Raw genomic sequence first — 40,876 nt, forward strand, 5'->3', positions numbered from 1 at the left:
CCGCACGGCATATACCCCGTTTGCCGGAATCAGCTTATCGGGGTAGTCGATGTCGATATTGGCCGTGGGGAATCCCAGCTCGCGCCCCACATGAAAACCGTTCACCACATGCCCGTGAAGCGTATAGGGGTATGACAGCAGGTGGTTGGCTGTGGCCAGGTCGCCCTGCAACAGCAGCTTGCGAATGATCGACGAGCTCACCGGCCCGGCGTCGGTCACCAGCTCCTCGGCGTGTAGAATCTCCATCCCCAGCTCCTTGCCATATTTCACATAGTCGTCGAATCCCTCGGCCCGATTGTGACCGAATCGATGGTCGTAGCCGATAATCAGCCCCTTGACCCGGTACTGCGACGACAGCACCCGAAGGAAGTCGAAGGCCGAGAGCATGGACATCTCGCGGGTAAAGTCGAGAAAAATCACGCGGTCGACACCCGTTTGCCGCAGCAACGCCTCGCGTTCGTCGGGCGAAGTGAGCAGGCGAAACGGCACCTCGGGGTGCAACACCTGTTGCGGGTGCGTGCGAAACGAAATCACGGCCGATGCCAGTCGACGTGCAGCCGCTTCGGCCTCGACCCGGGCAATCACGGCCCGGTGGCCGCGGTGCACACCATCGAATACGCCCAGCGTAGCAAACAGCGGTTGGTTCGGAGCTATGTCGGTCGGTCGGGTGGTCATGGGCGAGAGTTGAAAAAGTCGATAATGCCGCAGTCGGGCGTTACGAGATGAGTCTTGAATCCGAGAGCCGCGGCGGCATCGAGGTTCTTTTGCGAGTCGTCGAAGAAGAGCGTCTCCTGCGGTACGATGTGCGACGAGGCAATCACCTTCTCGAAAATCTCGGCATTCGGTTTGCAAGCTTTCAGCCGGTAAGAGAGGTAGATGTCGTCGAAATAATCCTCCACCGTCAGCCCCTCCTGGGCAAAACAGTCGGCAATCTTCGTATCGAACATGATGGGATTGGTGTTACTCAGCATCATCACCCGGTAGTGGCTGCGCAACCGGCGCAACAACTGCAGACGCTCGACGGGGATACCTACGAGAAACGCGTTGATGGCATCGACGATGTCGCGGTCCGACACCCCGTCACGACCGATGCGACGGTGCATGTAAGCCAGAAAATCGGCCGCCGATATTTCGCCGGCCTCCAGTTTCATAAACTCGCCCTGCTGGCCATACAGCCCCAGCATGTTGGCCGCCTGCGTGTCGCCCAGCGCCGCCAGCGCATCGACGCACCGCTGCTGGTCGAGGTCGATAATCACCCCGCCCAAGTCGAAAAGCAAATTGCGAATACCCGTCAATGAAGCCTCCATAGCTCTACAAGTTAAGTGATGCAAAAGTAGCGAATTTTGTGCAGCTATCGGGTATTTGTAAAGAGAATTTAGTACATCCGGGCCTGTTGCCGGGAGGCCCTGGCCGCTTCGATTGCACGATAGGCAGCCGTCGGCAATCCTCGACTCAGCCGCAATATCTGTCGTTGAACTCTGCCCGGACTCTATCGTCGCGATATTTTCGAGAAAAAACGGCAAAATATTTGTGGCTTTCTATGAAAACCGCTATCTTTGCACTCGCTTACGGAAATATCCGTGCCGGTCCTATAGCTCAGTTGGTTAGAGCATCTGACTCATAATCAGGGGGTCCTTGGTTCAAGCCCAAGTGGGACCACAACTTCAGAAAATCTATCAGGCGAAGCTCCCGCAGAGTTTCGCCTTTTTTATTTTGCCTCGTTTCGATACGCTCTCAAAAAATAGGCCGGGAGCATTGTCGCAATGTTCCCGGCCCGGTATCACTTATCTATCTTTCGAAAACTCAATTCTCATGGTTGAGCTCTACTTCACGTGTATGAGAAAAACATGTTTTGTCGTTACATATCTATCCGTTTCTTGAGTACCCGGCTTTTTTCAGCCAAGAATCCCATGACATGGCTCTCGATAGAGAGGTCGATTGTACTGGTTAGATAAGACGCATCGCGATTGGCTACGGCCAGCACAAAGTCTTTCACAATACCGAAATCGCCGCCGGCATGGCCTTCGTATCCCGGCAAGGAAGAAATATCCTTATTCCATACCAGTTGTTTACGGGTGAGAAAATCGGTAACGGTAAACTTCTTCATATCACCCTCGATCCATCCTTTTGTTCCCATAATGCGGGTCAGACGACCACCGGTTGCCGTAAATGCCTCCATCGAAAAGGCGCCGGTTATGTTGCCGTCGAACTCGAGAGAAGCCACGAAATGGTCGCACTGGTCGTTGTTGCAACGGTAGACGCATTGTCCATACTCCGATGTTCTCAACTTTTCCAAAATGAGGCTGTCGTATTTCCGGTTGTGACAATCATTGTCGGGTATATCGAAAACATACAGGAACTGACGCTGTTCCAGATAGATTTTTTTTGCGGAGTAGGGGCATTCCGATTCTACCGGGCAGTCGAGGCATCGAGCGGTAGAACCTTCGGGAGCATTCTCCCGCTTGAACAGTTTCAATCCGCCATAAGCCGACACCGACTTGCACGGTTTGTTGACCAGCCATCGCATCATATCCATATCGTGGCACGATTTGGCAATAATGATAGGGGTGGTATCTTTCGAACTTTTCCAATTTCCCCGTACATACGAGTGGGCCATGTGATAGAATCGGATACACTCCATATGCTGTATGCTCACCAAATCGCCAATCTTCCCCGAGTCGAGCACCTTTTTTAGAGCAATAAAATAGGGTGCATACCGCAACACATGGCAAATACCCACAATGCGGTCGTACCGCTTGGCATACTTCAAAATATCGGTACACTCTTTAATCGATTGTGCTACAGGCTTTTCCAATAGCAAATCATAACCGGCAGCCATCGCTTTCAAAGCCGGTGCATAGTGCAGGTTATCGGGTGTGGCAATAATCACCGCATCGGCAAACTTTGGCCGACTGAACACTTCACTCCAATCGTCAAAGCAATTTTCATCGGGTATCTGGTACAGATTCTTCATATACTCCTGTCGCTCCCGATTTATATCGGCAACACCCACAATCTTGAGCGATTTGGGATAATGCTCGGAGTAGCTGGCATACGTGCGACCACGGGCACCAGCCCCAATGACAATGGCCGTTACCGGCTTGTCGACCACGGCTTCCTGGCTCTCCAAATCCGATTCAAGCAGTTTGGCCAAATCGTCCGAACCGGCTGTGGCCGAGCCATTCAACGACTCTACAGTCTGCGATATGGCCTTGAAATCGGATAGAGCGGCAGCAACAGTCGTTGCTCCCATCAGCCTTAAAAATTCACTTCTTTTCATGTTCTAACACTACAAAAATAAGCGACGGCCCCGATATCCCGGACTAAAAGAAGATACCGGGGTCCGTCGTTAGAAAACCAATTTACTACTACTTCTTCACGATAAAAGGTTTGGTCAATCGACCTTCGTCGGTCGACAATACCAGATAATAAACACCTTCAGGCATATCGACTGTCGAGATAGCCTCGTCGATTACATCGCCATAGAATGCCTTGCTCCATACGCTGGTACCCAACGGAGTCACAATGTTGACTTGAGCCCGTACGCTCTTACCGAAGCTGGCCTTCATGGTTATTTCGCCATAAGCCACTGTGGGATATAACTGGAATGAATCGGCGCTTATACCCTCTATGCTACTGGGATCGTCGTTGGAAAGTATCATTTGCAGTTCCAGTTCATCGTCGCAACCCGACGCACCGGTAGCTTTCACCGTAAAGCTGTAAATGCCCTCTTCATTCGACTCGGAAGGAGTTCCCGAAATAAGTCCTTCGGGCGACAAGGTAAGGCCATCGGGCAAGGCCCCACCAGTAAGCGCACATGTAATACCCTCGCCCTCTATCTCGAGTTGGAGCGAATAGGGATAGCCTATATAGGCATCGGGACAATGGTCGGTCACGATAAACACATCGCAGCCTTCACCCGACTTGATAACCAGCGTGTACTCTTTCTGAATAGACGATGCTTCGTCCGATACCTGAAGCGTAAACGTGAACGAACCATTCTTGGTAGGAGTTCCCGAGATAGCCCCGTCGTCGCTCAACGAAAGTCCATCGGGGAGTGCACCCTCGGTAATCTCAAACGACACAGCACCTTCGGTATTGTCGACAACGATATTGCTGTAATAGGGCTCACCAACGACTCCTGCTTCGAGAGTCTTGGTCTTCACCATCAGTACATAGGAATACAACACCGTGTACACATCATAATCGCCTACAAAAGGAAGCGTGAGGTCTACACCATCGAAGACCGTAGAGCCGTTATTGTGATGACCTGTCACATAGACTTTATCACAATCGGGCGACATGGTTACGCACCAGGCTATCTCGTGCTGGTTGGCGTTATCGGGAGTAATGGTCTTTTCAAGTTGTACCAGTTCCCAAGTTTCACCGTCATATTTAGCAAAGTAACCATCATGGCCTTTGGAAGTATACTCCTTAGACTCGCCGCGGGGATTCATGTTCACGGCCGTTCCGCCTTTGGAGCCATCGCCATTTATATTACCTGCCACATACACATCGTCGTTCTTGTCGATGAACAGAGCCTTTGACTCGTCGCGACCGCTTCCACCCAGGTTCATACCGTCCAGATAGGCTCCCGCAGGTGAATACTTAATCAGGAACGAATCGAAATTTCCATTGAACCCGAGAGCCGGTTGTCCCTCAGGAGTAACAGCCGATTGGCAGTGCCCCCAGATATAAACATTCCCTTGAGAGTCGGAATCGATTGAGCGAGTATCGATACGGTTGGAGTTCTTTACATGGGTAATCCACTGTCCCACACCCTCGCGAGAGAGTTTGGCCACATAAGTATCCTGGGTAGACTCACCGCCTATGTCGGTTGTAATAGACTCCCCATCGGTACCGGTGAGGGTAAACGAAGAACCAAAACGGCCGGTAAGCAGGATATTCTCGTCTTTATCCAGTTTCACGTCCCAGCCATAAGAATATTTGGGGCCAAAGCCTGCAATAGCCCACTGGCATTCCAGCGAACTGTTGTAGCATGCCAAAAAGGTGCCGGTATCAGTTCCACCAATAGTCACGCTCTTTCCGTTTCCGAAATCGGTCTGTCCTATGGTCGAACCCGTCACGTAGATAAGGCCTTCGCTGTCGGTAGCAACCGAGTTACACAGAGAAGCTCCCGTACCTTTTATCACGGCCGAGTTTTTATAGGTTCCGTCTTTACCATAGACTACAATGCAGGCATCGGTCGACTGAGTAGCACTCCAGGTCTGGTCGGTGCCATCGATAGTTACGTCGCCCGCAATTTTGCCCACGGCCACAATGTCGCCACCCGAGGTAACCGCAATGCGCTCAAACGAATCGTCTTTCGTACCACCGACTCCTCGAGCCCACTGGAAATTCAGTTCGGCATCATATTTCACAAGAATAGCGTCCATACCGCCACGGCCTTTTACCATCGTACCATTGGTAAACTCGACATTACCCCGGCAAATGCCCGAAATATAATAGTTGCCGTCGGCATCGGTCAACGAACTGTACGGCTCGTCGGCCCCCGTACTACCATACGAAGCCGCCGTTTCAAACTTGGCATCTTTGGCCATAGCTTCTCCTACACAAAATAAGGGAAGCAATATAATTCCTGCTCCGATGTAAATTTTTCTTAGTTTCATAACTCCATGTTTTTAATAGTAAATAATTTAGACGACGATTAAAATTAAACTGAGAATAAGACAATATGATACTCTTTTGGTTTCCTGTTATTTGGCCAGCTCGAGTGTGACCATGATCGGAAAATGGTCCGACAAGGTGTTGTCGGAAAACACTTTTGTTTCCTTGACTACCCAGCCACTCGACGGATAATAGCCTATATGGTCAAAGCCCTCGCTGAAAGCCAGAGTCCACACGCTCGACAGTTCATTTATCTCGGCCGTACCCACACGGCGGTTCATATCACCAGCCAAGAGATACCACTTGCCCATTTGGGGGATACGGGCCACCTCTTTAATCTGAGCCATGCCGTTATCGAGATTGGACATGTCGAGATGGGTGTCGACAATCGAGACCTCGGTTCCATCGGGCAAAGTAATATCGGCAATAGCGGCACAGCGCTGTTCGGTTCCGGCAGCACAAGGCAACATGATACGACGGGTCTCGTCGAAACTGTACTTGCTCAGAATGGCATTGCCAAATTTTCCTCCGTAGCAACTTTCGAGGGTGACGTAGAACATGCCCTGATACCCTGTAAGAGCAGCCAGTTCATTGAGCATATTGATATTGTTGTTAATTGTTCTCGGCTTATTGGCTCCCGAACGGTTGGTATAATACTCGACCTCTTGCAAAGCCACGATATCGGGATCTTGAGCCTTGATAAAGGCCGCAATATCGGCCATCGGGGCATCGTACCCCGCATGAATATTGAACGACATGATTTTAAGTTGAGTCTGAGCCGACACACTGCCCCACAGACACACACTCAGCAAAATGAATATAAATTTTTTGGTCATAATTTTAATTTTCAATTGTTTAAAGAATATTCTCGAGCTAATACATCGTAAATGGTCGATGCTATTAGCTGGTTACCTTCTATGCCGGGATGAATTCCGTCGGGGAATAAGTCCTGATGTCCTTGCAATGCAGTGTGCAGATCGATTACGGTGAGACCTTGAGTTTCGGCTACCCGCTCAATGGCAGGAATAATCTCGGAGGTAATCACCCCGTCATCGGCACCAATCGAATTGCTGTATGCAATTGCCGGAGTACACAGGAAAACTCTGGGCCGGGTAGACAGGCTGCGAAGCTCGAGCACGAAATCGGTCAAGTCGGACTCAAATTCCGCCCCGTGATTGGGCCAGTTGATCGACCGCGAATCGTTTGTTCCAAACTTGACAATTACAATGTTGGGGAGAAAGGCTTTTGCATTGGTAAACTCTTTGGTGTTCCAATAGGGCTGATTCCCGTTTTTCAGCAGGGTAGTACCGCTACAGCCAAAGTTGCCTACCTCGAAGTTTTCGCCCAGCATATTGCCCAGTAAGGCCGGATAACACTCTTTTTCCCGGTCGTTCAAGAACTGTCGAGCTCCGTAAGTAATACTGTTGCCTATGCAAGCTACTTTACGGACCGACTCGATAACCGGCGGACGTTCTCCTTTCGGATAATCTTCGTTGTCATCGGAACAGCCAACCAGACTCCACGACAGGGAGAGTAACATCAATGCACAAATAAACAGATGATTATACTTTTTCATTGTTCCCTATTTTAATCCTATTCGTATGAATAATGCTTTATGATTCGATACCGTGGCATCGCCTTTTACCATTACCGTCTGTGTTCCCCAATTTTGAGAAAGAGGGGTGAGAATGTAATCATACCTTGATACAGGCTCATCGGCAGGATAGGTATTCTCTGCTGCAAACTTGCAAGAACGACGGTATTTTGTTGTCAAGATATTGAGGACATTCCCCGACAAGTCCTCATGAATAGAGGCACAGATGACAATATTCTGTTTCACTTGGTCGGCATAAGCAGCCAGAGCCTCGGCCTGGCGAACCCTTTTGCTGGCATCGTTCCGATCGAACTGACAAGTAGCTACAAGAACCGTCTCGCCCGATTTCAATTCATAAGGCATGGTGAGTAACACCAACTCATTGTTCAAATTCACCTTATTAGTTCCATAAAAGCACTCTCGCACAAAAAGAGAGACACCGGTTTCGCCACCATCTTCACGCCCGGTCGAGGCAAATACACCCTGCCTGCGGTTACCCTCTTTGCTGCACCGATAGGCAACATCGGCCACCAAATTGGTCTTGCCGGTACGAGTAGTCCCATAATCGACATCTTGCAAAGCCACCACATCGGTATTGTTTTCTTGAATAAATGCGGCCAAAGGTTCTACCTGGTACGAGCCCGAGGCCATTCCCTTATCGGCGCTCAACGACAACAAAGAAAATGAACGGTCCCCGGCCAAGGTTACCAGAGATTCTTCACTTTCGGTTTCATCCGGCCCAGATAAAACTGGGTCGGACGAACCGCAAGCTGTCATTAAAAGCACTCCAAACAGGCATAAGATGAATGTACAATGAGTTCTCATATAAAAGATAGTTTAATGATTCTCAAATAGATTACCACCCGGGATTATTGGGCAACAAATTAGGGTTGCGCTGCGTTTGGGTAAACGGTATGGGCCACAGATAATTCTTCTCAGCCGAGAAGGTACGACCGGTCATAAGGACCAAGTTACCCTCGCTGTCGGTAGGAATATCCTTTACATACTCATATTCGCTGGCAGGCACAGTGCTTTTACGCATGCCGGTCACATCTTTGGCCAGCAGGTCGCCCTGTTTCCAACGCATTAAATCGAAGTAACGCTCGCCCTCGAGAGCCAGCTCAACCCGACGCTCGCGGCGAATCTCATCGCGTAAGTCGAGGCCATAGGCTTTCAAAGTAGTCAATACCATCTTGTCGGCTCCCACCCGGTCGCGGAGCAGATTGATCGACTTGTCAATATCGGGCTGGGTAATAGCGTCGCCACGCATCTCCTTAGCCTCAATCCAGTTGAGCAAAACCTCGGCATAACGCATCAGCGGGATTGCATTCTGGTCTTTGTTATAGCGCGAAATAGCCGAGAGCTCTACAAATTTGGTAAAATACCAGCCGGTTGTCGTGCGGCAACTGGTTGCCGAGTTGGAGAACTTGGGTTGTTCATAAATCGTTTTTCCGGGATATCCGCCCCATTCAGCCCCGGGTTTCAAGATAGTCTGAGCCATACGGGGATCTCGGTTGTTGAAGATGGCTTCGTGGGTATTCTCACGATAACGGCTTGCCGGGATGGTTATAGGCAGCCCGTTGCACAGATAAGCATCCATGAGCGAACGAGTAGGCGCATAACGAGTTTCTTCGTTGGGCACCTGCAACTCACGGCTGAGGTTATGGGTCAACCCGGCCTCCTCGCTATACAGACGGGTAACGATAAACTCACGGTTGCTTTTGTTTGTTACCGGGTTGGCGGCAAGGGTAAACAACTCGTGGTAGGTCGTCTCGGGGTTGCCGTTGTCATACAACTTGTGGAAATTGGCGGTCATCACTTCCTCTGCTGCAGCAACAGCATCGTCCCAACGTTCGTGATACAGGGCAAAGCGCGACTTGAAAGCCCATGCGGCCTCCTTGGTAGGACGTCCCAATTCGGTATCTTTCAAATCTTTGGCATAGGGCAATGCCGTAGCGGCCAATTCATACTCATTGAGAATCCACTCAATCAGAGTCTCTTTGTCGGTACGCGAGCCGTACAGAGCCTCATCGCCTACATCGATGGTATTGACAACCAAAGGCACATCACCGAAACAGTTGACCAAGTAACTATACAAATAGGCTCGCATGAACCGAGCCTCACCGGCATAGCGCTCCCGAATCGAAGCCGAAACCTTCTGAGCCCGCTCATAGTTCTCCAAGAAATGGTTGCAGCGTCTTATCCCGTCATAGTCGTTGGTCCACTCGGAGTTAATAACCGACAAATCACTTGTAAAGTTACCGCTCCCGAGCGTCTTGTACTCCGACGAACGTTCACGAAAAACATTGTCGCCGAGAAATTCCATATCGACACTCATGTTTTTCCCCCGCAGGTAATTGATGCAGGCATTTGAAGCCAGTATCAGATGCTCCTCGGTCTCCCAGTAAGTCTCGTCGGTGAGCTCGTCCAAGGGTATCCTGTCGAGGAACGAATCGTTGCAGCCCGACCATACCAACATCGAGCAAAGTAAAATGGTTAAATATCTTGTTTTCATATGTACTTACTGTTTATATCATCGATAATTATTTGAACGTAATACTCAACCCAACTGAATAAGAAGAGGTAATGGGATAGTAGCCTCCATCGCTTACTGGGATTTCGGGATCATACGACGGGAAGAAATCGGTAAGAGTCCACAAGTTCTCACCCGAGAAATAAACTCTTAAATTCTCGATGTGCAATTTGGATATGATCCCTTTGCGAGGAATGGTATAGCCTACCTGCAAGTTCTTTATTCTCAAATACGAGGCATCTTCAATCCAGAAAGAGGAGAACTCGTCGCGGTTATAGGTCTCGTCATAAGTAAAACGCGGATACGAAGCATGGGGATTCTGGTTCTCCCAAGTCCAACGGTCGAGATGGGCTTTTTGAGGATAGTTGGCCAGTTCGGTAAACGCATGGCGACCCATACCTCCGATATAACCGGCACACTTGCCTACCCCTTGCAGCAACAGGCTGAAATCGATGCCTCTCCAAGCGGCATTGAGCCCGATGGTATAGTTGTAACGAGGTATCGAACTGCCTATATAGCAGCGGTCATCGGTAGGGGTAATTTTCCCGTCGCCGTTCAAATCGACATATTTAATATCACCCGGCTGCACCTTGGTGCGATACTCCTCGATGATGGGTGTAGTAGGTTTGGGAGTATAGGTGTTGGTAGCGGGATCGTAGTTGAAATCGTCGACCGTATACAAGCCATCGGCCTTATACCCCCAGAAAGCGTCGATAGGATAGCCCACGGCACGTATCTGGTCGCCGCTAAAGTCGTCGGCCGTATTGCCCACACTTACCACCTTGTTTTTTACATCGGAGAAGGAGAGGCTCACGCCATAGTGGAAGTCTTTGCCAATCTTGTCTTGCCACGACAGCGCTATTTCCCAACCTTTGTTTTGTACTTTCCCCGCATTCTGGTACGGTTCGCTCACACCCAATACATCGGGGAGTTTCACCTTCAACAGAATATCATCGGTATTCTTGATAAAGTAGTCGGCCGTCAACGACAAGCGGTTGTCAAACAGGTTGGCATCCAAACCGATGTTAGTCATTCTTATCGTCTCCCACGACAATATATTGTTCGATGCCTCACTCTGTTGCATCGATGAGGTGATTTCACCGCCGATAGGCATATTCGAGGTAGAGGGCTTGATCAAAGCCATATAGGGATAAAGCGACGAGGTGTATTGATTACCCAAGGTACCATACGAAGCCCGTATTTTCAAATTGTCGAGCCAGCTACGGGTCGACTCCATGAACGACTCTTCGGACATGCGCCATGCCACCGAAGCTGATGGGAAATAACCTCCTCGACAACTCTTATGGAACCTCGACGAGAGGTCGTAACGCAGGTTGGCTTCAACCAGATAGCGGTCGTTGTAGTTATAATTGATGCGACCAAAACCCGAGCGAATGGCCCAGTGGTTGTCATAACCACTATTGGTCTGCAAATCGGTTCCGGCATTCAGCACATGCAAGTCGTTCGATACCAAGTCCTCCCGACTGGCATCCATCTGCTGGTACAATTGCCATTCTTGCGAGAAACCGGCCAAAATATGGAACGAATGCTTGCCAATGGTTTTATTGTAATCGGCTTGAGCCATCAAGTTCTGATAACGCTGGGCAATATCTCGCTGGCTGAATTTGCTCGTGTTTGAGGTATAGGCCAACGGGGTATCGGTGTCGGGATAAAAGTGCTGTATGATATTTTGCTGTTGTTTGCGCAGCACATCGACCAGCCGGGTAGCATACTGTACCTTGGCGGTGAGGCCGGTGATGATTTTCAGTTCGGCACTGAAATTCAACGAAGTCTCCCGTTTGTGATAGTTGATGAACCCGCCATCGTAGGCTTGTGCTATGGGGTTAGCCGAGCTACCGCCATAGCCCCATTGTCCATCAGTAAACTTAACAGGAGTAAGAGGCGACGAGCGCAAAGCTTGATAAAAAAGGCCCGAACTTCCGCTGTCGCTGGTGGCCGGAGTCCAGTTATCCACATCGGTATAGCTCATGTTACCGTTAATCGTTAATCGGTCGAAAAGCTCGGTATTCAGTTTCATTCTTACGTTGTTACGGGTAGCATGATAGCCATTACCCACCATGAGCCCCGATGTGGTGAGGTTTCCATAGGAGAGATAATATCCCATTGTTTTATTTCCTCCGTTGATATTGACGTTATGTCCGTGTTGTGGGGCATAATCTCGGGTGATTTCCTTTATCCAGTTGGTATTGGCTCTGAAGTTGGGGTCGGTTCCGTTAATGACTGCGTCGATATCTTCTTGGGTATATCCCCAACTTTTATTGACATTCGACGTAGCCTCTTTCAACAGGGTGAGATACTCGACCGCATCGAGCATTTCGGGCAGCGCCGTAGGAGTCTGCATGGCAAAATAACCATTATACGAAACTGTGGGTTTCACCTCGCGACTGGCTTTGCGGGTTGTAATAAGGATAACACCGTTGGCTGCTCGCGACCCGTAAATGGCCGACGATGCGGCATCTTTCAGAACCGAAACCGATTCTATATCGTCGGGATTCAAGGTATTCATATCGCCCTCGACACCATCGATGAGAATAAGCGGGTCGGAATTGTTCAAGGTACCCACACCGCGTACCCGAATCGAAGAGTTGTTGTCGCCGGGGCGACTCGTTGTATTGACGATAGATACACCCGGTAGCAAGCCTTGCAAACCTGTTGTCACGTTGGCTATGGGTCGGTTGGCCAGCACATCGTGATCGACCGATACGACCGAGCCCGTCAAGTTTATCTTTTTCTGTACACCGTAACCTACGACAACCACTTCGTCCATTAAGTTGGAGTCTTCGCTCAATCGTATTTCAACAGGAGTGCCACCGGTCACGGCCACCTCTTCTTTCTTATATCCAATCGACGAGACTACCAGCATAGCCTGGCCAGAAACATGATCGATCGTAAAGTTTCCGTTCACATCGGTCGAGGTTCCCACCGACGAGCCCTTAACGATAATACTTGCCCCGATAATAGCATCGCCGTTTCCGTCGACCACTTTACCCGAAATAGCCCGACTCTCCTTGGCCGTTTTCTGCCTGGGCAGAAGCACAACGACATTATCGACTTTCTTTTCAAAAGTAATGTTGGTTCCCTTCAACAACTGCTTCATCGTCTCCTCCAACGAGGCATTGTCGGTCTTGATTGTTACCAACTTGTCAAGACCTTCCAACTCGACATTATAAAAGAAACTGTATTTGCTCGATCGTTCTATTTGCTTTAAGACCTCCTTTAACGGTTCGTTCTTGACATCGACCGTAATCTGTGCCTGAATATTCCATGCAAAAAGCACAAACAGCGCAACACACAGCCACCTCACTAAAAAATGGTTTGATTTCATACGTTTTTCATTTTGTTGCTTTTGACTACAAGATATTAGTATAAAAGGTACCTACAATTTGTATTATTCTCATATTGTTTCGTCGTCTATTAAGTATACAAGACGGAGTTGGGGTTTATCCAATCCAATTCAAAAATTAACATTTGTTATACTTCTATGTTTTCCTTCATATCCCAGAGCACGATGGAGCAAAGACGCAGGAATCCTACCTTAACAAAATGCCAAGGTGCCTAATGCCTAAGCCATTCTACAAAAGGGCTTTAAATAAAAGGGAGGAGCAATATTTTATCTTTTGCGAAGCACGATTACCGAGTCACGTACTTCGTACTGCAAAGCCGATGTCATCGACAGAATATCCAGCGCATTGGTTATTCCGCCACTACCAATCGATCCGGTAAAGAAGTATTTTTCTTTGGGGAAATCCTGATCAAAAACAATCTTTACATTATAAACTCGAGACAAGATTTTAACAATATCTTCCAGCGATTCGTTTTCGAAACGCAGGTTGCCGTTGGTCCATTCGACATATTCTTTGGAATAGACCTTGCCTACCGTCATCAATCCTGTTTGTTTATTATAGACCAGTTTTTCATCGGGTTGCATCACACAGCGGCCTTGTGTCGATGTTACATCGACTTTACCCGTCAGCAATACTACCGAGACATCGGGGTCATCTTTATAGGCGCTAATATCGAACGAGGTTCCCAATACGGTAATTTCAAGTCCCGCAGCTTTTACGATAAACGGACGTTCTTTATCGGGCGTCACCTCGAAGTAGGCCTCTCCATCGAGTTCTATAACCCGTTCTTTGCTTCCGAAATTTTGGGGGTAGCTTATCTGTGAAGCCGAGTTGATATTTACTTGTGTACCATCGGGTAACTGTACTTTAGCTCGTTCGCCGCTTTCGGCCGATACAATCAACGGAAGGGTGTCGGGGGTGGGCGTCGAAAGCAATTCATAGGTTATCAATGCCGCTACAATAGGCAGGCAGATAATGGCGGCCCAACGTATGAGTCGGGTAAAGACAATCCTTTTCGAGCGGGTTTTCTCTTCTCGAGAATCTATGGCTTCTTTAATGCGACTATACAATCGGTCGTAAACCTCCTTATCGAGAGAAGAATCGCATTTCTCGATTTCACGCATCATCCAGCGATCGAGCGAATCGTTGTTGCGTATCCATTTACACAACTCCTCGATTTCGGCTGGCGAAGCGTTGCCTTCCAGATATTTCTCAATGAGTATTTTGAATCTGTCCTTATCCATTGTTACTTTACTTAGTGTACAGGTAAACCTCTTCGCCTATCTAATTTTACATGGTTAAATAGTCTTAATTAGCACCGTGTATATGATTACGGTCAATAATTCGCCATAATGATTCATCAGCTTGTCTTTCATAAACTTGAGAGCCAAAGACAACTGAGTAGCCACGGTACTTTCCGAAATGTTCAACTCTAAAGCAATCTCTTTATTGCTCAAGTTTTTGCGCTTGCTCATGATGAAAATCTTTTTGCGAGATGGGGGTAACTCTTCGGCAAGTCGATCGATATACTTTTCCAACAGTTTTCCATCCAGAACCTCGTCAAGGTTATTGTCGCTATATTCTTGCGCCGATTCGAGCACATACTCGGCATAAATATACTCGACCGTTTGGCGCTGGTATATGTTCAGTAACAAGTTTTTAGCGATGGTACAGAGATAGGAAATCAATGATTTGTCGGGATTCACCTGGTCGTGTATCTCCCATAATCTTACGAATGTACGCTGAACAATCTCTTCGGCCCAATAGCTGTCGCCTTTCGAAATTTTCATAACGAAATTGTATAACTTGCCACTATACAACTTGTAAATTTTCTCGAAAGCATCGAAAGATCCTGACTTAAGGCCTATGATAATATCATCGTATTCGTGTTTCATTCCTGCAAATTATTATATGCAAATGTAAGTCATCTGCATAAAAACAGCATTGGTTCTTTGTTAATTTTCTAATACAGATTTATCGTTCTCCTATGAAATCAATACCCCATCAATCGTCTGAGAGCATTTTCTGCGTCATACGGTGAGGTGAAAGCCGGTTGAATTACCACGCGGTTATTGCGGTCGATAGCGCCCCATTGCCCTCGCTTCATCTCGACCACGGCATATCCCTCGCGATTGAAATCTCGGGCTCGGTAATATTGCGGCTTGATAAACCAGGTTCCATAGTAGTCGAGATAGCCGTACAGACCGGTGCGGGAATCTTGCTCTTCCCACAATTCTATGCCCCGCATTCTGCCTTTACCCATCGAAAGGATAGCGGCATCGACATCGTAACCGTTGGAGAAGTTGAAATTGATAACGGTCTTTCCGGCCATATTGATGGCCCCGTAGCGGGCTCCCAAACGTACACGGGCCAACCCGTTGGCTCCAAATCGATTTGCCGACTGGTATCGGGGTTGGATGGCCCACAGGCCTAAATCGTTGACGTAGCCATATAAGCCGGTAGCCGGATTCTCGACCGGTGTCAGTCGTCGGGCCATTTGCGACGAGTAGTTGCCTGCATAAGGCGAAAATGGCATGATGCCGGTACACGAGAGCCACGTCATCGGAACTAACAGGAGTAAAAGTATCGGCGATTTCATGTGTTTCAATTTTAAGGTTATCTTCTCTATTTTTTCTTTCCCCTTTGATCTCAATAGGACAAATATAGCGAACTATTTTAAAAAATCAAATTTTTCAGATTCTCCTCTATGGCCTTGTAGCGTGTGTATAAGAACAGCAGAGGCTGCATCGTGTATGGCGATACAGCCTCTGCTTGGATATGGAGGAAATAAAACTTCTATTTGAGTACTCCCAGATTCTTGGCCACTTTGATGAAGGCGGCGATGCAGGCATCGAGCTCTTCACGGGTGTGTGCGGCCGAGAGTTGTACGCGGATGCGGGCTTGTCCCTGCGGTACGACGGGGTAGTAGAATCCGGTCACGTAGATGCCTTCGTCGAGCATTTGGGCGGCAAAGGTCTGCGAGAGTTTGGCGTCGTAGAGCATGACGGCGCAGATGGCCGACTGGGTGGGCTTGATGTCAAAGCCGGCGGCCAGCATCTTGTCGCGGAAGTAGGTGACGTTTTCCATCAGGCGGGTGTGGAGTTCGTCGCTCTCGTCGAGCATCTTGAAGACTTCGATTCCGGCACCTACGACGGCAGGGGGCAGCGAGTTGGAGAAGAGGTAGGGTCTCGACCGCTGGCGCAGCATGTCGATAATCTCTTTGGGACCGGTGGTGAATCCGCCGATGGCTCCGCCGAAGGCTTTGCCCAGCGTGCCGGTGTGGATGTCGATGCGGTCGTAGAGGTTGAAGAGTTCGCTGACGCCGCGTCCGTGAGGACCTACGACACCGGCCGAGTGGCACTCGTCGACCATCACCAGGGCATCGTATTTCTCGGCCAGGGCACAAATCTTGTCCATGGGGGCTACGTTGCCGTCCATCGAGAACACGCCGTCGGTCACGATGATGCGGAAGCGTTGGGCCTGGGCCTCTTGCAGGCAGTGCTCGAGCTCTTCCATGTTGGCGTTGGCATAGCGGTAGCGTTTGGCCTTGCACAGGCGCACACCGTCGATGATGGAGGCGTGGTTGAGGGCGTCGGAGATGATGGCATCTTCGGCCGTGAAGAGGGGTTCGAACACACCGCCGTTGGCGTCGAAGCAGGCGGCATAGAGGATGGTATCCTCGGTTTTGAAGTAGCGGGCAATCGCCTTTTCGAGTTCGCGGTGCAGGTCTTGGGCTCCGCAGATGAACCGTACGGACGACATGCCGAAACCGTGTGTATCCATCGCTTTTTTGGCGGCGGCGATGAGCCGGGGGTTATCCGAGAGTCCCAGGTAGTTGTTGGCACAGAAGTTCAGTACTTTGCCGCTTTTCTCGGCAATTCTGATGGCCGAACTCTGGGGGGTGATGATGGTACGTTCTTCTTTGTACAATCCGTCGGCCTTGATCTGGGCGAGCTGTTGGGCCAGATACTCTTTCATTTGTGTAAACATAGGCGTTTATTTAAGGAGTTTCTTTTTGAGGTGTTCGATCATGTCTACCGACATCGATTCGAGGTCGTAGTCGGGTTTCCAGTCCCATTCGGCACGGGCACAGGAGTCGTCGAGCATATCGGGCCACGAGTCGGCGATCTGCTGACGCACGGGGTCTATCTTGTATTCGGCCTCGAAGTCGGGGTAGAATTTTTTGATTTCGTGATAGATGATTTCGGGGTCGAAGCTCATCGAGGCGATATTGAACGAGTTGCGGTGCTTCAGTCGCGAGGGGTCGGCTTCCATGAGCATGACCATGGCCTTGAGGGCATCGGGCATGTACATCATGTCCATGAACGTGCCGGCCTTGACGGGGATTTCGAACTTCTCGCCTTTGACGGCTGCATAGTAGATTTCTACGGCATAGTCGGTGGTTCCGCCGCCCGGCAGGGTTTCGTAGGAGATGAGGCCGGGGAAGCGTACCGAACGGGTGTCGACTCCGTAGCGGTAGAAGTAGTAGTCGCTCAGCAGCTCGCACGATACCTTGCTCACACCGTAGATGGTGCGGGGGCGTTGGATGGTCTCTTGCGGGGTTTTCATCTTGGGCGACGAGTCGCCGAATGCCCCGATGGAGCTGGGCGTGAAGAGCGAGCATCCTTTTTCGCGCGAGATTTCGAGCAGGTTGAGCACACCGCCTATCTGGATGTTCCAGGCCAGCAGAGGCTTCTTCTCGGCCTGGGCCGAAAGGATGGCTGCCAGGTTGTAGATGGAGTCGATTTTGTATTTGTCGACGATGGCGGCTATCTGGGCGGCGTTGGTTACATCGGCGACTTCGAGGGGGCCGCCGTTTTTCAGTTCATCGCTTAGAGGTACACCCTCGATATATCCGGCTACGACGTTGTCGCTGCCATACTCGCTGCGGAGTTTTGTCATTAGCGCCGACCCTATTTGTCCGGTCGATCCGATTACAAGAATTCTTTTCATGTCTATGCTACCTTTTTGATCGGGTTGATGTGCTTTGATAGATTTATTAAGGTTCCTTGGGGCAAATATACACAAATTTTGTCGCCGTTGTTATTTCGAGTGAGATTATTCTTTCGTGTCGGTTGCGTTATTTTTTCACGGTGTATATGGTTCCTTTGAGCACGCCGTGCGACTCGATGAGGTTTTTCTGGCGCAGGTAGAGCAGGTCTTTCTTGAGGGTATTGATGGATATGGTTTTGAGTGCGTGGGCAATGTCGCCTACTTTGGCCGGCTCTTCCCGTTTGAGAAAGGCGAGTATCTGCTTTTGCCGGGCGTTGAGGTAGACGGGCGTGCCAGACTCTGCGACCGGCGATACCGGGGGCGCTGTGGGCTGGGCGGGTACGTCTGTTTCGGCTTGTCGGGGCAATGCGGTGGTCGCTTCGGCTTGTTCGGGTATGAGGCTGTGCAGCGATTGCAGCCAGGTGTCGCACAGGAACAGTACCCACGGTGTGATGTTCTCTTGGGTCGAATACCGGTTCTGTTGCCCTCGTTTCAAGGTTTGGTAGTAGGTGGTGCGCCGTTGTTCGATGAAGCTGTCGATCGAGATTTCCCGGGCCCACTCGTAGCGGTTTTGCAGCATCAGCAGGGTGGAGAGGATGCGCGAGAGTTCACCCTTCCCTTCGCGGAACGGGTGTATGGAGATGAACTCGTAGGCAAAGGCGGCAATGACGACGAGCGGGTGGTGGCTGTGATGCGTGAGTTCACGGTTGGTCCACTTGACCAGGTCGCCTATTTCGCTGTTGACCGACCCCGTGCGGCTGCGGTTGAAAAGTGTGGGTGCCTTGTAGTCGAGAAAGTTTACCGCAGCCGGGCGGACTGTGCTCGCTTTTCCCGGACTGTTGTTCTTTCCGTGGGGAAAGAGGGCCGTGTGCATGGCTACGATGGTATCTTCGCACAGCGGATATTTGCGGGCATCGGCGTAGAGTGCATTGAGTATGGTGTTGTAGCCGGTAACCAGACAGGCCCGTTTGTCGGGCGTATCGGATGGTTGGGCGAGTATCTTGTGAATCAGGGACGGAGAGCAGGGCATATTTTCGAGAGCCAGCGAGGCTGCAATGGTGGCCTCGATGGTTGGTTGCAGGGTTTCGTGCCGGGGTATCGTCTCTTTTCGACGGGTATGCCAGGCCGCCGTGAGGCTATCGATTGCCTGTAATTGGTTTTGTAACTCTTTAAATTCTGGTTCAGAGGGGTTTATTTTGAGGAATATATCCATAATATATCTATATTTTATACAAATATAGGGTGCTTTAATCGACTCTCCAAGCGGGAAAATCTTTTTTAGTATTTATTGGGTGACAGGCAGGGGGTGACGGGAATGGAATAGAGATGTGCAGGAGGGAGGAGGGTAGTTGCGGTTTCGTCGAGGGCGGGGAGTGGACGGTAATCGTGGGGACAGCGGCGCGGATATGCGGATAAGAGAACACCCCGACTCTTCATGCGGATGCAGAGGGTCGGGGTGATTGATGGGTTGTGCAGTCCCGACGGGAGTCGGGGTCGTATGGGGTTACTTGCGGCGCTCCTTTCGGGGGTTCGAGCTGCGGCGTTCGTGTTTGTAGCGGCTGTCGGCACCGCCTTTGCGCGGTGAGCCGTAGCGCTTCTCGCCCTTGCGGCGGCCGTCGCCTTCGCGCTCTTTGCCTCCTTTTTTACGGCCCTTGGCGGCGTAGTCCTTGTCGGTGGCAATTTCGGCATAGATGCGGTGTCCGTAAAATTCGTTCCCCTTCAGGGCTCCCACTACTTTCTTGGCGGCACCCTTTTCGACATCGAAAAGCGAGTAGGCGGGCAGCAGGTCAATGCGGCCGATATTCACACGTCCGGGCACGAGCGAGTTGATCATCTCGATGAGGTTGGGTGGGAAGAATCCGTGAGCCTTGCCCAGGTTGATGTAGATGCGTTCGAAGCCCTCCTCGGCCGTGCGGCTGTCTTTGTTGCGACCTTTCCGCCCCTCTTGGGCCCCTCCGTTTTCGGCTTTGGGTTTACGGGTATTCTCGTCGGGCAGGTCGAGGTCGGGGGTGTCGCGGTAGTAGTCGATGAGTCGGTTGAACTCGAGCGACACGATGCGCTTGATGAGGTCCTGTTCGTTGAGCCACCCCAGTTTACGCGAGATGTTGGGCAGGTATTTGGCAATCGCCTCTTCGTTGACCTTCACCTTTTCGATGCGGTCGGCCAGATTGAAGAGCTGTTTCTCGCAAATCTGTTCGCCGGTAGGCACCAGACCACGTTCGAATTTCTTGCCGATAATCTTCTCGATGGCCCGCATCTTTCCCTTTTCGCGGCTGTGGATGATGGCGACCGATACGCCCGATTTACCGGCCCGGCCGGTGCGGCCGCTACGGTGGGTATAGGTTTCGATGTCGTCGGGCAGACCGTAGTTGATGACGTGGGTCAGGTCGGTCACGTCGAGTCCCCGGGCGGCCACGTCGGTGGCCACGAGCAGCTGCAGATTGCGCAGGCGGAACTTCTGCATGACGGCGTCGCGCTGAGCCTGCGACAGTTCGCCATGCAGCGAGTCGGCGTTGTAGCCGTCGGCGATGAGCTGGTCGGCAATCTCCTGGGTTTCGCGCCGTGTGCGGCAGAAGATGATGCCGTAGATATTGGGATAATAGTCGGCGATGCGTTTGAGAGCCTGGTATTTGTCTTTGGCATGCACCATGTAGTAGACGTGGCGCACGTTCTCGGCCCCCTCGTTGCGGCTGCCCACCACAATCTCCTGCGGGTTGTGCATGTAGGTACGGGCAATCTGCTCGATTTCGCGCGGCATGGTGGCCGAGAAGAGCAGCATTTTGCGCTCCTGGGGCACCTGGGCGAGGATGGCGTTGATGCTGTCGAGGAATCCCATGTTGAGCATCTCGTCGGCCTCGTCCATGATGACGGTCGAAACGTGGTCGAGCCGCACGGTTTTCCGCTCGAGCAGGTCGAGCAGGCGGCCCGGCGTGGCCACGATGATGTGTACCCCCTTCTTCAGGGTGCGTATCTGGCTCTCGATGCTCGAGCCGCCGTAAACGGGCAGGATGGTGAGTCCGTCGATGTATTGCGAGTAGTCGGTGAGGTCGCCGGCAATCTGCAGGCAGAGTTCGCGGGTGGGCGAGAGAATCAGCGCCTGAGGCTGGCACAGCGAGCGGTCGATGCGTTGTATCACGGGCAGGCCGAAGGCAGCCGTCTTACCCGTACCGGTTTGGGCCAGAGCCACCAGGTCGGTCTCTTCGTTCAGGAGGTGGGGGATTACCTGCTCCTGTACGGGCATGGGGTTTTCGTATCCCAGTTCGGTAATCGCTTTCAGTATCTCGTCGCAGATACCCAGTTCTTGAAATGTTTTCATCTATACAGTTGTCAGTTTTTTTGCTTTATCGCAGGAGCACAAGGGCTTTCTTCGTCCTCAAACGGGGCTAAGGGGAGAGGGTGTGCAGAAATTTTTCGTACGCCACGAGTTTGGTTTTCGCCGGCAAAGGTACGAAAAAAACGCAATATACCGCGAAGGGGATACACTCACTTCGATGTGGTTTTGTGTCGGGGGGATATTGGGCCGCTTGTAGGGCGGACCTTTGCGGCAAGGACCGGCGGTCCCGGACGGAAATCAGTGCAACAGATATTGTTTCAGCTGTTTCCGCTTTTCGGGAGTGACGCCCAGCTCCTCTTCGAGGTAGTTGTTGATAGAGCCGTATTGCTGGCGTATATAGTCGCGGGCATAGGAGAGGAAGCGGCTGTCGGCGGTCTGGATGAGCGAGAGGGCCTCCTGGGTGCCGTCGCAGCAATCTTTCGGGTCGAAGGCCGTGCGGCGTTTGTCGAAGTAGCGGTTGGAGAGCAGGTAGTCGTTCATGATTACCTCCTCGGGCATGTCGAGGGCGCTGAGCAGCAGCGATACGGCAAAGCCCGTGTAGTCCTTGCCGTTGACACAACTGAGCACGATGGGATAGTTGTCCTCGACCAGCAACTGGTTGAACATCGACTTGAAGGCCCGTTTCGAGCCCGATACCATGGCTACATAGAGGTCTTGCATGAAGAGGTTGGCATCGCCGCGCCGCAACTCTTCTTTCTGCAGACGGGGGAGCAGGTTCTGCCGATAGTGGAGAGCCCCCGGCAGGTTGATGACGTTGTCGAGCCCGAGCTCGGGGCTGGGCTTGATGACATCTTCGCTGTCTCTGAAGTCGATAAGCGTTTTTATGCCCATGTTTTTGAGCCGGTTGATGCTGCTTGCCGTGAGGGTATTGAATTCACCCGAACGGAATATTTTGCCCCAACGCAATTGCTTGCCGTTTTTCGAGGTGTATCCGCCCAGATCTCTGAAGTTTTCGATATATTTCAGCCGTTCGGCCCGGGCTCCCACGATGTGGTCGTCGTGCCCGTTGAACCGTAGCAGGAAGTAGGAACGCTGCGAGGGGATACTGTCGGGGATAAGAGTATAGCCGGTTTGAATGCTGGCTACTTTTATCGGGGTCTTTTCGGTATCGAACCGCTCGGGGTCGGTCGATTGGTATATCTGCACTTCGCCTTCGATTCTCGGAGTCGTCTCCCACTTCAACAAATAGTTGTTTTGCGGGTCGATTTCGCAAGCCACGTCGATGTCGGCGCTATGCGTAGCGCAGGCACTCAATGCGAGGAGCAAAGAACAAAGTTGTAGATAGCGCATATCTGTATCCGTGATGAAGATTTAGTGCAAAGATAAGACTATGCGATAGTTAGCTGTTCGTGGGTTTGTTTTATTTTAGAATATTTATAGGGAATTTGTACTATCTTTGCTTGTGTAGCCCGATGCAAAATCGGGATCGATGTAGTTGTCCATGCTCTGGCATACGGCCGAGGCGAAATCCATGCCGTATCGGATAATGGGGGTCCACTCATCGGGGGTAAGGGTGTAGAGGCGTTCGAGAGTAATCTCGTGTCGGATAAGCCCGAAGAGGATACCGGCATTGAACGAGTCGCCGGCACCGATGGTACTCACGGGTGTAACGGGTGTGGCCTCGAAGTGGCGGGTCCCCTGATTGCAGAAGAGTTCGGCCCCGGCACTGCCCCGGGTACAGATGAAGTTGGGGCAGTAGAACTGGATATGGTCGGTATAGATTTTCTGCGGTTCGGTCAGGTGAAACAAGTTGTTGAAGTCTTCGACCGAACCTTTTACCAGGTCGGCATATTCGAGATTCTCGAGAACCGAGGGCATCAGCTTCACCGCTTCATGGGCGTGGGCGTTGCGGAAGTTGGGATCGTAGTAAATGATGGCTTTACGCTCTTTGGCAAACTCGATGAGCTCGCGCACCTTGTCGCGCAAGGCTACGTTGAGGGCGAAGTATGAGCCGAAGACAACGATGTCGTCCTGCTCGATGCGGGGCCACACAAAGTTGAGTCTCTCTTGCGGGAACTGGTTGTAAAACATGTAACGGGCCTCGTTCTTTTCGTCGAGGAAGGCGAGCGAGATGGGGGTCTTCCCGTCACAGAAGATGTCGAGGTTTTCGGTGGCTACATGGTTTTTCTGCATAAAATCGAGAATCATGTCGCCCACTGTGTCGTGCCCGATTTCGCTGATGAAGGTGGCTGGAATGCCGAGCCGACCCAGCGAGATGAGGGTGTTGAACGTAGAGCCTCCCGGCACCGCATGCGAGGGTTGCTGGTTGCGGAAGATAATGTCGAGAATGGATTCGCCTATTCCTATGATTTTACGCATGGTATTGTGGGTGTTAACCTTTTTTCTGACTTTGTTCGCGGGAGCGGGTACCCAGATAGCCGCCGTGGTGGCGCAGGGCATACTGATGCACGTCGAAGTGGGTAGCCTCCATGGCACCTACTACCAGTATATCGCCGATGACGGTCATAAGTGTGGTCGATGTGGTGGGGGTGAGCCCGAGGGGGCATACCTCGCCGGGAGCTCCGGTGAAGAGGCAGACATCGGCCCGCTGGGCGAGTTCGCTCTGGTTGTTGCCGGTGATGACGATGAATTTCAGTTCGGGCATCAGGTTGGAAGCCAGTTGGAGCAACTCGAGTATTTCGCGCGTCTTGCCCGAGTTAGAGATGACCAGCATCAGGTCGTTCTTCTGCAAGATGCCCAAGTCGCCGTGTTGGGCCTCGCTGGGGTGGAGGAATACGGCCGGGATACCGGTTGAGCAGAAGGTTGTGGCGATGTTCATGGCAATCTGTCCGGCTTTGCCCATACCGCTGGTTACGAGCTTGCCGCCCTTCTGGTGCACTTGCTCGACGATGAGGTTGACTGCTTTTTCAAACTGGTCCGAGACGGGGATATCGAGAATGGCTTGTGCCTCTTTGTGCAGGATATCCTGTATTTTTTCGTTGAAATTCATGTTTATAGTAGATAGGGTTAAGACATCATCTATAAAATTGTTACAAAAATAGTGAAAGGCGAGAGCAGAGGCAAGTGAAAATGAAATTTTCAAACTTGACTATGCCGAGCCGCATCCTATTTTCTGCAAAAATAGTGAAAGGCAGGGAGCAGAGACCGATGAAAATAAAATTTTCAAACTTGACTATGCCGAGCCGCATCCTATTTTCTGCAAAAATAGTGAAAGGCGACGGATTTGCGGGGTGTAGCGGCTATTTTTTTCGCAGCTCTTTCCCCTCGAATCGGCAGATGGCCTCTTTCCATTCGTCGCTGATGGCAGCTGCTGTACCGGCTTTGACATCGAATCCCACCATGACGGTGCGGCATACCCCTTTTACCTGTCCGGTTTCGGTGTTGACAATCTGTTGTAACAATTTGAAACTGCGGTTACCTATTTCGGTGGTGCAGGTTTGCACGGCAATAGGTTCGCTGGGGTAGGTGGGCGATACGAAATCGGCGTTGACGTTGGCGATGACGACGTCGGCCTTCTTCCAGTCGATGTTCTGGGCCTTGACCGCTTCGAAGTAGCGCGATTTACCCAGATCGTAGAATGCGAAGTAGACCGAGTTGTTGACATGTCCCAGCAGGTCTACGTCGTTGAAGCGCAGTTGCAGGGGCAGCGTGTGGTGGAATATCGGGGTTTCGGTAGGTTCCATAAATCGTATTTTATCTGAAAACAATATTGTCGATGACCGGGTGGCCAAACTCTTCGGTATAGCGGCGCAGCAGTTCGTTGCGCAGCATCATCAGCTCGTTGCGCAGCACAGCCGAGGACAGGTGTACGTAGAGGGTGCGGTTGCGCACCTGCAGCGATTGGGTGTAGGCGTTTACCGTTTCGCCGGCAATCTTGGGCCACAGGCGTATGAGCTGGGTCTCGTCGAGCTTTTGCCCCATGTCGTTTACGTCAATAAACTGGGCGATAATCTCTTTGATGGATAGTGGTTCCTGCTTCTTCATAACATGTTTCCCTCCAAAAGGTTGAACTCTCCGTCGGTGACGGAGAAGATGCTGTATGGCGACCCGATCGACTGCACGATTTCATCGAGATACTGGCGGTTGGTGTCGGTGATGAATATCTGCCCAAAGTGGTCGGACGATACGAGCCGGACAATCTGCTTCACCCGCTCGGCATCGAGCTTGTCGAAGATGTCGTCGAGCAGCAGCAGGGGGACAGTCTCGCCCTGCTCACGCAAAAAGTCGTATTGGGCCAGCCGCAAGGCTATCAGGTAGGTCTTGCACTGCCCTTGCGAGCCTATGCGCTTCATGGGATAGTCGCCCAGCATCATCTCCATGTCGTCGCGGTGTATGCCTCGGGTGGTGTAGCCGATGGCCAGGTCGCGCTGGCGGGTAGCCTTCAGTTGGGGCAACAGCGGTCCGTCGGCCAGATGCGAGGTGTAGATGAGGTCGGCCACCTCGTTTTGCGAGGCAATCTCGCCATAGAAGCGGCGAAACACGGGAATGAAGGCTTGCAGAAACCGACGGCGGCTTTCGTAGATTTCGGCGGCGGCACTGTCCATCTGCACCTCCCAGATGTCGTAGAGCATCTCGTCGGTGCACTCCTGCCGCAACAGCGCGTTGCGTTGTTCCAGCGCCTTGTTGTAGCGGATGAGGATGCCCAGGTAGGGCTTGTCGAACTGGCTGATGACCTGGTCGATAAATTTGCGCCGCTCTTCGCTGCCGCTCAAAATCAGTTCGTTGTCCGAGGGGGTCGAGAGCACCAGCGGGGCAAACCCGATGTGGTCCGACAGCCGGTCATACTCCTTCTTGTTGCGCTTGAAACTCTTCTTTTGCCGGCGCTTGATGCCGCAATACAGCTCCTCGTCGTTGCCGTTGCGCTCGTAGTATCCCTGTATGACAAAAAACTCCTCGCCGTGGCGGATGTTTTGCGAGTCGGGGTTGCGGGTGTAGCTTTTGCAAAACGAGAGGTAATAGATGGCATCCAGCAGATTGCTTTTCCCCATGCCGTTGTTTCCCAAGAAACAATTGATGTTGGGCGAGAATTGCAAATCTGCCTGGGCGATATTTTTGAAATTGACTATCGATAGCCGGGAGAGAATCATGTCGGGTTTGTCGTTTTGTTTCCACAAACATACGCAAATTTTTTCGGTTTCGAACATAAATGCCTTGCCAAAATAGCCCGGCCCTCCTCCCGCCGCGGGGCAAAAAAATAGTTTCTCTCGCGCTATTAGTGCTTCAACTACAAAAAAATGAAGATGAAATTTTATTTATATAAAGAAATAAGTTACTTTTGTCACTCAATTCCCCGCGTAGGGATTGAACATGAGGATAAAAATAATTAAAAGACAAGAAAAATATGGCAGAAAAAGAAAAAGACGAGCTTGAGAAAATGAACGAAGCTCTCTCGATGTCGGAACAGTTTGTTGAAAAGTATCAGAAACCTCTCTTGTGGGGTCTGCTTATCGTGGTGGTAGTTATCGGTGCCATCCTGGGTGTGCGTCACTTCTACCTGTTGCCCCGCGAAGACAAGGCACAAGCTGCTATGTATCAGGCTGTAATGGCTTTTGAAAACGACTCTATCGACTTGGCAATCAACGGTAATGAAAAATTCGACGGCCTCTTGGCTATCGTCGATCAATATGGCTCGACGGCTGCCGGCAATCTGGCAAACGCCTATCTGGGTCTGGCCTACTACGAAAAAGGCGAATATGAGAACGCCCAGAAATACCTCTCGAAATTCAGCGCCGACGAATCGGTTCTGGCTCCTGCCGTGATGGCTGCTATCGGCAACTGCTTGGTCGATATGGAGAAATACGACGAGAGCGTGAAATATTTCGAGAAAGCTGCCAAGGCTTCGGACAACGCCGTATTCAGCCCCGTCTATTTGAAAAAGGCTGCCGCCGTGTATGAGAAGCTGGGTAACAAAGAGGCTGCCGTGAAACTCTATCAGGAGATTAAGGACAAATATCCTACCTCGAACGACGCCCGCGGCATCGAACGCTACATCGAGCGTGCTCAAAGCAAGTAATCAAGTTTATCTAATCACATAACGATAAGGCCGTCTCTCGCAAGAAAGGCGGCCTTATTTCGAAAAAAAGGAAGGAATAGTTATGGCTACTGCCTATCACAATCTATCGGACTACGATGCCAACAGCATGCCCGATGCGTCGGAGATGCGGGTGGCTATTGCCGCTGCCGAGTGGAATGCCGAGATTACCGATGCCCTGCTGAAAGGGGCTGTCGATACCCTCGTACGCAACGGTGTGAAACAAGAAAACATCTTTGTGGCCCGCGTGCCGGGTACCATCGAGCTGACGTTTGCCTCGCAACAGATGGCCGAGTTTTATCAGCCCGATGCCGTTATCGCCATCGGCTGTGTGGTGCGCGGCGATACTCCGCACTTCGACTATGTGTGCCAGAGTGTGACGCAGGGCATTACTCATCTCAATACCCTCTTCGGTATCCCCTTTATTTTCGGGGTTCTCACTACCGATAACATGGAGCAGGCGCGCGACCGTGCCGGAGGCCGATTGGGAAATAAAGGTGACGAAGCTGCCGTTACGGCGATAAAAATGCACGATTTCGTTTGCAAATTAAAATAAAGCGTATTATCTTTGCACACGCTTTCAGGGCAAATTCCAGAGTGGCCAAATGGGGCAGACTGTAAATCTGCTGGCTTTCGCCTTCGGTGGTTCGAATCCATCTTTGCCCACACAAAATTGCGGAAGTAGCTCAGTTGATAGAGCATCAGCCTTCCAAGCTGAGGGTCGCGAGTTTGAGCCTCGTCTTCCGCTCTACAAAAAACACCCGGTAGAGAATCGCTCCGCCGGGTGTTTTTGTTTTCTGCCGTCTGGGGGAATCGTGATTACAACTGGTTAATCCAATCGGCAATATCTCGAAGAACCTCTTCTGAGCAGGTCTCTTCAATCGTATAGTAGTCCAGTGAATTGTTGGTCTGGCAATGCTGAAACAGATGGTTCAACCCGGGATACTCCTTGAACAGGTTCTTTTTATTCTTCTTTTTCAACAGCTCCTGGATGGCCTTCAGGTTGGTATGCGGGATAACTTGCATATCGTTGCTGCCATTGAGTGCCATCACGGGAATGGTTATGCGTGCAATGGTTGGAGCCGGGTCATAATTTATGAAATAGTTCAACCAAATATTCTCGGGTTGAGCTTTTGTTTCATCCCTTACCCTCTGTGCCGTTTGGTTGGCCGGTAGACCGTGAAGCCTTAATGCGGCGTTTTGCTGCTCGGCCAGTAGGGTGTCTCCTTTTATACCAGGTCCTGCCAGGCTTACTGCAAAATCGGCTTTACCTTCGGCGGCCAGCATGAAAGCAATCATGCCGCCCTCGCTGTGTCCCAATACGCCGATTTTACCGAACTTTCCACTCTCTTTCAGCCATTGCAGTCCGCTGGCTGCATCCTCGGCATAATCTTTTGAGGTGCATTCCGTACGGTTGCCGGTCGATTGGCCCACACCTCTGTCATCATAGCGCAATGAAGCGATGCCGTTTTTGGCCAGGTAGTCGGCAATCACCAAGAAGGGTTTATGCCCGAACACCTCTTCGTTGCGGTCTTGCGGTCCACTACCGGTGATCATCAGAACCACAGGCACGTGTTTCTCCGGGGAATACCCCGTCGGGTAGGTTAAGGTACCCGAGAATACGGCATTTGCCTGGTGGTTGGTGAAGGAGACCTCCTCGGTTTGATAATCGAAAGGCGGTAGCGGCTCTTGCGGGCGGTTGGGCTTGTCGATATTGCCCGGCTCCAGATTCATGGGAAATGATACTCCATTCTGGGTGAATACGCCTCTGATTTTATCTTGCACCAGCTTGCCGCTATATGACATGCCGATAGCCGGTAAGTGTAGACTTATGGAGTCTTGAGTCAGCAGGGAAAGATTGACCGGCATATTCATCGCGCCCTGTTGCGGTACATCCATCGTTCCCGAGGGTTTGCCGTTCTGGTCTGTACCGAAATGAAAAACGATTCCTAATTTTTGCCCGCCAAAGTCCAGGTTGCCATGCCAGCTCCCGTCGATGCCTTGTGCACATGATATTGTCGCATATACCCACGCGGCAAGTATCGGTAGTAAGTTTTTTTTTCATCGTTGCTTTTTTGAAATATCTCTTTTTATAAGTATCGTTCCGGTTACATACAGAATACCTGAAAAAATGAGGCTTATGGGGATAAACCAGTAGCCAAGCATGTCATTCATGGATGCGTCCGTCTCCGAAGTATATCCGATGAAGAATTGCTCCTGGTTGTGGAAAAATCCGATGTGGTCGGGTATAAAGACTTTAAGTATCGATAATATGAGGAAGGTTATGCCGAACAAGTACAGGATACCCGAAATCAGATATTTCCCGGTGCGGAGCATACAGATGCCTGCGTATTTGACGATTTGGAAAGGATTCCCTTTTATCAGGACTTTTTTTAACTGCGCTTCGGATATGTACGATTGGGCAATTTTTGTCGGGTTTCCCAGTTTGTTCAGAACTTTGCTTAAACGCTCCTCTTCCGGCAGAGTCGTGTTGGGCATCATGCACATGCTTTCGTATATGTGGGATGCCAATTCGTTCAATATGTCGGCTTTAGTTTCATTATCCAATACGTTGAAGGCATGCTCCAGTTCGTGCATGTAACGTAAATATTGTTTGCTGTTTTGATAGTCTGTATTCATGGGGTATATACTTAAATTAGTTGTGCTATATGTTCGGTCATATTTAAATAATAGCCCGTAAGATCGTTCATGTATTTTCTCCCGGCCTCTGTAATCTTGTAGTACTTCCTGGGCATGCCGCTCTCTTTTTGTACCCAGTAGGGCTCGATGACCTGGTCTTTACATAATCTCATCAGGATGGGATAAATGGTGCCGTCGGCTACTTCGAACCCCAGTGTCTTCTCTATTTCGGAAGAGATCTGATACCCGTAGCTGTCTTGTTTACTTATGATTAGGAGTACGACAAGAGGCAGTATCCCTTTCTTCATCTGTGTTATCAAGTTGTCTTGCTGCATAATTTTTTTAGATACATTGTAATACTATGTATATCGGATACAAAAGTATATTGTTATGTTGAATTTACAAAATAAAAGGGAATAAAATCGTGGAGGGGAATAATCTGGACATGTCAGCCTGCACCCTGTCATTCCCGCTTGATGCGGGAGCTGCGAGCGTGTCGTTTGCAGATGCTCCCCTTTGCCGGGATTTCTGGATTCCGCGTCGTGGCACGGAATGACTCCGGGGGCGATTACTCCCAGTCACCCTGCACGCGATATGAGCTCCAAATGGGTACAGGGGGGGGAAATGTTTTATTCCCAGGATTCCGTGTCGCGATATATCTCTACTATTTCAGCTGTTCGATAGCTATATCGGGGATGTTCAAGACCGTTCTGAAGAAAGTTTTTACGTCGTCGGCTTTCTTTACCTGACCCAGTTGCCGGTTGATAATCCACGAGGCGTAGGCCTGTACGATTTTCTCCGATTGGGGGATGAACAAGACCAGGCAGTTGATGCCCTTGTTGAAGCTGTAGAGGTATATGCAAGGAGCTTCGGGTTGGTTGCTGTGGAATACATCCTCGCCGGTGAGCGATGAGGTTGCGGCTATGGCCGTGGAGCCCGACTGGGCATTGATGAGTGCGGGAATGCTCCGATACAACCGCTCGTAGAACTTGGAGTCGAGACCGGGAGCCATCCGGGTGAGGTAGTCTGTGAAGGGTTTCAGGTTGTCGATGGCAAATACTTTGTAGTCCGACTGGTAGTTGCCGGAGGCGAACTCCCGTACCCGTTGAGTAATCTCGGTATGGGTCGTAACATATTTGATGTAGTTGGAGTCGTTGGCCAAATCGTGCATCTCGTGAATGAGGTCGAGTCCTTTGCGCAAAAGGAAATCGGGCTGTTCGTCGATATAGATGGCGGTAGGGCCGTCGCCTTGTCCGATGATCGAGGTGGTGGAGCCTTGCTGTTTGCAACTTATGCCGTTCAGGGCAATGAGGATAGCTGTTGCTATGAGCAGTCGGTTTTTCATGGATGTGTGTTTTAGATGTTTGTGATTGGTCCTATTCCCTGCTTATGCAACGAAGTGGAAATAGATGACCAATATGATAAACAGATACACCGCCCAGGCGACGACGGTATAGAGCATCTCCCAGTTGGCATAGGGTTCGTTGTGCTTCCGGCACCAGCGTCGGTGGGTGATTAGCCCCCACAGCGGTATCAGAAACAGGACTATCGACAGGGCTATGAGCCATGTGTGCCCCACGATGAGGCAGAGGGCGGCAAACCCGGTTTCGACGAAGGCTATCAGCTCGATATATTTCAGGCGGATAACCGACTTGCTTTTCTTTTTCATAACGTAGCGATTAAATCATGACCGGTCCAATAAGTAAATACACACCAGTAAAGCAAATAGAGAATCCACCAGGGGACAAACAGGGATTCGTCGTTTCGCTTGCACCAGAAGGGATAATAGACCAGCAGGCCGAGCAGCACGGTGCAGGCTGCCAGCCCTATCCAGGCTATGGCGGTGGCCAGGGTGCTCATGGCCGACAAAATGAAGCATACCGTGATGAGGGTATCTACCTGGTTTTCATATTTGTTTAATTCGAATAGATTGGACATAAGTTTTTGGAGGGTTTGAAAGGTTGTTTCTGTTGTATCTTACGAAAGGCGTTTGCGCCGTTTGATTTCGGCCTTCAGCTTGTTGAGCCACTTGTCGTAGGTCGACTCGGTGAGCAGCATGGTGCGGGAGTCCTGTTTCTGGTTGTGCCCGTCTTTGCGGGTAACAATCAGCGCGTTGCGGTAGAGCGATAGCTTCACCTCGGTCTGTTTCGAGGGGAGGGGCAGCACCAGGAATACCGCCTCGGTCGATTCTCGTTCGGTGGCTTCGCCAAAGGCTTTCAGATTCCATTCCACGTCGTCGCGTTCGAAATATTGCATGCCTCGTATGATGCCGCTCTCCTTGTTGGCTTCGACGATGGTGAACTGTTCGGCCTGGAGCAACGACAGGGTCGAGTAGTAGACCAGGTCGTAGTCTTCGTCGAGACATTCGGAGGTGATGCGGGTCACGTCGTCGGAGGTGAGGTTGAGACTTTTGAACAGGCTGCACGAGGTGAGGAGCAGAAGCGAGAGCGCGAAGAGCAGATGGGTAAATCGGTACATAATGGTTTGTTGTTTTTTTTGATGTTCACGCCCGGACTATGCCCGGGCGTGAACGGTATTCTTCAGTATTGTTTGATGGCCGGCTCTATCGAGGCGCTTTTGCCGAGCGGAACGAAGGTAAAGCCATAGGTAATCTTGCGGATGGCCGGGTCTATCTGATAGACCTTGTGCGGCTTGGCCCCCCAGGAGTCGTCGCCACCCAGACCCATCATGCGGCAGTCGACAAAGAGGTCGACGAGCGCTTCGGGTTTGGGGTCGCAGTTGTGGCGTTGACGGGGATTCTCGGGACGTTGGCGACCGTCGTCGCGGGTCTCACCGCTGTCGAGCGACTCGAGCGTATGGTTCGAGGCATTGAATTCGACAAGCGAGTCGGCTACGATGAGCAGTTTACCCCGGTTTCCCGAGAGGGCCAGCCAGCTCACATCGGTGCGGTGGTTGTTCTCCTGCGGTCGTACATAGGGCTCGTAGAGGTCGGCAATATTGGCTCGATAGCGGTCCACGAAGCAGCTGGAGCGGCGGTCGATGTAGTTCTCCCACGGGCCACGGCCGTAGTATTCGAGGCGGGTGAATGAGGCGGGCATCTGCATGCGCAGCCCCACGCGGGGAATCATGGGCGCCCGCGAGTCGGTCAGGCGCAGGGTGTTGTCGACCTTCACCACACCGTTACCCAATAGGGTGTAGGTGATGGTCCACTCGGCCCCGGTTTGCGGATAGGTGTAGAGGCAACTCACGCGCAGGGTATGGCCATCGCCCGGCTCGACGGTGAACGAGCGGGCCTCGGGGGCCTGTTGCGAGGCCTCTTTCCAGGCACCCAGCAGGCGGGGCGAGTTGTAGCCGTAGTCGTTGTCGGTGGGGGCTCGCCAGAAGCTGGGGCGGGGACCGAAACCGTCGAGCAGATATTCACAACCCTTGTAGCGGTAGGAGGTCATCAGACCGGTAGTCTTGTCGAAGGTGATATCGAAATCCCGGCCCGAGAAGCAGACCGAGTTGCCCTTTTCGGTCTGGGCAATCGATTCGCCCGAGGGCTGGGCCACGGGTCTCACGGCCGGCTTCACGGCTATCTGTTCGCGGGCTATGGCATAGCCTTTGGGCAGAAAGGGTTCGGCCTCTTTCTGCCGGGCTTCGAATTCGATGCGGTAGTCGACCGCCTCGTCGGTCATGGCAGGCAGCCCTTTCAGGGCGACGGTCGTTTGCTGGCGGGGTGGCAGCGACAGGTCGAACCGGCCGGTCTTCAGACTCTTGCTGTTGCCTTTGACCGTATAGACAAAGTCGTATTTGTCGAGCGGGGTGAAGAAAAATTCGTTCTTCACGTCGATGGTTCCGGCCGTTTTGTCGAAGTTGAGGAACTTGATATTCTGGTACACCTTGCCCATCTCGATGGTCTGGGGCTTGATGCGGCGGTCGGGGTAGACGATGCCGTTGATGCAGAAGTTGCCGTCGGAGGGGGTGCCGGTGGGTCCGTAGTCGCCGCCGTAGGCCCAGAACTTTTCGCCTTGGGCATTGGTCATCTCGAGGCCTTGGTCCACCCAGTCCCAGATGCAACCGCCCTGCAGCAGGTCGTGGGCTTCGATGACATCCCAGTAGTCCTGGAAGTTGCCCAGACTGTTACCCATGGCGTGAGCATACTCGCAGAGGATGAGCGGACGGTCGGACGCCGGGTCGAGGGCATAGCGCTCGATGCCCTCGGGCGAGGTGTACATGGGGCAATAGATATCGGTATTCCACTCCAGTTCGGCCCGCTCGTACTGAATGGGGCGCGAGGCATCGCGCTGCTTCAGCCAGCGGTAGGCCTCGTAGAAGCAGTAGCCGTTGCCCGCCTCGTTGCCGAGCGACCAGATGATGACCGAAGGGTGGTTCTTGTCGCGCTCGACCATGTCGTGCAGACGGTCGAGGTGTACCGGCAGGTAGAGCGGGTTGTTGCCCAACGTGCCCCCCTTGCGCCGGTCGTAGCCCATGCCGTGCGTTTCGATATTGGCCTCGTCGATGACGTAGAAGCCATATTTGTCGCACAGTTCGTAGAAGCGTTTTTGCTGCGGATAGTGGCAGGTGCGCAGGGTATTGACGTTGTATTGTTTCCACAGCTCGATGTCCTTGAGCATGGTCTCTTCGGTCACGTAGTGGCCGGTGAGCGGGTCGTGCTCGTGCACGTTCACCCCCTTGAGCAGGACAGGCTTGCCGTTGACGAGCAGTTGTCTGTTTTTGATTTCGACTGTACGGAACCCGACCCGGGCGGGAATGTATTCGCAGTTTTCGCCGTGGCTGTTGCGGGTCGAGATGAGCAGGTCGTAGAGGTGAGGCGTCTCGGCGGTCCAGGCCTTGACGCGGTCGATGGTGGCGTCGAACTTGACGCAGTTCGAGTTGCAGGCGTCGAGAGTAATGGTCTGTTCGCCCTGGGCCACGATTTGCGGCTTGCCGGTCGAGCGGTCGGTCAGCTGGTAGGCGACGGTCATCGGTTGCGCGCTCGTCTGGTCGTTTTGCAGCACGATGCCAAGGTGGAACACTCCGTCGGTGTACGACTCGTCGAGAGACGACTGCACCTCGAAGTCGGCCACCCGGGTTTGCGGTTGGGCATAGAGGTAGACGTCGCGCTCGAAGCCGGTGAGGCGCCAGAAGTCCTGCCCCTCGAAGTAGTTGGCATCGGAGAAGCGGTGCATCTGTACGGCCAGCGTGTTCGTACCGGAGCGAACCTGAGCGGTAATATCGAACTCTGCCGGTACCTTGCCCGTTTTCGACAGGCCTATGAACTCGCCGTTGAGGTAGAAGTAGGCGGCCCCTTTCACCGCCTCGGCACAGAGGACGATGCGTTTTCCCTGCCATGAGGCGGGGAGGTCGAAGGTGCGCAGATAGCTCCCCGTCGGGTTCCAGGCCTCGGGCACCATAGGCGGATTGGGAGCTTGCAGATATTGCGGGAAGCCCGGCGAAATGAACTCGTAGCCGATGTTGACATAGATGGGGTCGCCGAATCCCTGCAACTCCCAGTTGCCCGGCACTTCGATGGTGTTCCACCCGGTTGTGTCGTAGCCGGGTTGCATGAAGTCGGTGGGGCGTTCACGGAACTGTTCGGTATAGTGGAATTTCCAAGTGCCGTTCAGCGACAGGTAGTCGCTGCCCCGTTCCCGTTCGCCGGCCAGAGCCGAGGCTGCGCTGTGATATGTCGTAAACGCAGCGTGCGGCGGCAGCTTGTTGATGTCGATCAGCCGGGGGTTGGTAAGTTCGGCAAACCGATTCTGCTGCTCTTGAGCCCGGATCGAGCCTGATAGCAGGAAGATAGCCGATAGAAATAATGCCATGTTCTTCATGTGGATAGTTATCTGTTTTCTTGTGAATGATGATCGATGGTTGTGCCGTTATTTGCGGCGGTATGCCGAGGGCGATTGGCCTGTATTCTGTTTGAAAAACTTGCCGAAAAACGACTGGTTGGCAAAGTTCAGTTCGTCGGAAATCTCCTGAATACTCATCGTCGTGGTCTTCAACAGCCGTTTGGCGGTCATGGTCACAAAGTCGGCAATGATTTCGTGAGCCGTCTTGTGGCTCATCTGCTTGATGACCGACGAAAGGTGTTTGGGCGATATGCACATCTTGTCGGCGTAGAAGTTGACCGTGCGCTCCTCCTTGTGATACTGCTTGAGCAGCGTGAGAAATTTCCACAAAATATCTTCCTGTCGCGATATTTTGGAGCGGTCGCTCTTCTCCCGGGCGGTGAATATTCGGTTCAGCTCCAGCGTAAAGGCCGAGAGAATGAAGCGTATGATGATGGCTTGTGCATTCGCTTCGTAGCGACTTTTCAGCAGGTTCAAGTACTGTGTCATCACCTGAGTCTCGTCGAGCGAAAGCTGGGTGTGGGGATGCTTGGCGATGTAGGAGCTGAGCGAGAATACCGTATCGAGGTCGATAAAGGCGTTCCACTCCTTGGCCGAAGTCCCCTGGATAGAAAAATAGTGCGCCTCGAAATCGCTGCTCGTTGCCAGCGGTCGCCACATCGAGTTGGGATAGATAAACGCAAGGCTGCCCGGCGTGAGTGTATAGTCGGCAAAGTTGATTTGCAGCTCTTTGCGCCCCCCGGTACACAAGATAATGGTAAGTTGGTCGGGTGCTATGCAGAGGTTGGCATCGTCGTTGGCGACAAGCTCATCGAACGAGATGGGAATGAGGTCTTGCTTTTGAAGAAAATTGTGATTAGGATCAACAGGGTATTGAGTTGTTTGCATATCAATCGTTCATACAGCAATTGAGACAAAGGTAATGAATGTAGGAAGCTGAGGCAAATAAAAGCTATATTTTCTCATTTTAGTAGGGTGCAAACCACTTCCAAAGCTTTACAAAGGTAAAAATTATCTTCTAGTGACACAACAATCGATGCCCGATATATGGTTGATTATAATATACTTTAACGTGAGTTCGATATAAATTAAAACATCGTGAGTTGTCCGTCTTTGACAAAACGTACGTCAATGGCGGGCTTCTTTTCAAAGAAGCAGTATGCAGCTATGGCAGAGAGCGAGTTGGCAATAAAGTTATTGAAGGAACGGTGTCTGGAGTGTTCAATCTGGGCGATGTTCTTTAACTCGTCATTGACTGTTTCAATCAAAGCACGTTTTCTCAGCAGGATTTTGTCCGCTATGCTCATCAGGGAGTTCTTCATGTTGTTCTTCACTTTGGTTATCAACTGTATGCCGTTAAGAAATAGGTTCTCGAACAAGGTTTGCCCGATATACCCCTTGTCCGCACACAGTTTGCCCTTGATGTTCTTCAGGAACTTTGTCTGTTTCAGCGGTTCACGGTCATCCACATTTCCCGGAGTAAACATGAAATTGAGAATTTCACCCTTATCGTTGATGATCAGGTGAAGCTTAAACCCGAAGAACCATCCCATGGAGCATTTTCCACGTTCGGCGAGACCCTTAAAAGTCTTGTGAATCAATATGCGTTGGTTTCGGCATACACGCAGCGGTGTGGAATCCACAAAGCTGATACCGGTACAAGTACCCAACAGGACTTCCTTGATGAAAATGGTCAGCTGCAGCAGGACTTCCTTTTCCAGTTCTACAAAACGGTTATAGGACACACGTCTGGGAAAGAGATGCGTCAGATGTTTGCATACATATTCTTTGTAGTAATGCTTGAAACATCTGAAGCCTCCCGAGTGGAACAGGACTAGGATGACCATGATTTCCGCATCACTCATCCGGTTCGGCTTATTCCGATGCTTATGATTCTTGTCTTCAACCATATATTTTTCCTGTGTTTTGGCAAATTCTTTGCAAAAATCATCCGCCATACAAAAAATCTCCGTAACTTTAGCCTCTGAGAACATAGTGGTAGTCGCTTAAATGTTATAATTGAGCACTATAAATTTAATGCTTTTATCGCTATGTTCCTAATTTTCAAACTGATAATTTCAGTCTTTATATCGAACTCACGTTAAATTTGCAGTCTTTTGACCAATTATATGACAATGTTTATGTGTGGTAATGCGGCTTCCGCAATGCGTGCGTTTACAGCAGCCGCTGCTTTTCTTCTTTTCTTGCCGGCCTGCATGAAGACGGAGGAGCCTGTTTCCGTACAGGATGACGGATTCATTGAACTGGCATTCACCAAAAACGGTTTTGTTGATGATACGCAGGATATGCCATCAGTGAAGGCGGATGTGGATGAAGACGGGAGCGGAACTTTTACGGAAGGGGACAAGGTCGGGTTGTATATATACGGCAGTCCTTCCAGGCATGTCATTCTCACTCTTGAGAACGGCAGGTGGACTCCGGCGCTGAAGAAGAGCGACCTGGGATCCGGCACGGCCAGGCTTTCCGCATATTATCCTGTATCGGAGGCTGAAGGCATCGGGTCAAACGTGCACCGCCATAAGGTGCAGACCGACCAGAGCGGGGACGGCTACATGGAATCGGATCTTCTGTGGAGCCATCTCGACATTGATCTTGGCTCGCTTTCAGGCAACAGGATAGAATTCCCTTTCAGGCATGCCATGCACAGGCTTGTCATAAACATTACGGGCTCTGACGGTACATTGCCCGAAGACCTTTCAGTAAAGGTCCTCAATGAGACCGAGGGGTCGCTTTCAATCTATAGCGGAAGTCTGAATGATCCGTCCGGTGAAAAGGTGAGAATAGATGCCAGAAAAGCGGAAGGGAGTCAGGGCAAGTTTTCCGCAATACTTTTCCCGGGCAGTCTGGGCCCTTATTCCGACGGATGGGTGGAAATAACTGCGGGCGGCAAGACCTCGACCTTCAAGGCGCCGTCGGAAATCGGCGGCAGGGATTTTCTGGAGAGCGGAAAGGAGACTGTGCTGAACCTGAGTCTGAATCAGGGCGGCGTCGGCCCCGGGGAAGAGCCGGAGCCGGAGCCTGATCCCGACTATGCTGGGAAAATATGCTGGGTATATGGAGTCAAGACGCCGGAAACTCCTGACTACAATGAGGAGACCGTGAAAGTGCTGACAGATACGGATAAATTTTATCCGTGGAACTTCCCTTCAGGAGTATGGTTCAAGTTTGACAGCGATCCTGAAACAGCCTATCTGAACTGGCAGGAGGGCTTCCGCTGGTATGACTGCGACAAGGACAATCCGGACGAAAGCAACTCCCGTCCCGGCTATCATGACAGCAACATGTGCTGGGCGGCCGCTTCGGCATGCATGCTCCACTGGTGGATGAACATCAACAGCGACTATATTGCCGCGTATGACCGTAAATATGGAGATGTGTGCCCGAAATATCCGCGCCCTTCATCTGAATTTTCTGGCACTGAAAAAAGCGAGATATTCAATTTCTTCAGGGAGGCAAGCCGTAACCGCGGAGGGGATGCGAGGGACGGCATCAACTGGTTCATCAACCACACTCCCGGATTGGGTCTAAACGACACTTTCGACGACGATGCCTTCGGAGGCTATTTTACGGAGGTTTTCAAGGGAATGAAGATAGCCGACTCTTTCGGGGGCTTCAGCAAGGAAACGTTCAACGAGCTCATAAAAGACGCCCTTGAGAATGACCGCGGACTCGGATTCATACGCTCACACGGACTGACGCATGTCATGGCTCTCTATGGTGTCGAATTCGATGATGAAGGATATATCTCGGCCGTATATTATGTCGACAACAACGACTATTATAATTTTCAGGTCACAGGCAGCAGCACTCCGTTCCAGAGGCATCGCCTGATCCGCAAGAAGATCACCTACAATGAGGGCAGCGGATTCAAGATATTGATCGGGGAGGGTACATCGTATGCGATAGTCGGAGTGACTACGATGGATCTTATGCGTGACGTATGGCGGAACGCCTTTCCGGAAGTGCGCACAGACGACTGAAGCTGAAAAATGATGTCGGGCAGTGCCCGGCAGGATTGCAGACATTTTATTTGACATAGATATTATGATGATTATGAAGAGTTATAAATTTTTTCTATATGCTGCGGCGATTCTGCTGGCGGCTGTCTCATGCGACAGATCCGTCCTTCCCGGCGGGGACGGCGGCAGCGATGAAGTGACGGGAAAAATCGACATAAGGACTGCCGTAGGCCCCATTGTGAAGTCGCCTCAGCTCGGACAGGACGGCTCCGGAAATTTCGTAAGCGGAGACATGTTCCGGCTTACGGTTTCAGGAGAGGGCTTTGATGATATAAGCGAGATCTATACGGTGGGAGAAACGGAACTTTTCTGGTCGGATTTGGAGCTTCCGGATAATTCCGGTACGGTGTATTTTTCAGGATGTTATCCTGATCAGGATGCCGTTTCAGACGGCAGTTCCCGTTTTGACATGCCGGCAGACGGCGAGACGGATCTTCTGCTTGCCAAGGCTGTTCCGGTGGCGTACCAGGCGTCGGCGGTGGAGCTGAAATTCTCTCATGCTTTCCACAGGCTTGCCATAGAATATGTGTCTGACGGCACTTATTCCGATTCCGATCTTTCGCAGGTAGCCACATCCGTCAATGCGATGTCCTCATGCACGGTGGATCTGCGCAAGGGCGAAGTTGAATCAGGCTCTGCTGCCCGTCCGGCAAGATACATGGAAAAGAAGGGGAATTCCGTGTCATATATGCTGATTCCGCAGCAGAAAGACGATGTCACTGTAGAGGTCTCTTTCCAGGGTATGAAAAAGACGTTCACTCTTCCGGACACCACCGGGGACGGTCAGGCGCTCAGTCAGCTTGAAGGAGGCAAAATGCTGACGGTGCGGCTTGAGATTTCTTCGGACATCAGAATGGACGGAGTGGAGATCATAGGATGGGAGTCCCAGGGAACTGTCAACGGAGGCATATCCTTCTGAATCACCTCCGTCATCAGGCATTGATTATGGACAGGACTACA

36 protein-coding genes and 3 tRNA genes (1 of these 39 running past the window's edge) are annotated in these 40,876 nt (G+C 51.4%); 7 read left to right on the top strand and 32 right to left on the bottom strand.

Annotated features, from left to right (window positions below):
• Together ribF and NW211_RS09050 are read right to left on the bottom strand one after the other, a co-directional pair.
• Positions 1 to 675 carry the 5' portion of a riboflavin biosynthesis protein RibF gene (gene ribF, locus NW211_RS09045; RefSeq protein WP_087407823.1) on the bottom strand. It extends 249 nt beyond the left edge of the window, so 675 of the gene's 924 nt are visible here — the first part of the coding sequence; it begins with the start codon at positions 673 to 675; its stop codon lies off the left edge, out of view.
• Entirely contained in the window at positions 672 to 1,307 is a 636-nt protein-coding gene (locus NW211_RS09050) for an HAD family phosphatase (protein WP_258327619.1), read from the bottom strand. The genes ribF and NW211_RS09050 overlap by 4 nt, the downstream gene beginning before the upstream one ends.
• A 278-nt stretch (positions 1,308 to 1,585) precedes the next feature.
• On the opposite strand from NW211_RS09050, the gene NW211_RS09055 reads away from it, so the two are divergent.
• Positions 1,586 to 1,659, top strand: a tRNA-Ile gene (locus tag NW211_RS09055).
• A 199-nt stretch (positions 1,660 to 1,858) separates the two neighbouring features.
• On the opposite strand, the gene NW211_RS09060 is transcribed toward NW211_RS09055, so the two are convergent.
• The 20 genes from NW211_RS09060 to recF form a co-directional block, all read right to left on the bottom strand.
• Positions 1,859 to 3,280: a Gfo/Idh/MocA family protein gene (locus NW211_RS09060; protein WP_258327620.1), complete on the bottom strand. Its 1,422-nt coding sequence runs from the start codon at positions 3,278 to 3,280 to the stop codon at positions 1,859 to 1,861.
• A gap of 88 nt (positions 3,281 to 3,368) precedes the next feature.
• A complete protein-coding gene (locus tag NW211_RS09065; protein WP_258327621.1) occupies positions 3,369 to 5,630 on the bottom strand; it encodes a putative Ig domain-containing protein in 2,262 nt (753 codons plus the stop codon).
• 87 nt (positions 5,631 to 5,717) lie between these two features.
• Complete coding sequence (locus NW211_RS09070) at positions 5,718 to 6,464, bottom strand: endonuclease/exonuclease/phosphatase family protein (RefSeq protein ID WP_087407819.1); 747 nt, start codon at positions 6,462 to 6,464, stop codon at positions 5,718 to 5,720.
• Between the two features lie 11 nt (positions 6,465 to 6,475).
• Entirely contained in the window at positions 6,476 to 7,204 is a 729-nt protein-coding gene (locus NW211_RS09075; protein WP_258327622.1) for a GDSL-type esterase/lipase family protein, read from the bottom strand.
• A gap of 6 nt (positions 7,205 to 7,210) precedes the next feature.
• A complete protein-coding gene (locus tag NW211_RS09080) occupies positions 7,211 to 8,047 on the bottom strand; it encodes an endonuclease/exonuclease/phosphatase family protein (protein ID WP_258327623.1) in 837 nt (278 codons plus the stop codon).
• Between the two features lie 31 nt (positions 8,048 to 8,078).
• Positions 8,079 to 9,737 (bottom strand): RagB/SusD family nutrient uptake outer membrane protein, encoded by a 1,659-nt coding sequence (locus tag NW211_RS09085; protein WP_258327624.1) that lies wholly within the window; start codon positions 9,735 to 9,737, stop codon positions 8,079 to 8,081.
• Positions 9,738 to 9,765: 28 nt separating this feature from the next.
• Positions 9,766 to 13,101, bottom strand: coding sequence for a SusC/RagA family TonB-linked outer membrane protein (locus tag NW211_RS09090; protein ID WP_258327625.1), 3,336 nt, complete (start codon positions 13,099 to 13,101; stop codon positions 9,766 to 9,768).
• 285 nt (positions 13,102 to 13,386) lie between these two features.
• Positions 13,387 to 14,364: a FecR family protein gene (locus NW211_RS09095; protein ID WP_258327626.1), complete on the bottom strand. Its 978-nt coding sequence runs from the start codon at positions 14,362 to 14,364 to the stop codon at positions 13,387 to 13,389.
• A gap of 54 nt (positions 14,365 to 14,418) precedes the next feature.
• Positions 14,419 to 15,015, bottom strand: a complete 597-nt coding sequence (locus NW211_RS09100; protein WP_087407813.1) for an RNA polymerase sigma-70 factor — start codon at positions 15,013 to 15,015, stop codon at positions 14,419 to 14,421.
• 98 nt (positions 15,016 to 15,113) lie between these two features.
• A complete protein-coding gene (locus NW211_RS09105) occupies positions 15,114 to 15,719 on the bottom strand; it encodes a WG repeat-containing protein (protein ID WP_258327627.1) in 606 nt (201 codons plus the stop codon).
• Between the two features lie 197 nt (positions 15,720 to 15,916).
• Positions 15,917 to 17,110: a glycine C-acetyltransferase gene (kbl, locus tag NW211_RS09110; protein ID WP_087407811.1), complete on the bottom strand. Its 1,194-nt coding sequence runs from the start codon at positions 17,108 to 17,110 to the stop codon at positions 15,917 to 15,919.
• Between the two features lie 6 nt (positions 17,111 to 17,116).
• Positions 17,117 to 18,073, bottom strand: coding sequence for an NAD-dependent epimerase/dehydratase family protein (locus NW211_RS09115; RefSeq protein ID WP_258327628.1), 957 nt, complete (start codon positions 18,071 to 18,073; stop codon positions 17,117 to 17,119).
• 127 nt (positions 18,074 to 18,200) lie between these two features.
• Positions 18,201 to 19,325 (bottom strand): Fic family protein, encoded by a 1,125-nt coding sequence (locus tag NW211_RS09120; RefSeq protein ID WP_258327629.1) that lies wholly within the window; start codon positions 19,323 to 19,325, stop codon positions 18,201 to 18,203.
• Between the two features lie 291 nt (positions 19,326 to 19,616).
• A complete protein-coding gene (locus NW211_RS09125) occupies positions 19,617 to 21,428 on the bottom strand; it encodes a DEAD/DEAH box helicase (RefSeq protein WP_258327630.1) in 1,812 nt (603 codons plus the stop codon).
• Between the two features lie 255 nt (positions 21,429 to 21,683).
• Positions 21,684 to 22,736, bottom strand: a complete 1,053-nt coding sequence (locus tag NW211_RS09130) for a tyrosine-protein phosphatase (protein WP_087407807.1) — start codon at positions 22,734 to 22,736, stop codon at positions 21,684 to 21,686.
• Between the two features lie 84 nt (positions 22,737 to 22,820).
• On the bottom strand, positions 22,821 to 23,765 hold the full coding sequence (locus tag NW211_RS09135; protein ID WP_258327631.1) for a carbohydrate kinase: 945 nt from the start codon (positions 23,763 to 23,765) through the stop codon (positions 22,821 to 22,823).
• 13 nt (positions 23,766 to 23,778) lie between these two features.
• Positions 23,779 to 24,396: an SIS domain-containing protein gene (locus tag NW211_RS09140; protein ID WP_087407805.1), complete on the bottom strand. Its 618-nt coding sequence runs from the start codon at positions 24,394 to 24,396 to the stop codon at positions 23,779 to 23,781.
• 250 nt (positions 24,397 to 24,646) lie between these two features.
• Positions 24,647 to 25,090, bottom strand: coding sequence for a thioesterase family protein (locus tag NW211_RS09145; RefSeq protein ID WP_087407804.1), 444 nt, complete (start codon positions 25,088 to 25,090; stop codon positions 24,647 to 24,649).
• A gap of 10 nt (positions 25,091 to 25,100) precedes the next feature.
• Positions 25,101 to 25,391, bottom strand: a complete 291-nt coding sequence (locus tag NW211_RS09150) for a DUF721 domain-containing protein (RefSeq protein ID WP_087407803.1) — start codon at positions 25,389 to 25,391, stop codon at positions 25,101 to 25,103.
• Positions 25,388 to 26,494 (bottom strand): DNA replication/repair protein RecF, encoded by a 1,107-nt coding sequence (gene recF, locus NW211_RS09155; RefSeq protein ID WP_258327640.1) that lies wholly within the window; start codon positions 26,492 to 26,494, stop codon positions 25,388 to 25,390. The genes NW211_RS09150 and recF overlap by 4 nt, the downstream gene beginning before the upstream one ends.
• Before the next feature lie 254 nt (positions 26,495 to 26,748).
• On the opposite strand from recF, the gene NW211_RS09160 reads away from it, so the two are divergent.
• The 4 genes from NW211_RS09160 to NW211_RS09175 all read left to right on the top strand — a co-directional run bounded on the left by NW211_RS09160 (position 26,749) and on the right by NW211_RS09175 (position 28,186).
• Positions 26,749 to 27,420, top strand: coding sequence for a tetratricopeptide repeat protein (locus tag NW211_RS09160; protein WP_087407802.1), 672 nt, complete (start codon positions 26,749 to 26,751; stop codon positions 27,418 to 27,420).
• Positions 27,421 to 27,502: 82 nt separating this feature from the next.
• Entirely contained in the window at positions 27,503 to 27,994 is a 492-nt protein-coding gene (gene ribH, locus NW211_RS09165) for a 6,7-dimethyl-8-ribityllumazine synthase (RefSeq protein ID WP_087407801.1), read from the top strand.
• Between the two features lie 27 nt (positions 27,995 to 28,021).
• Positions 28,022 to 28,104, top strand: a tRNA-Tyr gene (locus tag NW211_RS09170).
• A gap of 9 nt (positions 28,105 to 28,113) precedes the next feature.
• Positions 28,114 to 28,186, top strand: a tRNA-Gly gene (locus NW211_RS09175).
• Between the two features lie 71 nt (positions 28,187 to 28,257).
• Here NW211_RS09175 and NW211_RS09180 read toward each other — a convergent pair.
• The 10 genes from NW211_RS09180 to NW211_RS09225 all read right to left on the bottom strand — a co-directional run bounded on the left by NW211_RS09180 (position 28,258) and on the right by NW211_RS09225 (position 37,870).
• Positions 28,258 to 29,337 carry a S9 family peptidase gene (locus tag NW211_RS09180; RefSeq protein WP_258327632.1) on the bottom strand — a complete coding sequence of 360 codons (1,080 nt, stop codon included), beginning with the start codon at positions 29,335 to 29,337 and terminating at the stop codon, positions 28,258 to 28,260.
• A gap of 162 nt (positions 29,338 to 29,499) precedes the next feature.
• Positions 29,500 to 30,036, bottom strand: coding sequence for a hypothetical protein (locus NW211_RS09185; RefSeq protein ID WP_258327634.1), 537 nt, complete (start codon positions 30,034 to 30,036; stop codon positions 29,500 to 29,502).
• 53 nt (positions 30,037 to 30,089) lie between these two features.
• Complete coding sequence (locus NW211_RS09190; RefSeq protein ID WP_258327635.1) at positions 30,090 to 30,386, bottom strand: PadR family transcriptional regulator; 297 nt, start codon at positions 30,384 to 30,386, stop codon at positions 30,090 to 30,092.
• A gap of 356 nt (positions 30,387 to 30,742) precedes the next feature.
• Positions 30,743 to 31,423 carry a hypothetical protein gene (locus tag NW211_RS09195; RefSeq protein WP_258327636.1) on the bottom strand — a complete coding sequence of 227 codons (681 nt, stop codon included), beginning with the start codon at positions 31,421 to 31,423 and terminating at the stop codon, positions 30,743 to 30,745.
• Positions 31,424 to 31,465: 42 nt separating this feature from the next.
• Positions 31,466 to 31,747 (bottom strand): hypothetical protein, encoded by a 282-nt coding sequence (locus NW211_RS09200; RefSeq protein ID WP_087407799.1) that lies wholly within the window; start codon positions 31,745 to 31,747, stop codon positions 31,466 to 31,468.
• The gene (locus tag NW211_RS09205; protein ID WP_087407798.1) at positions 31,744 to 32,016 is read right to left on the bottom strand and encodes a hypothetical protein; all 273 of its coding nucleotides are present in this window, start codon (positions 32,014 to 32,016) and stop codon (positions 31,744 to 31,746) included. Before NW211_RS09205 ends, NW211_RS09200 begins: the two co-directional genes overlap by 4 nt.
• A 39-nt stretch (positions 32,017 to 32,055) precedes the next feature.
• The gene (locus NW211_RS09210) at positions 32,056 to 32,556 is read right to left on the bottom strand and encodes a hypothetical protein (protein ID WP_087407797.1); all 501 of its coding nucleotides are present in this window, start codon (positions 32,554 to 32,556) and stop codon (positions 32,056 to 32,058) included.
• Positions 32,557 to 32,618: 62 nt separating this feature from the next.
• The gene (locus tag NW211_RS09215) at positions 32,619 to 35,855 is read right to left on the bottom strand and encodes a glycoside hydrolase family 2 TIM barrel-domain containing protein (protein ID WP_258327637.1); all 3,237 of its coding nucleotides are present in this window, start codon (positions 35,853 to 35,855) and stop codon (positions 32,619 to 32,621) included.
• A gap of 48 nt (positions 35,856 to 35,903) precedes the next feature.
• On the bottom strand, positions 35,904 to 36,764 hold the full coding sequence (locus NW211_RS09220; protein WP_258327638.1) for an AraC family transcriptional regulator: 861 nt from the start codon (positions 36,762 to 36,764) through the stop codon (positions 35,904 to 35,906).
• 200 nt (positions 36,765 to 36,964) lie between these two features.
• Positions 36,965 to 37,870: an IS982 family transposase gene (locus NW211_RS09225; protein WP_025277710.1), complete on the bottom strand. Its 906-nt coding sequence runs from the start codon at positions 37,868 to 37,870 to the stop codon at positions 36,965 to 36,967.
• 222 nt (positions 37,871 to 38,092) lie between these two features.
• On the opposite strand from NW211_RS09225, the gene NW211_RS09230 reads away from it, so the two are divergent.
• Together NW211_RS09230 and NW211_RS09235 are read left to right on the top strand one after the other, a co-directional pair.
• A complete protein-coding gene (locus NW211_RS09230; RefSeq protein WP_187119564.1) occupies positions 38,093 to 39,877 on the top strand; it encodes an IdeS/Mac family cysteine endopeptidase in 1,785 nt (594 codons plus the stop codon).
• Between the two features lie 64 nt (positions 39,878 to 39,941).
• Complete coding sequence (locus NW211_RS09235) at positions 39,942 to 40,835, top strand: fimbrillin family protein (RefSeq protein WP_258327639.1); 894 nt, start codon at positions 39,942 to 39,944, stop codon at positions 40,833 to 40,835.
• The last annotated feature ends 41 nt before the right edge of the window (positions 40,836 to 40,876 follow it).

Origin of the sequence: Barnesiella sp. ET7 (assembly GCF_024733785.1) — a bacterium.
GTDB lineage: Bacteria > Bacteroidota > Bacteroidia > Bacteroidales > Barnesiellaceae > Barnesiella > Barnesiella merdigallinarum.

Bases quoted from the DNA above. Each gene is read 5' to 3' on its own strand.
- NW211_RS09195 (WP_258327636.1), bottom strand. From the start codon at position 31,423: ATGAAAAACCGACTGCTCATAGCAACAGCTATCCTCATTGCCCTGAAC.
- NW211_RS09105 (WP_258327627.1), bottom strand. From the start codon at position 15,719: ATGAAATCGCCGATACTTTTACTCCTGTTAGTTCCGATGACGTGGCTC.
- NW211_RS09215 (WP_258327637.1), bottom strand. From the start codon at position 35,855: ATGAAGAACATGGCATTATTTCTATCGGCTATCTTCCTGCTATCAGGC.
- NW211_RS09135 (WP_258327631.1), bottom strand. From the start codon at position 23,765: ATGCGTAAAATCATAGGAATAGGCGAATCCATTCTCGACATTATCTTC.
- NW211_RS09140 (WP_087407805.1), bottom strand. From the start codon at position 24,396: ATGAATTTCAACGAAAAAATACAGGATATCCTGCACAAAGAGGCACAA.
- NW211_RS09185 (WP_258327634.1), bottom strand. From the start codon at position 30,036: ATGCACGAACTGGAGCATGCCTTCAACGTATTGGATAATGAAACTAAA.
- NW211_RS09130 (WP_087407807.1), bottom strand. From the start codon at position 22,736: ATGCGCTATCTACAACTTTGTTCTTTGCTCCTCGCATTGAGTGCCTGC.
- NW211_RS09095 (WP_258327626.1), bottom strand. From the start codon at position 14,364: ATGGATAAGGACAGATTCAAAATACTCATTGAGAAATATCTGGAAGGC.
- recF (WP_258327640.1), bottom strand. From the start codon at position 26,494: ATGATTCTCTCCCGGCTATCGATAGTCAATTTCAAAAATATCGCCCAG.
- NW211_RS09160 (WP_087407802.1), top strand. From the start codon at position 26,749: ATGGCAGAAAAAGAAAAAGACGAGCTTGAGAAAATGAACGAAGCTCTC.
- kbl (WP_087407811.1), bottom strand. From the start codon at position 17,110: ATGTTTACACAAATGAAAGAGTATCTGGCCCAACAGCTCGCCCAGATC.
- NW211_RS09090 (WP_258327625.1), bottom strand. From the start codon at position 13,101: ATGAAATCAAACCATTTTTTAGTGAGGTGGCTGTGTGTTGCGCTGTTT.
- NW211_RS09120 (WP_258327629.1), bottom strand. From the start codon at position 19,325: ATGGATATATTCCTCAAAATAAACCCCTCTGAACCAGAATTTAAAGAG.
- NW211_RS09225 (WP_025277710.1), bottom strand. From the start codon at position 37,870: ATGTTCTCAGAGGCTAAAGTTACGGAGATTTTTTGTATGGCGGATGAT.
- NW211_RS09235 (WP_258327639.1), top strand. From the start codon at position 39,942: ATGATGATTATGAAGAGTTATAAATTTTTTCTATATGCTGCGGCGATT.
- NW211_RS09190 (WP_258327635.1), bottom strand. From the start codon at position 30,386: ATGAAGAAAGGGATACTGCCTCTTGTCGTACTCCTAATCATAAGTAAA.
- ribH (WP_087407801.1), top strand. From the start codon at position 27,503: ATGGCTACTGCCTATCACAATCTATCGGACTACGATGCCAACAGCATG.
- NW211_RS09050 (WP_258327619.1), bottom strand. From the start codon at position 1,307: ATGGAGGCTTCATTGACGGGTATTCGCAATTTGCTTTTCGACTTGGGC.
- NW211_RS09205 (WP_087407798.1), bottom strand. From the start codon at position 32,016: ATGTCCAATCTATTCGAATTAAACAAATATGAAAACCAGGTAGATACC.
- NW211_RS09220 (WP_258327638.1), bottom strand. From the start codon at position 36,764: ATGCAAACAACTCAATACCCTGTTGATCCTAATCACAATTTTCTTCAA.
- NW211_RS09145 (WP_087407804.1), bottom strand. From the start codon at position 25,090: ATGGAACCTACCGAAACCCCGATATTCCACCACACGCTGCCCCTGCAA.
- NW211_RS09180 (WP_258327632.1), bottom strand. From the start codon at position 29,337: ATGGATGTACCGCAACAGGGCGCGATGAATATGCCGGTCAATCTTTCC.
- NW211_RS09230 (WP_187119564.1), top strand. From the start codon at position 38,093: ATGAAGACGGAGGAGCCTGTTTCCGTACAGGATGACGGATTCATTGAA.
- NW211_RS09210 (WP_087407797.1), bottom strand. From the start codon at position 32,556: ATGTACCGATTTACCCATCTGCTCTTCGCGCTCTCGCTTCTGCTCCTC.
- NW211_RS09070 (WP_087407819.1), bottom strand. From the start codon at position 6,464: ATGACCAAAAAATTTATATTCATTTTGCTGAGTGTGTGTCTGTGGGGC.
- NW211_RS09075 (WP_258327622.1), bottom strand. From the start codon at position 7,204: ATGAAAAAGTATAATCATCTGTTTATTTGTGCATTGATGTTACTCTCC.
- NW211_RS09085 (WP_258327624.1), bottom strand. From the start codon at position 9,737: ATGAAAACAAGATATTTAACCATTTTACTTTGCTCGATGTTGGTATGG.
- NW211_RS09150 (WP_087407803.1), bottom strand. From the start codon at position 25,391: ATGAAGAAGCAGGAACCACTATCCATCAAAGAGATTATCGCCCAGTTT.
- NW211_RS09065 (WP_258327621.1), bottom strand. From the start codon at position 5,630: ATGAAACTAAGAAAAATTTACATCGGAGCAGGAATTATATTGCTTCCC.
- NW211_RS09100 (WP_087407813.1), bottom strand. From the start codon at position 15,015: ATGAAACACGAATACGATGATATTATCATAGGCCTTAAGTCAGGATCT.
- NW211_RS09080 (WP_258327623.1), bottom strand. From the start codon at position 8,047: ATGAGAACTCATTGTACATTCATCTTATGCCTGTTTGGAGTGCTTTTA.
- NW211_RS09125 (WP_258327630.1), bottom strand. From the start codon at position 21,428: ATGAAAACATTTCAAGAACTGGGTATCTGCGACGAGATACTGAAAGCG.
- NW211_RS09115 (WP_258327628.1), bottom strand. From the start codon at position 18,073: ATGAAAAGAATTCTTGTAATCGGATCGACCGGACAAATAGGGTCGGCG.
- NW211_RS09200 (WP_087407799.1), bottom strand. From the start codon at position 31,747: ATGAAAAAGAAAAGCAAGTCGGTTATCCGCCTGAAATATATCGAGCTG.
- NW211_RS09060 (WP_258327620.1), bottom strand. From the start codon at position 3,280: ATGAAAAGAAGTGAATTTTTAAGGCTGATGGGAGCAACGACTGTTGCT.